This window comes from Streptomyces sp. NPDC033180 (assembly GCF_055577645.1).
Genome location: NZ_JBVIPU010000018.1, coordinates 108,090 through 163,733 on the forward strand (window position 1 = coordinate 108,090; position 55,644 = coordinate 163,733).

At 70.1% G+C, this 55,644-nt stretch carries 53 protein-coding genes (2 of these 53 running past the window's edge); 32 read left to right on the forward strand and 21 right to left on the reverse strand.

Going from position 1 to position 55,644, the window contains the following annotated elements; genetic code table 11:
* Nucleotides 1-805: the 5' portion of an ABC transporter ATP-binding protein gene (locus ACZ5WE_RS33970; protein WP_467689342.1), read on the reverse strand. The gene continues 356 nt to the left of window position 1, outside the view; 805 of the gene's 1,161 nt are visible here — the first part of the coding sequence; its start codon is at nt 803-805; its stop codon lies off the left edge, out of view.
* A gap of 151 nt (nt 806-956) precedes the next feature.
* On the opposite strand from ACZ5WE_RS33970, the gene ACZ5WE_RS33975 reads away from it, so the two are divergent.
* The 5 genes from ACZ5WE_RS33975 (at nt 957) to ACZ5WE_RS33995 (ending at nt 4,071) form a co-directional block, all read left to right on the forward strand.
* Nucleotides 957-2,507, forward strand: a complete 1,551-nt coding sequence (locus ACZ5WE_RS33975; RefSeq protein ID WP_467689340.1) for an aromatic amino acid ammonia-lyase — start codon at nt 957-959, stop codon at nt 2,505-2,507.
* Nucleotides 2,504-3,337 (forward strand): MurR/RpiR family transcriptional regulator, encoded by an 834-nt coding sequence (locus ACZ5WE_RS33980; RefSeq protein ID WP_467689338.1) that lies wholly within the window; start codon nt 2,504-2,506, stop codon nt 3,335-3,337. The genes ACZ5WE_RS33975 and ACZ5WE_RS33980 overlap by 4 nt, the downstream gene beginning before the upstream one ends.
* Before the next feature lie 67 nt (nt 3,338-3,404).
* A complete protein-coding gene (locus tag ACZ5WE_RS33985; RefSeq protein ID WP_467689337.1) occupies nt 3,405-3,659 on the forward strand; it encodes a hypothetical protein in 255 nt (84 codons plus the stop codon).
* On the forward strand, nt 3,656-3,859 hold the full coding sequence (locus tag ACZ5WE_RS33990; RefSeq protein ID WP_467689335.1) for a hypothetical protein: 204 nt from the start codon (nt 3,656-3,658) through the stop codon (nt 3,857-3,859). The genes ACZ5WE_RS33985 and ACZ5WE_RS33990 overlap by 4 nt, the downstream gene beginning before the upstream one ends.
* A 14-nt stretch (nt 3,860-3,873) precedes the next feature.
* Entirely contained in the window at nt 3,874-4,071 is a 198-nt protein-coding gene (locus ACZ5WE_RS33995; RefSeq protein WP_467689334.1) for a PIN domain-containing protein, read from the forward strand.
* A gap of 34 nt (nt 4,072-4,105) precedes the next feature.
* Here ACZ5WE_RS33995 and ACZ5WE_RS34000 read toward each other — a convergent pair whose 3' ends face one another.
* Together ACZ5WE_RS34000 and ACZ5WE_RS34005 are read right to left on the reverse strand one after the other, a co-directional pair.
* Nucleotides 4,106-5,476, reverse strand: a complete 1,371-nt coding sequence (locus ACZ5WE_RS34000; RefSeq protein WP_467689332.1) for an APC family permease — start codon at nt 5,474-5,476, stop codon at nt 4,106-4,108.
* Nucleotides 5,477-5,635: 159 nt separating this feature from the next.
* Nucleotides 5,636-7,087 (reverse strand): type III PLP-dependent enzyme domain-containing protein, encoded by a 1,452-nt coding sequence (locus ACZ5WE_RS34005; protein WP_467689331.1) that lies wholly within the window; start codon nt 7,085-7,087, stop codon nt 5,636-5,638.
* A 150-nt stretch (nt 7,088-7,237) separates the two neighbouring features.
* Here ACZ5WE_RS34005 and hutU point away from each other — a divergent pair, with 150 nt between their 5' ends.
* The 5 genes from hutU (at nt 7,238) to ACZ5WE_RS34030 (ending at nt 13,845) form a co-directional block, all read left to right on the forward strand.
* Nucleotides 7,238-8,902, forward strand: a complete 1,665-nt coding sequence (gene hutU, locus ACZ5WE_RS34010; protein ID WP_467689330.1) for a urocanate hydratase — start codon at nt 7,238-7,240, stop codon at nt 8,900-8,902.
* 17 nt (nt 8,903-8,919) lie between these two features.
* On the forward strand, nt 8,920-10,122 hold the full coding sequence (locus tag ACZ5WE_RS34015) for an allantoate amidohydrolase (protein ID WP_467689802.1): 1,203 nt from the start codon (nt 8,920-8,922) through the stop codon (nt 10,120-10,122).
* Nucleotides 10,119-11,471 (forward strand): formimidoylglutamate deiminase, encoded by a 1,353-nt coding sequence (locus ACZ5WE_RS34020; RefSeq protein WP_467689328.1) that lies wholly within the window; start codon nt 10,119-10,121, stop codon nt 11,469-11,471. The genes ACZ5WE_RS34015 and ACZ5WE_RS34020 overlap by 4 nt, the downstream gene beginning before the upstream one ends.
* A 254-nt stretch (nt 11,472-11,725) precedes the next feature.
* On the forward strand, nt 11,726-12,898 hold the full coding sequence (gene hutI, locus ACZ5WE_RS34025; protein WP_467689327.1) for an imidazolonepropionase: 1,173 nt from the start codon (nt 11,726-11,728) through the stop codon (nt 12,896-12,898).
* A 236-nt stretch (nt 12,899-13,134) separates the two neighbouring features.
* Nucleotides 13,135-13,845 (forward strand): aspartate/glutamate racemase family protein, encoded by a 711-nt coding sequence (locus ACZ5WE_RS34030; protein WP_467689800.1) that lies wholly within the window; start codon nt 13,135-13,137, stop codon nt 13,843-13,845.
* Nucleotides 13,846-14,034: 189 nt separating this feature from the next.
* Here the strand turns inward: ACZ5WE_RS34030 and ACZ5WE_RS34035 are convergent, their stop codons facing one another.
* Entirely contained in the window at nt 14,035-15,018 is a 984-nt protein-coding gene (locus ACZ5WE_RS34035) for an RNA polymerase sigma factor SigF (RefSeq protein ID WP_467689326.1), read from the reverse strand.
* Nucleotides 15,019-15,256: 238 nt separating this feature from the next.
* Here ACZ5WE_RS34035 and ACZ5WE_RS34040 point away from each other — a divergent pair, with 238 nt between their 5' ends.
* From ACZ5WE_RS34040 to ACZ5WE_RS34065, 6 genes are all read left to right on the forward strand, one after another.
* Nucleotides 15,257-15,625: an STAS domain-containing protein gene (locus tag ACZ5WE_RS34040; protein WP_367042622.1), complete on the forward strand. Its 369-nt coding sequence runs from the start codon at nt 15,257-15,259 to the stop codon at nt 15,623-15,625.
* Between the two features lie 278 nt (nt 15,626-15,903).
* Entirely contained in the window at nt 15,904-16,422 is a 519-nt protein-coding gene (locus ACZ5WE_RS34045; protein ID WP_467689325.1) for an ATP-binding protein, read from the forward strand.
* Nucleotides 16,423-16,602: 180 nt separating this feature from the next.
* Nucleotides 16,603-17,340, forward strand: coding sequence for an LPXTG cell wall anchor domain-containing protein (locus ACZ5WE_RS34050; protein ID WP_467689323.1), 738 nt, complete (start codon nt 16,603-16,605; stop codon nt 17,338-17,340).
* 106 nt (nt 17,341-17,446) lie between these two features.
* On the forward strand, nt 17,447-18,427 hold the full coding sequence (locus ACZ5WE_RS34055) for a hypothetical protein (RefSeq protein ID WP_467689321.1): 981 nt from the start codon (nt 17,447-17,449) through the stop codon (nt 18,425-18,427).
* Entirely contained in the window at nt 18,424-19,647 is a 1,224-nt protein-coding gene (locus tag ACZ5WE_RS34060; RefSeq protein ID WP_467689319.1) for a hypothetical protein, read from the forward strand. Before ACZ5WE_RS34055 ends, ACZ5WE_RS34060 begins: the two co-directional genes overlap by 4 nt.
* A complete protein-coding gene (locus ACZ5WE_RS34065; protein ID WP_467689798.1) occupies nt 19,647-21,014 on the forward strand; it encodes a hypothetical protein in 1,368 nt (455 codons plus the stop codon). Before ACZ5WE_RS34060 ends, ACZ5WE_RS34065 begins: the two co-directional genes overlap by 1 nt.
* A gap of 147 nt (nt 21,015-21,161) precedes the next feature.
* Here ACZ5WE_RS34065 and ACZ5WE_RS34070 read toward each other — a convergent pair whose 3' ends face one another.
* Together ACZ5WE_RS34070 and ACZ5WE_RS34075 are read right to left on the reverse strand one after the other, a co-directional pair.
* Complete coding sequence (locus ACZ5WE_RS34070) at nt 21,162-21,992, reverse strand: alpha/beta hydrolase (RefSeq protein ID WP_467689317.1); 831 nt, start codon at nt 21,990-21,992, stop codon at nt 21,162-21,164.
* Nucleotides 21,993-22,166: 174 nt separating this feature from the next.
* The gene (locus ACZ5WE_RS34075; RefSeq protein WP_467689315.1) at nt 22,167-23,663 is read right to left on the reverse strand and encodes a peptide MFS transporter; all 1,497 of its coding nucleotides are present in this window, start codon (nt 23,661-23,663) and stop codon (nt 22,167-22,169) included.
* A gap of 477 nt (nt 23,664-24,140) precedes the next feature.
* Between ACZ5WE_RS34075 and ACZ5WE_RS34080 the strand changes: the two genes are divergently transcribed.
* Entirely contained in the window at nt 24,141-24,818 is a 678-nt protein-coding gene (locus ACZ5WE_RS34080; RefSeq protein ID WP_190083462.1) for a response regulator transcription factor, read from the forward strand.
* Nucleotides 24,819-24,925: 107 nt separating this feature from the next.
* The gene (locus ACZ5WE_RS34085) at nt 24,926-26,203 is read left to right on the forward strand and encodes an ATP-binding protein (RefSeq protein WP_467689313.1); all 1,278 of its coding nucleotides are present in this window, start codon (nt 24,926-24,928) and stop codon (nt 26,201-26,203) included.
* Nucleotides 26,204-26,248: 45 nt separating this feature from the next.
* Here the strand turns inward: ACZ5WE_RS34085 and ACZ5WE_RS34090 are convergent, their stop codons facing one another.
* The gene (locus ACZ5WE_RS34090; RefSeq protein WP_467689311.1) at nt 26,249-26,788 is read right to left on the reverse strand and encodes a GtrA family protein; all 540 of its coding nucleotides are present in this window, start codon (nt 26,786-26,788) and stop codon (nt 26,249-26,251) included.
* Nucleotides 26,789-26,945: 157 nt separating this feature from the next.
* Between ACZ5WE_RS34090 and ACZ5WE_RS34095 the strand changes: the two genes are divergently transcribed.
* From ACZ5WE_RS34095 to ACZ5WE_RS34105, 3 genes are read left to right on the forward strand one after another with little or no spacing between them, the layout of a single operon-like run.
* Entirely contained in the window at nt 26,946-28,145 is a 1,200-nt protein-coding gene (locus tag ACZ5WE_RS34095) for a 5-(carboxyamino)imidazole ribonucleotide synthase (RefSeq protein ID WP_467689309.1), read from the forward strand.
* The gene (gene purE / locus ACZ5WE_RS34100) at nt 28,142-28,693 is read left to right on the forward strand and encodes a 5-(carboxyamino)imidazole ribonucleotide mutase (RefSeq protein WP_467689308.1); all 552 of its coding nucleotides are present in this window, start codon (nt 28,142-28,144) and stop codon (nt 28,691-28,693) included. Before ACZ5WE_RS34095 ends, purE begins: the two co-directional genes overlap by 4 nt.
* Before the next feature lie 5 nt (nt 28,694-28,698).
* Complete coding sequence (locus ACZ5WE_RS34105) at nt 28,699-29,898, forward strand: dipeptidase (protein WP_467689306.1); 1,200 nt, start codon at nt 28,699-28,701, stop codon at nt 29,896-29,898.
* 61 nt (nt 29,899-29,959) lie between these two features.
* Here ACZ5WE_RS34105 and ACZ5WE_RS34110 read toward each other — a convergent pair whose 3' ends face one another.
* Both ACZ5WE_RS34110 and ACZ5WE_RS34115 read right to left on the reverse strand, forming a co-directional pair.
* Nucleotides 29,960-30,826, reverse strand: coding sequence for an alpha/beta hydrolase fold domain-containing protein (locus ACZ5WE_RS34110; RefSeq protein WP_467689304.1), 867 nt, complete (start codon nt 30,824-30,826; stop codon nt 29,960-29,962).
* On the reverse strand, nt 30,823-31,380 hold the full coding sequence (locus tag ACZ5WE_RS34115; protein WP_451221311.1) for a quercetin 2,3-dioxygenase: 558 nt from the start codon (nt 31,378-31,380) through the stop codon (nt 30,823-30,825). Before ACZ5WE_RS34115 ends, ACZ5WE_RS34110 begins: the two co-directional genes overlap by 4 nt.
* A 101-nt stretch (nt 31,381-31,481) precedes the next feature.
* On the opposite strand from ACZ5WE_RS34115, the gene ACZ5WE_RS34120 reads away from it, so the two are divergent.
* Nucleotides 31,482-31,931: a MarR family winged helix-turn-helix transcriptional regulator gene (locus ACZ5WE_RS34120; protein ID WP_467689302.1), complete on the forward strand. Its 450-nt coding sequence runs from the start codon at nt 31,482-31,484 to the stop codon at nt 31,929-31,931.
* Between the two features lie 230 nt (nt 31,932-32,161).
* Here ACZ5WE_RS34120 and ACZ5WE_RS34125 read toward each other — a convergent pair whose 3' ends face one another.
* The 3 genes from ACZ5WE_RS34125 to ACZ5WE_RS34135 are packed head-to-tail and all read right to left on the reverse strand — an operon-like array spanning nt 32,162 to nt 33,766.
* Nucleotides 32,162-33,010 carry a helix-turn-helix domain-containing protein gene (locus ACZ5WE_RS34125; protein ID WP_467689301.1) on the reverse strand — a complete coding sequence of 283 codons (849 nt, stop codon included), beginning with the start codon at nt 33,008-33,010 and terminating at the stop codon, nt 32,162-32,164.
* Between the two features lie 14 nt (nt 33,011-33,024).
* Entirely contained in the window at nt 33,025-33,540 is a 516-nt protein-coding gene (locus tag ACZ5WE_RS34130) for a DUF6879 family protein (RefSeq protein WP_467689299.1), read from the reverse strand.
* On the reverse strand, nt 33,512-33,766 hold the full coding sequence (locus ACZ5WE_RS34135; RefSeq protein WP_467689297.1) for a hypothetical protein: 255 nt from the start codon (nt 33,764-33,766) through the stop codon (nt 33,512-33,514). The genes ACZ5WE_RS34130 and ACZ5WE_RS34135 overlap by 29 nt, the downstream gene beginning before the upstream one ends.
* A gap of 503 nt (nt 33,767-34,269) precedes the next feature.
* Here ACZ5WE_RS34135 and ACZ5WE_RS34140 point away from each other — a divergent pair.
* Together ACZ5WE_RS34140 and ACZ5WE_RS34145 are read left to right on the forward strand one after the other, a co-directional pair.
* Nucleotides 34,270-34,476, forward strand: a complete 207-nt coding sequence (locus ACZ5WE_RS34140) for a DUF7848 domain-containing protein (protein ID WP_469157317.1) — start codon at nt 34,270-34,272, stop codon at nt 34,474-34,476.
* 799 nt (nt 34,477-35,275) lie between these two features.
* Nucleotides 35,276-35,530, forward strand: coding sequence for a tyrosine-type recombinase/integrase (locus ACZ5WE_RS34145; RefSeq protein WP_467689295.1), 255 nt, complete (start codon nt 35,276-35,278; stop codon nt 35,528-35,530).
* A 199-nt stretch (nt 35,531-35,729) separates the two neighbouring features.
* On the opposite strand, the gene ACZ5WE_RS34150 is transcribed toward ACZ5WE_RS34145, so the two are convergent.
* Nucleotides 35,730-36,887, reverse strand: coding sequence for an acyl-CoA dehydrogenase (locus ACZ5WE_RS34150; RefSeq protein WP_467689293.1), 1,158 nt, complete (start codon nt 36,885-36,887; stop codon nt 35,730-35,732).
* A 189-nt stretch (nt 36,888-37,076) separates the two neighbouring features.
* On the opposite strand from ACZ5WE_RS34150, the gene ACZ5WE_RS34155 reads away from it, so the two are divergent.
* Entirely contained in the window at nt 37,077-38,420 is a 1,344-nt protein-coding gene (locus ACZ5WE_RS34155; RefSeq protein WP_467689291.1) for a UDP-glucose dehydrogenase family protein, read from the forward strand.
* 205 nt (nt 38,421-38,625) lie between these two features.
* Here ACZ5WE_RS34155 and ACZ5WE_RS34160 read toward each other — a convergent pair whose 3' ends face one another.
* Nucleotides 38,626-39,153 (reverse strand): CGNR zinc finger domain-containing protein, encoded by a 528-nt coding sequence (locus tag ACZ5WE_RS34160; protein ID WP_467689289.1) that lies wholly within the window; start codon nt 39,151-39,153, stop codon nt 38,626-38,628.
* A gap of 95 nt (nt 39,154-39,248) precedes the next feature.
* Here ACZ5WE_RS34160 and ACZ5WE_RS34165 point away from each other — a divergent pair, with 95 nt between their 5' ends.
* Both ACZ5WE_RS34165 and ACZ5WE_RS34170 read left to right on the forward strand, forming a co-directional pair.
* A complete protein-coding gene (locus tag ACZ5WE_RS34165) occupies nt 39,249-39,614 on the forward strand; it encodes a VOC family protein (RefSeq protein ID WP_467689287.1) in 366 nt (121 codons plus the stop codon).
* 24 nt (nt 39,615-39,638) lie between these two features.
* On the forward strand, nt 39,639-40,043 hold the full coding sequence (locus tag ACZ5WE_RS34170) for a VOC family protein (RefSeq protein WP_467689285.1): 405 nt from the start codon (nt 39,639-39,641) through the stop codon (nt 40,041-40,043).
* A 23-nt stretch (nt 40,044-40,066) separates the two neighbouring features.
* Here the strand turns inward: ACZ5WE_RS34170 and ACZ5WE_RS34175 are convergent, their stop codons facing one another.
* Both ACZ5WE_RS34175 and ACZ5WE_RS34180 read right to left on the reverse strand, forming a co-directional pair.
* Nucleotides 40,067-41,218 (reverse strand): dipeptidase, encoded by a 1,152-nt coding sequence (locus tag ACZ5WE_RS34175; protein ID WP_467689283.1) that lies wholly within the window; start codon nt 41,216-41,218, stop codon nt 40,067-40,069.
* A gap of 205 nt (nt 41,219-41,423) precedes the next feature.
* A complete protein-coding gene (locus ACZ5WE_RS34180) occupies nt 41,424-42,746 on the reverse strand; it encodes an LCP family protein (RefSeq protein WP_467689281.1) in 1,323 nt (440 codons plus the stop codon).
* A 129-nt stretch (nt 42,747-42,875) separates the two neighbouring features.
* Here ACZ5WE_RS34180 and ACZ5WE_RS34185 point away from each other — a divergent pair, with 129 nt between their 5' ends.
* Complete coding sequence (locus tag ACZ5WE_RS34185) at nt 42,876-43,424, forward strand: acyl-CoA thioesterase (protein ID WP_467689280.1); 549 nt, start codon at nt 42,876-42,878, stop codon at nt 43,422-43,424.
* A 150-nt stretch (nt 43,425-43,574) separates the two neighbouring features.
* Here the strand turns inward: ACZ5WE_RS34185 and ACZ5WE_RS34190 are convergent, their stop codons facing one another.
* Nucleotides 43,575-45,059 (reverse strand): LCP family protein, encoded by a 1,485-nt coding sequence (locus ACZ5WE_RS34190; RefSeq protein WP_467689278.1) that lies wholly within the window; start codon nt 45,057-45,059, stop codon nt 43,575-43,577.
* A 166-nt stretch (nt 45,060-45,225) separates the two neighbouring features.
* Between ACZ5WE_RS34190 and ACZ5WE_RS34195 the strand changes: the two genes are divergently transcribed.
* Complete coding sequence (locus tag ACZ5WE_RS34195) at nt 45,226-46,266, forward strand: glycosyltransferase family 2 protein (RefSeq protein ID WP_467689276.1); 1,041 nt, start codon at nt 45,226-45,228, stop codon at nt 46,264-46,266.
* Nucleotides 46,267-46,306: 40 nt separating this feature from the next.
* Here the strand turns inward: ACZ5WE_RS34195 and ACZ5WE_RS34200 are convergent, their stop codons facing one another.
* The 4 genes from ACZ5WE_RS34200 to ACZ5WE_RS34215 form a co-directional block, all read right to left on the reverse strand.
* Nucleotides 46,307-47,962 carry an LCP family protein gene (locus ACZ5WE_RS34200; RefSeq protein ID WP_467689274.1) on the reverse strand — a complete coding sequence of 552 codons (1,656 nt, stop codon included), beginning with the start codon at nt 47,960-47,962 and terminating at the stop codon, nt 46,307-46,309.
* 74 nt (nt 47,963-48,036) lie between these two features.
* Nucleotides 48,037-49,767, reverse strand: coding sequence for an LCP family protein (locus tag ACZ5WE_RS34205; protein ID WP_467689272.1), 1,731 nt, complete (start codon nt 49,765-49,767; stop codon nt 48,037-48,039).
* A gap of 227 nt (nt 49,768-49,994) precedes the next feature.
* Nucleotides 49,995-51,284, reverse strand: coding sequence for an LCP family protein (locus ACZ5WE_RS34210; RefSeq protein ID WP_467689270.1), 1,290 nt, complete (start codon nt 51,282-51,284; stop codon nt 49,995-49,997).
* 155 nt (nt 51,285-51,439) lie between these two features.
* Nucleotides 51,440-52,195: a TIGR03089 family protein gene (locus ACZ5WE_RS34215; RefSeq protein ID WP_467689269.1), complete on the reverse strand. Its 756-nt coding sequence runs from the start codon at nt 52,193-52,195 to the stop codon at nt 51,440-51,442.
* Between the two features lie 138 nt (nt 52,196-52,333).
* Between ACZ5WE_RS34215 and ACZ5WE_RS34220 the strand changes: the two genes are divergently transcribed.
* The 3 genes from ACZ5WE_RS34220 to ACZ5WE_RS34230 form a co-directional block, all read left to right on the forward strand.
* Nucleotides 52,334-53,716 carry a peptidoglycan recognition protein family protein gene (locus ACZ5WE_RS34220; protein ID WP_467689267.1) on the forward strand — a complete coding sequence of 461 codons (1,383 nt, stop codon included), beginning with the start codon at nt 52,334-52,336 and terminating at the stop codon, nt 53,714-53,716.
* A gap of 131 nt (nt 53,717-53,847) precedes the next feature.
* Entirely contained in the window at nt 53,848-54,930 is a 1,083-nt protein-coding gene (gene manB / locus ACZ5WE_RS34225; protein ID WP_467689265.1) for a mannose-1-phosphate guanylyltransferase, read from the forward strand.
* A gap of 152 nt (nt 54,931-55,082) precedes the next feature.
* A protein-coding gene (locus ACZ5WE_RS34230; RefSeq protein ID WP_467689263.1) for a DNA-3-methyladenine glycosylase family protein crosses the window boundary here: on the forward strand, nt 55,083-55,644 show its 5' portion. Its footprint extends 455 nt past the window's final position; only the first 562 of its 1,017 coding nucleotides appear in the window; the start codon lies at nt 55,083-55,085; its stop codon lies beyond the right edge, outside the window.

The following is a 55,644-nucleotide window of genomic DNA, read 5'->3' on the forward strand; positions in this document are numbered from 1 at the left end:
GCCGCAGCGTCCACGCGCCGCCCTCCGGGGCCGGGGCCTGCGGGACGTCCGCCAGCGTCGTCAAGGAGAGCAGCTTCAGGCCGCGCTCGGCGCCCAGGAAGTCCGCGACGAAGTCGTCAGCCGGGCGGGCCAGGAGCTCGGCGGGGCTCGCGCACTGCACGAGGTGGCCGCCGGTGCGGAAGACGGCTATGCGGTCGCCGAGCCGGACCGCCTCGTCGATGTCGTGCGTGACGAAGACGATGGTCTTGTTCAACTCCCGCTGCAGGCGCAGGAGTTCGTCCTGGAGCTGAGTGCGGACCACGGGGTCGACCGCGCCGAACGGCTCGTCCATCAGGAGTACCGGCGGGTCCGCGGCGAGCGCACGCGCCACGCCGACGCGCTGCTGCTGGCCGCCGGAGAGCTGATGCGGGTAGCGCTTCCCGGCGTCGGCGTTGAGGCCGACCGTCTCCAGGAGCTCCGCCGCCCGCGCCCGCGCCTTCCCGCGGCCCCAGCCGAGCAGCAGCGGCACGGTGGCGATGTTGTCCAGGACCGTGCGGTGCGGGAAGAGCCCGGACTGCTGGATCACGTAACCGATGGAGCGGCGCAGCTCGGCGGCGTCCTGCTCCAGGACGTCCTTGCCGCCCACCCTGATCGTCCCTGAGGTCGGATCGACCATCCGGTTGATCATGCGGAGCGTCGTCGTCTTGCCGCAACCGGAAGATCCGACGAGGACGGTCACGCCCCCTTCCGGCATCTCAAGGGTCAGGTCATGGACCGCGGTTGTGCCGTTCGGGAAGCGCTTGTGGACCGTATCGAATTGGATCATGAGGAGTCCCTTGCCCGGCTGTATATCGTCATGCAGAGTTCTCGTTGACTGAATAGATTGTCAATAGCTTGTCCACGCCCCGGCGTAAATCACTGGTAACGAGTGGTCGCAGGGCAAGACGGAGCGTCCGGTTGAGGAGGATTTACGAGTGATGTCGTCTCGTATCGCGGACAGGGCACCTGCCAGGGCGACCGACGACAGCGGCTCGGTCGTCGTCCTGGACGGCCGCGGACTGATGGTCGCAGATGTCGTACGCATGGCCGAATCCACCGCAAAGCCCGTTCCTGGCACGGACGGGATGAAGCGTGTGGAGAGCTCGTGGAACGCCGCGCGGGAGATCGCGTCCTGGGGTCGCGTCTACGGCCGCTCCACCGGTGTGGGCGCCAACCGGAATGAGTCCGTGCCCACCGAGGCGGCCTCCGACCACGGTCTGCGCCTGCTGCGCAGCCATGCCGGAGCGATCGGCGATGAGCTGCCCGCGCGGCAGGTGCGCGCGATGCTCGCGGTCCGCGCCAACCAGCTGCTCGCGGGTGGCGCGGGGCTGCGCCCGACCGTCGTCACGGCGCTCTGCGAGGCGCTGGAGACGGGCGCCTACCCCAAGGTCAACGAATTCGGCTCGGTCGGCACGGGCGACATCGCCGCGCTCGCGCAGATGGGCCTCGCGCTCGCGGGCGAGCACCCCTGGCAGGGGGCGGGCGCCGCCCCCGCGCCGCAGCCCCTCGACAACAACGACGCCCTCGCCCTGATCAGCAGCAACGCCCTCACTCTCGGCCAGTCCGCGCTCGCCCTGCACGAACTGCGCGGCCTGATCGCGGCCACGCAGGTGGTGGCGGCGCTGACCCTGATGGCGGTCGACGGCTCGTACGAGGCGTACGCGCTGCCCGTGCACGAGGCGCGGCGCCACGCGGGTTCGTACATGGTCGCCGAACGCATGCGGCTCATCCTCGGCGCCCCCGACCGCCCCACGCCGCCGCTCGGCCGGATCCAGGACCCGTACGGCCTGCGCTGCGTGCCGCAGATCCACGGGCCCGCGCACGACGCGGCGGACGCGCTGGAGGACGTCCTGACGGTCGAGATCAACGCGGCGGCGGAGAACCCGCTGATCTCGGCGGACGACATGGCGGCGTACCACCACGGCGGCTTCTACCTGGCCCAACTCGCCCTGTCCCTGGACCACTTCAGGCTTGCTGTGAGTCAGGCGGCACGCCTGTCGACCTCCCGCCTCTCCACGCTGAACGAACCGGGCTTCACCCGCCTGCGCCCCTTCCTCGCGGACGGCGAACCGGCGTCATCGGGCGTGATGATCCTGGAGTACGCGGCCGGGGCGGCCCTCGGTGACCTGCGGGCCTTCTCGGCGCCCGCCTCCCTCGGCCACGCGGTGCTCTCCCGCGGCGTGGAGGAGCAGGCCAGCTTCGCCTCGCTCGCGGCGCGGCAGACGCTGCGGGCGTGCGAGGCGTACCGACTGGTGGTCGGGTGCGAACTGGTCGCTGCGGTAAGGGCGTTGAGGCAGCGGGACATGCGGCTCGACCCCGACCTGCCGGTGGGCCGGGCCTTCGAGCTCGCGGACTCCGTCCTCGACGCGGAGCTGGCCGACCGGCCGCTGACGGATGATGTGACGGCGGCGGCCGGGCTGCTCGACCGGTTCACGGAGCTGTGGTCAAACCTGGGTGAGAGTCAGGGTGTTGTGAGGGGAACGGTATGAGTGACAGTCCTGCGGCGCGGCTGCAAGTGCTCTTCGAGGGCCACCGATTGACGCCCACGCAGCGGCGCATCGCGCACTGCATGGTGCGGCGGGCGGGGGACGTCCCCTTCCTCTCCAGCGTCGAACTTGCGGAGCTCGCCGGGGTGAGCCAGCCATCGGTGACCCGTTTCGCGGTGGCGCTCGGCTTCGACGGATATCCGGCGCTGCGCAGGCACCTGCGGGAGCTGGCGCCCGCGGAGGCGGCGGGCGAGGCCTCCCTCAACGAGTACCAGCAGGCGGTCGAGGCGGAGATCGAGAACCTCCGGCACCTGGCGGAGGTGCTCGCCGATCCGGCGCCGGTGGAGCGCGCCGGGCGGCTGTTGGCCTCCTCGCGCCCGCTCCCCGTCCTCGGCCTGCGGGCCGCCGCGTCGCAGGCGTACGGCTTCTCGTACTTCGCGGCGAAGGTCCACCCCGACGTACGCCTCCTCGACGAGGGCGGCACGATGCTGGCCGACCGGATCGACGCGGCGGTACGGGCGGGAGCCTCGGCCCTCCTGTGCTTCGCGCTGCCCCGCCACCCTCGCGAGGTGGTCGACGCGCTCGCCTACGCGCAAGGGGCGGGCCTCTCGGTGGTGACGGTCGCGGACTCGGCGTTCGCCCCCGTGGCAGCACATTCGGATCTGCTGCTCCCGGCGGCGGTCGGCACGGGCCTGGCCTTCGACACGGCCTGCGCCCCGATGCTGCTCGGCCGCGTCCTCCTGGAGGCCATGTGCGACGGCCTTCCGGACGCGCAGGCCAGGCTTGAGGAGTTCGACGCGGGGGCGGCGGCGCGGGGGTTGTTCGTGGAGTGAGTAGCTCCAAGGGGTGAACGCCCCGTGGCCGCAGCGCAGGGGTGACCCCTCGGCGTACGCTCGGAGAATGACCGCAGCGGAGGACTACGAGCACATCAAGCAGCTGATCGACCGGCTGCCACCGGAGAAGTTGCGGCACCTCCGGGCCGTCGTGGACACCGACCCGGAGATCGCACCGTTCGCGGAGGCCGCGGACGCTCTGCCTCCGGCGATGGAGCGACCGGGCTTCGCGGCGTTCGCGGGGATGGGGCGGTCGGGGCACACGGACACGGCGCGCAGGCATCGTGAGCTGACCGCGGAGTGGAGCGACGAGACCCGGTGAAGTGCCATCTCCTGGACACGGGTGTCCTCTACGCGATCGCCGACGAGGACGACGATGATCACGCGCAGTGCGTGGCGCACGTCAGTTCCCTGCGCGGACGTCTGCTGGCGCCGGCGCCAGTGGTCGTCGAGACCGCCCAGCTCATCGAGCGCAGGCTCGGCCCCGACACGAGGGCGTGTTCCTCGACCTGTTCGCGGTAGGAACCCTGGAGGCAGTGGAACTTGCCGCCGAGGACTATGTGCGCATCGCCGAACTGGTCCGCAAATACGCCGACTTCCCTCTCGGCGCCGTAGACGCCTCCGTCGTCGCCGTGGCCGAGCGCCTGCGCATCGCCGAAGTGGCGACGCTCGACCGCCGCCACTTCTCCGCCGTCCGACCGCAGCACGTGCAGGGCTTCACGGTCCTGCCCTGAGCGGCGTGAGCTCGCCTATCGCGTCAGCGTCTGATCAGTCCTCGCCCCGCGTCTTCATGACCACCCTGTTGACCGCCCAGAGGCCGATCCCGATGGCGACCAGCACCCCGGCCCGGATGTAGACCTCCGCCGGACGGTCCGCCAGTGGGCTCGCCAGGATCACGGCGGTGATCGCGCCGAGCACGGGCAGCACCGTCGGCGCACGGAAGTGGTTGTGGTCCACGGGGTCGCGGCGCAGGACGAGCACCGCGACGTTGACCACCGCGAACACGCAGAGCAGCAGGAACGCCGTCGTGTCGCCGAGCCCCTCGATCTCGCCCGTCGACACCAGGCCGATGGCCAGGAGCGAGACGAAGACGATGCCCACCCACGGCGTCTTGCGGCGGGACAGGACCCGGCCCATCGCACGCGGCAGGATGCGTTCGTTGGCCATGCCGTAACAGAGCCGCGAGGCCATCATGATGTTGATCAGCGCCGAGTTGGTGACCGCGAACAGGGCGATCAGGGCGAAGAGTTTGTGCGGGAAGTCGATGCCGCCCGCCTTCACGACTTCGAGCAGCGGGCCGCTGGAGCCCTCGAGCACCTTGTAGTCGACGAGCAGCGACGACACCAGCGCCACCAGGACGTAGATCGTGCCCGTCACCGCGACCCCGATGAAGATCGCCCGCGGGAACGTGCGCGTCGGATCCTTCGTCTCCTCGGCCATGTTCACCGAGTCCTCGAAGCCGACGAACGCGAAGAAGCCGAGCGCGGTCGCGCCGAGGATGCCCGTCATCAGGGCGTAGCCCGTGCCTCCGCCGCCCGCCTCGAAGTCCGTCAGGCGGGACGGCTCACCGTCCCCGCTCAGGACCGCGTACGCGCCGATCGCGAGGATGATGACCAGGCCCGTCAGCTCGACGAGTGTGAGGACCACGTTCGTCTTCACCGACTCGGCGACGCCCCGCAGGTTCAGCGCCGCGAGCGCGAGGATGAAGAGGATCGCGATCAGCGTCGGCGGGAGCGCGTCGCTCGTCAGCTCGCTCAGGTAGTCGCCGCTGAAGGCGCGCGCCGCCGCGCTCGCCGACGAGAGCCCCGATGCCATCACCATGAACGCGACGATGAAGGTGAGGAAGGGGACCTTGAAGGCCTTTTGCGTGTAGAGGGCGGCGCCCGCCGCCTTCGGATACTTGCCGACCAGCTCGACGTACGACGCCGCCGTCAGGATCGCCACGACGAAGCCGATCGCGAACGGCAGCCACAGCGCGCCGCCGACCTTCCCCGCGACCTTGCCGGTGGTGGCGTAGATGCCGGTGCCGAGGATGTCGCCGATCACGAAGAGGATCAGGAGCTTGGGGCCGATGGCGCGGTGCAGCGCAGGTTCTTCGGCGGGTGGTGGCGTGCTGTTGGCGGTGTCGGATGTCGTCACAGGATCTTCTCCCCCGAGAGAGCTTGCCCGGAGGGAGGGTCTGCCCCGGCAGGGGCGTTGCATGCGGGAGTTGAGCAACCTCAGAGGAACGTCAGCGGTACGCCAGCGGTACGTCAGTGGTACGTCACAGGTGCCTCAGAGGTTGCCTCAGAAGTTGCTTCAGAGGTCCCGCAGCGCGTCCCGCCGCCCGCCCCCCGACTCGGCGACGATCTCCTCCAGCGTCTGCGGCTCGCGCACGGTGGCGAAGGCGACGGGCTCGCCCGCCACATCCTCCGTGCCCGCCGCGAAGCCGTAGATCCCCGGCCTGGCAAGGCTGTTGTACGAGTAGTGGTGCGCGAAGTAGTACGCGCCCGTGTCGAGCACCGCCGCGTAGTCGCCCTGTTCGAGGAGCGGCAGCGGGCGGTTCTCGGCGAGCAGGTCGCCCGCGAAGCAGGCCGGGCCCGCGATGTCCTGGCCGACGGGCGCACCGCTCTTGGGGCGCCCCTTCGCGTCGTACGCGGCGATCCGCAGCGGCCAGGACGCGGGCGCGTACACCGTGCGCGCCGCCACCTGGACGCCCGCGTGCGTCACCGCGACGCGCCGGGTGCCCGCCGACTTGGCGTACTCGACGCGGGCCAGGATCGTGCCGTGCTTGGCGAGCAGCGAGCGGCCGAACTCGGTGACCAGGCCGTAGCGCCCGTCGAGCAGTCCCGGCACGCGGGACTTCAGGCGGCGCGCGTACTGCGCGTGGGTCGGACTCTCCTCGTCCGAACCGAAGTTGACGGGCAGGCCGCCGCCGATGTCGATGGTGTCGATCTGCTGCCTGCCGGCCCGTTCGTTGATCTCCTCGGCCAGTTCGTACGTCGCCGCGACGCCCCGCACCATCATTTCGAGCGGCATGCCCTGCGACCCGGAGTGGGCGTGCAGGCGGGTCAGCCACGGGCGGTCGAGGTAGGCCTGGACGACCCACTCGCGGGCGCCCTCGTCGAGCAGCGCGACGCCGAACTTGGAGGTCGCCGTCGCGGTGGACAGGGCGCCGATGGAGCCGCCGCCGATCTGCGGGTTCACGCGCAGACCGATGGGGGAGCGGGTGGGCGCCGATCGCGTCATCGCGTCGATGCGGGAGAGTTCCTGCGGGTTGTCGGCGTTCACTGCGATGCCGAGGGCGAGGGCCTCGCGCAGCTCGGCGAGGGTCTTCGCGGGCGAGTCCAGGACGGTGTGCGTGGGCGCCACGCCGGCGGCCCGCGCGAGGGCCAGCTCGCCGGGGCTCGCCACCTCGGCGCCGATGCCCGCGTCGCGCAGCAGCCGCAGGACCGGGACCAGGGGCGATGCCTTCACCGCGAAGGCGTGCAGGACGGGTGTGCCGGGCGGTGTCACCGCTTCGAAGGCGGCGCGCAGGGTGGCGGCGGCGTTGCGGATGCCGGTGACGTCCAGGAGACCGACGATGGGGGCCGCGGGGTCGACGAGCCCCTGCTCGACGGCGGCACGGACGGCGTGGTCGCGCCGCGCGGCCCGGACCGCGGGTGCCTCCGCGGATGCCTCCTGGCCCGCCTCGGACAGCTCTACGGTCCCTTCGGGCAGCTCTACGGTCTCCGCGGACGGCTCCACGGTCTCCGCGTCCTGATCACTCATGCGTTCAAGCCAATCATCCGCGACGCGGCACCGCTGCCCCGTCCACGTATTGACTAGCTCTATTCAACATCGCAGGATGTGAATAACAAGGTCACAGCAGCGCACCACGAGCAGACCGCAAGCAGAGCTTTTCGCGAGGAGGCAATCGCCATGTCAGGACCCCGCCCCGTACGGGCACCGCGCGGCAGTGAACTGAGCGCCCTGGGATGGCAGCAGGAAGCCGCCCTCCGCATGCTGCAGAACAACCTCGACCCCGAGGTCGCCGAGCACCCCGACAAGCTCGTCGTCTACGGCGGCACCGGCAAGGCCGCCCGCGACTGGCGCTCCTTCGACGCCATGGTGCGCACGCTGAAGACCCTCAAGCAGGACGAGACGATGCTCGTCCAGTCCGGCCGCCCGGTCGGCGTCATGCAGACCCACGAGTGGGCCCCGCGCGTCCTGATCGCCAACTCGAACCTCGTGGGCGACTGGGCGAACTGGGAGGAGTTCCGGCGCCTGGAGCAGCTCGGCCTCACCATGTACGGCCAGATGACCGCGGGCTCCTGGATCTACATCGGCACCCAGGGCATCCTCCAGGGCACGTACGAGACGTTCGCGGCGGTGGCGGCCAAGAAGTTCAACGGCACCCTCGCCGGGACCATCACCCTCACCGCCGGGCTCGGCGGCATGGGCGGCGCCCAGCCGCTCGCCGTCACGATGAACGACGGCGTCGCGATCTGTATCGACGTAGACCCGCGCGCCATCGAGCGCCGCATCGAGCACCGCTACCTGGACGTGAAGGCGGACAGCCTGGAGCACGCCCTCCAGCTGGCGACGGAGGCCCGCGACCAGCGAAAGCCCCTCTCCATCGGCCTGCTCGGCAACGCGGCGGAGCTGCTCCCGCGGATGCTGGCCGAGGGTGCCCCGATCGACATCGTCACGGACCAGACCTCGGCCCACGACCCGCTCGCGTACCTCCCGACCGGCGTCGACTTCGACGACATGGCGTCGTACGCGGCGAAGGACCCGGCGGGCTTCACCACCCGCGCCCGTGAGTCGATGGCCAAGCACGTCGAGGCGATGGTCGGCTTCATGGACGCGGGCGCCGAGGTCTTCGACTACGGAAACTCCATCCGAGGCGAAGCCCAACTCGCCGGTTACGACCGTGCGTTCGCGTTCCCCGGTTTCGTCCCCGCCTACATCCGCCCGCTCTTCTGCGAGGGCAAGGGCCCGTTCCGCTGGGCCGCGCTCTCCGGCGAGGCCTCGGACATCCACAAGACCGACAAGGCGCTCCTCGACCTCTTCCCCGAGAACGAGTCCCTGCACCGGTGGATCAAGATGGCCGGGGAGCGCGTCCACTTCCAGGGCCTTCCGGCGCGCATCTGCTGGCTCGGCCAGGGCGAGCGGGACAAGGCGGGCGACATGTTCAACGACATGGTCGGCAACGGCACCCTCGCCGCCCCGCTGGCGATCGGCCGCGACCACCTCGACTGCGGCTCGGTGGCCTCCCCGTACCGCGAGACGGAAGCCATGCTGGACGGCTCGGACGCGATCGCCGACTGGCCGCTCCTCAACGCCATGGTGAACGTCGCGTCCGGCGCCTCCTGGGTCTCCATCCACCACGGCGGCGGCGTCGGCATGGGCCGCTCCATCCACGCGGGCCAGGTGTCGGTGGCCGACGGCACGAAGCTGGCCGGCGAGAAGATCCGCCGTGTCCTGACCAACGACCCCGGGATGGGCGTCATCCGGCACGTCGACGCGGGCTACGACATCGCGGAGTCCGTGGCGGACGAGAAGGGCGTACGGATCCCGATGCGCGAGGGTGACACGGCGTGAGCGACACGTTCCACGCCATGTGGCGTTCGCTGCGGCCCATCGGCCGCAGCGGCGCCTCCGGCGGCTACCGCCGCTTCGCCTGGACCGGCGTCGACGCGGAGTGCCGCCTCTGGTTCCAGGCGCAGGCGGAGGCGCGCGGCCTCGACCACGAGGTCGACCGAAACGGCAACCAATGGGCCTGGCTCGGCGACCCCGCCCGGGGCGACGCGATCGTCACCGGCTCCCATCTGGACTCCGTCCCGGACGGCGGCGCGTTCGACGGCCCGCTCGGGGTCGTCTCCGCCTTCGCGGCGCTGGACGAACTCCGCGCCAGGGGTGCGCGGTTCACCAAGCCCCTCGCCATCACCAACTTCGGCGACGAAGAAGGCGCCCGCTTCGGCCTGGCCTGTGTGGGCTCACGCCTGACGGCGGGCAAGCTCACCGTCGAGGCGGCCCGGCGGCTGACGGACGCCGACGGAGTCACTCTGCCGCAGGCGATGGAGCGGGCCGGCTACGACCCGGAGGCGATCGGCCACGACCCCGAACGTCTCGCTCGCATCGGCGCGTTCGTCGAACTCCACGTGGAGCAGGGCCGCGCCCTCGACCTCTCCGGCGACGCCGTGGGCATCGCGTCGGCGATCTGGCCGCACGGCCGCTGGCGCTTCGACTTCAGGGGCGAGGCCAACCACGCGGGCACCACACGCCTGGTGGACCGGCGCGACCCGATGCTCACGTACGCGGAGACGGTGCTCGCGGCCTGCAGGGAAGCCGAACTCGCGGGCGCGGTCGCCACGTTCGGCAAGATCTCGGTAGAGCCGAACGGCGTCAACGCGATCCCGTCCCTGGTCCGCGGCTGGCTGGACTCCCGCGCGGCCGACCAGTCCACCCTCGACACGGTCGTGACGGGAATCGAGAAGGCGGCCCGTGAGTACGCGGACCGGCACGGCATCGACCTCGATGTCGTACGCGAGTCCTTCACGCCGGTGGTCGAGTTCGAGCACGCCCTGCGGGACGAACTGGGCACGATCCTCGGCGGTGCCATGGGCAGGAGCATTCCCGTCCTGGGCACGGGCGCGGGACACGACGCGGGTATTTTGTCCGAGTCGATCCCCACCGCCATGCTGTTCGTACGGAATCCCACAGGCGTCTCGCACTCCCCGGCCGAGTTCGCCGCCGAGGACGACTGCGTGGCCGGGGTGACCGCACTGGCCGACGTACTGGAAGGGCTGGCGTGCCGATGACGACTCGGACGTACTGGCTGGAGCATGCCTGGCTCGACCCCACGGTGGAGCCCGGCGTGGCGGTGGAGGTGACGGGCGAGCGCATCACGGCCGTCCGCAGGGGCGTCGAGACGCCCCCGCCCGGCGCGACGGTCCTGCGCGGCCTGACCCTCCCGGGCCTGGCGAACGCCCACAGCCACGCCTTCCACCGGGCCCTGCGCGGCACGGTCCAGGTCGGCTCCGGCACGTTCTGGACGTGGCGGGAGGTCATGTACTCGGTGGCGGACCGCCTGACGCCCGAGACGTACCACGCGCTGGCCCGCGCGGTGTACGCGGAGATGGCGCTCGCGGGCATCACCGCGGTGGGCGAGTTCCACTACCTGCACCACGCGCCGGGGGGTGTCGCTTACACCGACCCCAACGCGATGGGCGAGGCGCTGATCGAGGCTGCGTCGGACGCGGGCATCCGCATCACACTCCTCGACACGGCGTACGTGGCCTCCGGCCTCCTGACGGAGACGAGTGGCAAGCCCCCCAACCGCCACCAGCTGCGCTTCTCCGACGGAACGACGGAGGCGTGGGCGGAACGCGCCTCGGCCCTCAAGGACCGCGAGCACGCGCGCATCGGCGCGGCGATCCACTCCGTACGGGCGGTACCGGCACGGCAGTTGGGCGTGGTGGCGCAGTGGGCTTCGTCCCGCAACTCGCCCCTCCACGTGCACCTCTCCGAGCAGAAGGCGGAGAACGAGGCGTGCCAGGCGGTGCACGGCCGCACTCCGACCCGGCTCCTGTCGGACCACGGAGTCCTGGGCCCCCGCACGACGGGCGTGCACAACACCCACCTCACGGACGCCGACATCGCGCTCCTGGGCCGGTCCTCCTCCGGCACGTGTATGTGCCCCACGACGGAGCGCGACCTCGCGGACGGCATCGGCCCGGCGGTCCGCCTCCAGCAGGCGGGCAGCCCGCTCTCCCTGGGCAGCGACAGCCACGCGGTCATCGACATCCTCGAAGAGGCGCGGGCCATGGAGCTCAACGAACGCCTGCGCTCGCACACGCGGGGCCACTGGACGGCGGCGGCGCTGCTGCGGGCGGCTTCGGTGGACGGACACGCGGCGCTGGGGTGGGGCGATGCGGGAGTGATCGAGCCCGGGGCCTTCGCCGACTTCGCGACGATCGCCCTGGACTCGGTCCGCACGGCGGGCCCACTGCCACGCCTGGCGGCGGAGACGGCGGTCTTCGCAGCCACGTCTGCGGACGTGCGGCACACGGTGGTGGGGGGCCGGCATGTCGTAAGGGACGGGGCCCATGCCTTGGTGCCCGACGTGCCGGGGGCGCTGGCTGAGGCGGTGGCGGCGCTGCGAGATTGATCCGGCGGCCCTGCACCGCCGCCGGCGGAACCTCCCCCGCTTGCCCGCCCGGCAGCTTCGCCCCGAACGAGCCTTTCCCGCCCACCCGCCCGATTGCCCCGCGGCTGGATTTTCAGCCCGTCCGGCGTTTGAGGACGAACTCGGCGGAGCCGGTGATGACGGCCACCAAGGCTCTCGCGCCAGAGCGAGTTTTCGGGAAGGGGCGGGATCGGGGAAAGAGAAGTTGCCCGAACCCCAGCCACAACGGAGCCCCCATGCCCACCACCCTCATCACCAACATCGCCAGCCTCGTCACGAACGACCCCTCCCAAGGGGACGGAAGCCCCCTCGGCCTCCTGACAGACGCAGCCGTCGTCCTGGACGGCGAGGCCATCGCCTGGGTGGGCCCGGCCGCCAAGGCCCCCGCGGCGGACGCGACCCACGACGCGCAGGGCCGCGCGGCCACCCCCGGCTTCGTCGACTCCCACTCCCACCTCGTCTTCGCGGGCGACCGCACCCAGGAGTTCAACGCCCGCATGTCGGGCCGCGCCTACTCCGCCGGCGGCATCCGCACCACGGTCGCGGCGACCCGCGCCGCAACCGACGCCGAGCTGGAGGCGAACCTCACCCATTACCTCCGCGAGGCCCTCCACCAGGGCACCACCACCTTCGAGACGAAGTCGGGCTACGGCCTCAACACGGAGGACGAGGCCCGGGCCCTGAAGATCGCGGCCCGCCACACGGACGAAGTCACGTACATGGGCGCCCACATCGTCTCCCCGGACTACGCGGATGACCCGGCGGCGTACGTAGACCTGGTCACGGGTCCCATGCTGGAGGCCTGCGCCCCGCACGCCCGCTGGATCGACGTCTTCTGCGAGAAGGGCGCCTTCGACGGCGACCAGGCCCGCGCGATCCTCACGGCGGGCAAGGCGAAGGGCCTGCACCCCCGCATCCACGCGAACCAACTCTCGTACGGCCCCGGCGTTCAGCTCGCCGTGGAGCTGGACGCGGCATCGGCGGACCACTGCACGCACCTCACGGACGCGGACGTGGACGCACTGGCTCAGGGCAACACGGTGGCCACGCTCCTGCCCGGCGCCGAGTTCTCCACCCGAGCCGAGTGGCCGAACGCCCGCCGCATCCTGGACGCGGGCGCGACGGTCGCCCTCTCCACGGACTGCAACCCGGGCAGCTCCTTCACGTCCTCCGTGCCTTTCTGCATCGCCCTGGCGGTACGGGACATGGGCATGACCCCGGACGAGGCCATCTGGTCCGCGACGGCGGGCGGCGCGGCGGCCCTGCGCCGCACGGACATCGGCGTCATCCGCGAGGGAGCCCGCGCGGACCTCGCCCTCCTCGACGCCCCGAGCCACGTCCACCTGGCCTACCGTCCGGGAGTTCCGCTGGTGGCGGAGGTGTGGCGCCGGGGCGCGAGGGTGGCGTGACGGCGGGTGCAGGAAGGTCCCGCGGGATGGGCGATATGCCCGTGGTGAAGCGGGACGTTTCTGCGGTGCTGCTGCTAGGCGCCCAGTTCGCCGTGCGCCACCCACTCCCGCCCCCGCAGCCCGTCGGCCTTCGCGCTGGAGGGTGTTGATCACGGGCCCGCGGTCATCCACGGCGTGGCGCTGCCGACCTGAGGAGTGGCGGGGCAGGGTGCGACCCTGGCCCGATGAGTAGACCCATGAAGACCATCGGCCTCATCGGCGGCATGAGTTGGGAGTCGAGTGCCGAGTACTACCGGCTGCTCAACGAACTCGTACGGGAGCGGCTCGGTGGGCTGCACTCCGCGCGGTGCGTGTTGTACTCCGTCGACTTCGCCGAGATCGAGCAGCTGCAGGTCGCGGGGGAGTGGGAGCGGGCGGGGGATGTGCTCGCGCGTGCCGCCGAGGGGGTCGAGGCTGCCGGGGCCGATCTTGTGCTGATCTGTACCAACACCATGCACAAGGTCGCTGAACAGGTTCAGGCGGCCCTCTCCGTGCCTCTCCTGCATCTCGCGGACGCGACCGCCGACGCGGTGCTGCGGGGCGGTCTGCGGCGCGTGGGGCTGCTCGGCACCGCGTTCACCATGGAGCAGGACTTCTACCGGGAGCGCCTCGCCGCGCGGGGGCTCGATGTGCTGGTGCCGGACGTGGCGGGGCGCGCGCTGGTGCATCGGGTGATCTACGAGGAGTTGTGCCTGGGGGTGGTGCGTGAGGCGTCCCGCGCTGGGTACCAGAGGGTCATCGACGATCTCGTACGGGAAGGAGCCGACGGCGTGGTTCTCGGCTGCACCGAGATCGAGCTGCTCATCGGGCAGGAGCACAGCCCGGTGCCGCTCTTCCCGACGACTCGGCTGCACGCGGAGGCTGCGGTGGCGGCGGCGCTCAGGGCTGAGGGACCGCTCCAGAGCTGAGGGACCCTCCAGGGCTGAGGGACCGCTCCAGAGCTGAGGGACCCTCCAGGGCTGAGGGACCGCTCCAGAGCTGAGGGACTCTCCAGGGCTGAGGGACCCAGGGCCGGGAAACAGAACACCGGACGGGCTCTGGAATCGAGCCCGTCCGGTGATCGAGGACGAGAGGACAGCGAGGTCAACCGGCCGGGGTTACTCGTCGACAGTCAGCCCCTTGCGAAGCTTGACGAGCGTGCGCGACAGCAGTCGCGAGACGTGCATCTGCGAGATGCCCAGCTCTTCGCCTATCTCCGACTGCGTCATGTTGGCGACGAAGCGGAGCGAGAGGATCTTCCGGTCGCGCGGCGGCAGTTCGGCGATCAGCGGCTTCAACGACTCGACGTACTCGATGCCTTCGAGCCCGTGGTCCTCGTAGCCGATCCGGTCCGCGAGCGCGCCCTCGGAGTCGTCCTCCTCGGGCTGGGCGTCCAGCGAGCTCGCCGTGTAGGCGTTGGACGCCGCCATGCCTTCGACGACCTCGTCGTTGGAGATGCCCAGGCGCTCGGCGAGCTCGCCCACCGTGGGGGCGCGATCGAATTGCTGGGCGAGTTCGTCGCCCGCCTTGGCGAGGTCCAGTCGGAGTTCCTGCAGGCGGCGCGGGACGCGCACCGACCAACTCGTGTCGCGGAAGAAGCGCTTGATCTCGCCGACGATGGTCGGCATCGCGAAGGTGGGGAACTCGACGCCTCGGCTGAGCTCGAAGCGGTCGATCGCCTTGATCAGGCCGATGGTGCCGACCTGGATGATGTCCTCCATGGGCTCGCTGCGGGAGCGGAACCGGGAGGCGGCGAACTTGACCAGGGCGAGGTTGAGTTCGACGAGGGTGTTGCGGACGTACGCGTACTCGTGCGTGCCTTCCTCGAGAGACTCGAGGCGTTCGAAGAGGGTCTTGGACAGAGCCCTCGCATCCAGCGGGCCCACCTCGTCGAACGGCGGGATCTCGGGCAGGTCGGAAAGCCCTTCGAGGGCTTCCGTCTCCGCCACGGTGTCCGCCACGGCCGTCAGGGCCGGAAGTTCCTCCGGTGCGGCTTCCGTGCGGGGACCCGGGATCTCGGTCTCGATACGGCCAGGTGAGAGTGTCGACGTCGCTCGGTCAGTGCGCGATTCGTCGAGCCGGGGTGACATGGTGTCCTCCATCGTTCTCGGCATATGGCTGCCGATGCCAATACGTGCACTGCGGTGTGCGGCGCCTCCAAAGCCGTCCGTGTTGATTACTGTCTCTTCTACCCCTACCCGGTTCCACAGCCCGGTCGCAAGTGCGTTGTGCTGTGAAATGTCCGTTTCCGGGCGGATGTTCGGGTACCCGAGGGCGTGTGGAAGGCGTAATGTTCAGGGGCGTCATCAACAGCCACGACGGTCGGAAGTGAGTGACGGAATGGACCGCGGGACAGTCGGTAGCGCGCATCGGGGCCGACTTCTGGTCGAAGTCCGGGCCGAGGGCCCGAGCGTCGTCGTGACTCCGGTGGGTGAGTTGGATCACCACACCGCCGATTTGTTGCGTGAGCCACTCGAGGCCTGCCTCGACGACGGCTTCTCGCGACTGGTCGTCGACTGTTCGCGTCTGGAGTTCATGGACTCCACCGGACTCAATGTCCTACTGGGGGCCCGGCTCAAGGCCGAGGCCGCGGGAGGTGGGGTGCATCTGGCAGGGATGCTGCCGGTGGTGGCCCGGGTCTTCGAGATCACCGGAGCCGAGGCCGTCTTCACCGTGCACGAGACGCTCGCGGAGGCGTTGGCCGACTGACCGGAGTCCTCCTGACGGAGCGTACTCAAGAGTTACGCGTCAGTTGCCTCTGTGTGATCATCGCGTTACCAGCGTCACACAGGTCGCGTCGAATAAGTGGGTGTTCTCACGGTTCGGCCGGGCAGGAGACACCCTGGATCCGTAGACAAGCGGTCCGCGAAGCAAACGTTGCCAAATCAACAGCAGGAACGGCCGAGCAGCCGATGATCCCTCTTGGAGTCCCGCTACTTGTCCAGTTCCTTGTCCAGAGTCCTCCTTGTCGGTGAGGTGAAGCGCTGATGAGCACCACCCGGCCTTGCTCGCCGGGCGACCGCGGCCCGGAGTACGAGGCCGTCGTCGCGGCCGCTCCCGCGGACCAGGCCGCCTCAGCGGCCACCGGCCGTCAGGGGCGGCAGGTCCGCAGGCTGAGCCTGAACGGCGCCAGCGGCATCGTGCCCCTCGCCCGGGACTTCGCGCGCCAGGCGCTGCAGGCGTGGGGCTGGCTGCCCGCGGCGGGCGCCGATCAGCGCGCGGCAGCGGAGGACGTCCTCCTCGTCGTGTCCGAGCTGGTGACCAACGCGTGCCTGCACGCCGAGGGCCCCGACGAGCTCTGGATCTCCTCCGACAGCAAGGTGCTGCGGATAGAGGTGTCCGACCGCGGCCCCGGTCAGCCCGCGCCCCGTACCCCGCACCGCGCCGGCCGGCCCGGCGGGCACGGGATGTTCATAGTCCAGCGGCTCTGCCTGGACTGGGGGGTCGTCCGCACCCCGGGGGTGTCGGGCAAGACGGTGTGGGCCGAGCTGAGTGCGCCCGTGTAGGGCTCGCTCAGCTCCCCCTTGGGTTACCCACGGTTCATATACGCGCCGGATCACTGAGGATCCGGCGCGTTCTTTGTCTTCCCTCGGCAAGGCCCCGGGCGTACCTTGAGCGCCCAATCTGATGTGCCGTCAGTAAATCCGCACCGCGGCACGCCACGACCGGCATGAGGGGAACTCGAGGTGTCGTACCAGAAACGAAGGGCCGCGCTCGCGCTTGCCACGGCCTTGGCCGGCGGCTCGGCGGTGCTGATGGCCGCCCCCGCCGCGCAGGCCGAGGTCCAGGACGTCAACTACCAGTGCAAGACGCCCATCGGGAACAAAGGCGCGGTCTCGCCGATCGATATCAAGAGCGTGAAGAGCGGCAGCGGCTACAAACTCACCATGTCCTTCCAGAAGGGCGTCTCCTCCAGCCCGGTGGAGCTGGGCAAGGGCGCCATGAAGCCGAGCGCGCTCATCAAGCTGGGCGGCGCGGAGAGCGGCACGGTGCCGGTGTCCGGGGCGCCCAACGACAAGGCGATCCCCGCCAACACCCCGATCAAGATCAGCGACCTGTCGGGCACGTACACGCCGAAGAAGAGCGGCAAGGTCACCTTCACCGCCGGTGTCCTGACCATCAAGGCGCTCGGTACGACGACGACGTGCACGCCGTCGAACAGCCCCAAGCCCTCGCTCTCGCTGGACGTGAAGGGATCAGGCGGCTCAGGCGCCACGGACGGTGGCTCCGGCGGAGGCGGATCGAGTGACGACGGCGGCTCCGGCGGCTCGGACAGCGCCCCCTCGGGCGGCGAGGAGCTTCCCCAGACAGGCCCCGCGGACTCCGCCATCGCGCTCGGCACCCTCGGCGGCACGGTGCTGCTCGCGGGCGCGGCGGGCGCGCTCTGGCTGACCCGCAGGAACCAGGCGGCCCGGTCGCGCTAGGCGCGGTGCGCGGCGTCGCGGGGACGCGGTGACCGCGCGCGCCCCCGCCCGACCACCGCGTACGCGTACGACGCGTACCGAGCGTACGAAGATCCAGGAGCCGCCGATGCCGTCGCTGCTGTCCGTTGCCCGTGCTCTCACCGTGGCCGTGGCCTTACTGGCGACGGGCGTGGCGCCGGCGACTCCGGTGTTCGCCGACGACTCCGGAGCGTGGTCGCTCGCGCCCTCCGCGGGAGGAGGGACGCGGCCGGCGAAGGACGGGCGGCCCTATTTCTACGTGGAGGGCACGCCCGGCTCCGTCCTCGAGGACACGGTGACGGTCACCAATCCGGGGTCGAAGCCGCGCACGGTGGAGCTGAGCGGCGCGGACGCGGACAACACCAAGGGCGGCGCGTTCTCGCTCGATCGGGGCAGGCCGAAGGACACCGGTTCCTGGATCACGTTCGCCCGCAGCAAGGTGAAGGTGCCGCCGCGCACCCGCGCCGAGGTGCCGTTCAGCGTGAGCGTCCCCGAGAGCGCGGTGCCCGGCGACCACCCTGGGGCGATCGTCGCGCGGGAGGGTGGCCGTGACGCCGGGGTCCGCGTACATCTGCGGGTGAGCGGTCCGACGCTGTCCGCGCTCACGGTCGAACGCGTGAAGGCCGAGGGCGAGCGCATCTCGTACGACGTCGTCAACCGCGGCAACACGATCCTGACCCCCAAGCTCAAGGTGCGCGCGGAGGGCCTCTTCGGTCCGCTGCTCGACCGGGAACCCCGCACGCTGGGCGTGGAACTCCTGCCAGGCCGCAGCATCACCCTGACGGAACCGTGGACGGACGCCCCCGCGCTCGACTCCGTCGACGTCACGCTCACGGTGACGGCCGCGGGCGGAGCCCACGACAAGGCGACGGCTTCGGCCCGCTTCGTGCCGTGGGGAGCGGTGGCGGGGGTGGGGGCCGGGGTGCTCGCTCTGGCAGCGGCGGGCGTCTGGTTCGTACGCGGACGCAGGGGCGCGGGCGGGAGCGCGCCACCGGATGAGGAACCCGAACAGGGCAGTACAGCGCCGGAGTTGGCGGGAGTGGGGACGGCAAAGGGAGAGCAGCTGTGAACGGCAACCCGTTGTGGGCACATCTGCGGTACACCGCCGCAACCGCCGTCCTGGCGGCACTGGCCTTCCTGCTGCTCCCGGCGGCCGCAGGACAGGCCACAGCCGCCGAGAAACCGACGGTCACCCTCTCCAAGGCCCAGGCGGGCAAGGGCGGCGACATCACCGTCAAGGGCGAGGGGTGGCGGAAGAACGCCCTTGTGATGATGCTGGTCTGCGGCCAGTCCACCCCGGCCGACGGCGTGCCCGGCGGCACGAACTCCTGCGCCAACGACACCGGCCGCGCCGTGACCACCGACGGCAAGGGAGCCTTCAGCAAGAAGCTCCCGGTGGCCGAACCCCCCAAGCCCTGCCCCTGCGTGGTCCACGTGGCCACGGTCACGGGGGACAAGGCGCAGGCGGACGCCGCCTTCAAGGTCGCGGGCCACCCCGTGAAGCCCCTGCCCGAGCAGCAGGGCGGCGGGAAGCTCTCCGTCCTCACCGACACCCGGCTCGAAGGCTCCAGCGGCGTACTGACCTGGTTCGGCGCCCCGCCCTCCCGCAAGTTCGTCTTCACCGTGGGCAACGTCGGCTCGGCCCCGGTCAAGGACCCGGTCTTCCAAGTGGGTACCTCCCACGGCGTGTTCGCCCCGCAGTGGGAGGAACAGCAGTGGCGCGGCACCATCGCGCCGGGCAAGAAGGCCCAGATCAAGCTGCCGGTCGAGCTCTCCGCCGGCGCGCACGGCGACTACCTCGTCTCCCTGAAGTTCGGCGGCAAGGTCCTCGCCGAGCAGCCCTGGGGCGTCGGCCGCCCGTGGGGCGTCACCGTCTTCTGGATCCTGCTCTGCGTCGTCGTACCGGCCGCTGTCTTCCGCATCGGCATGGCGGTGGTGGACAGGCTCCGCCCGAACCGCCGCCGAGGGGGCCGCGGCTCGCGCCCCGCGGGGCGCCACCGCACCGGCAGGATCGCCGAACTGGCCGACCGGCTACCGAAGTTGCGGCTGCCCCAGGGGGCGGTCGCGGCGGACGAGGCGGCCCGTACGCCACGTACGAAGCCGTCCCGGGACTCCGGCAGGTCCGGCACATCCGGCTCATCCGGTACGTCCGGCAAGGGCGCTGCCGCGAACACGGGCACGCTCCCGTGGTTCACCCCTGACACAGACCCCGGCGCCGGGACCGCACCCGCCGCCGGACAGCTCTCCGCACCGTCAGAGAACAGCCCGACGACGAAGGGAAACACGTGATCAGCACACGACGGAGAGCGGGCGCGGCCTCGGTCTCGCTGCTGCTCGGCGGAGCGGGCGTCCTGCTGGGCGCGGGCCCCGCGCAGGCGGCCGAGGTGGCGTACAAGACGGAGTGCATACCGCCGCCGATCTCGGGTCTTCCACCGGTGCAGGGCACCACGAAGGTGGAGATCACCGCGCCGGCCACCGCGAAGGTGGGCGACGAGGTCGAGGTCGTATGGAAGACCACGGAGGCCGCGTCCAAGAACCCGGACATCCTCGACCTGGACAAGGACACGGTGAAGCCGACCGGCACCATCAAGCTGGGCGGCGCTCAGAGCGGTGACCTGGCGGTGGCGGGCGAGCGCGTGAACCCGCCGATCAAGAAGAACAGCCCGATGATCCTGTCCGACATGAAGGCCAAGCTGAAGCTGACCAAGGCGGGCGACGTCACGCTCACGCCGGGCGCGTACGACATCAACGTCAGCAAGCCGATGTCGACCGACACCAAGTGCACGCCGAAGGAAGAGGTCAAGGCGGGCGCGACCATCAAGGTGACGGATGGCGGCGGCAGTTCGGGCGGCACGGCCTCGGGCGGCAGCACTTCCGGTGGCAGTACGTCGGGCGGTTCCACGTCGGGCGGGTCCACGTCCGGTGGGTCCACGACCGGAGGTTCCGCGTCCGGCGGCGACACGGCCGGTGACACCGGCGGCTCCACCGGTGGCGGTGGCGACGACGGGGGCAAGACCGACTTCCCCGGCAAGGAAGTCCAGACCCCCTACAAGTGCAAGACGCCCATCGGCGACAAGGACGCCACGTCCCCCGTGCAGATCAACGCCAAGAAGGACGGCGGGAACTACGGCCTCACCGTCGAGTTCAAGAAGTCCGTCATGGACAGCCCCGCCGACATCCCCGCCGACTCGGTGAAGCCGTCGATGGAGGTCAAGCTGGGCGGCGCGGACAAGGGCACGGTGCATGTCGAGGGCCCCACCAACAAGGAGCCCATCAAGTCCGGCGACCCGATGACCATCCCTGACCTGACGGGCACGTACAAGCCGGGCGCCGACGGCAAGTCGACGCTCTCGCCCGGCGTTCTCACGGTCAAGGCGCTCGGTACGACGACGACTTGCACGCCGTCCAAGGCGGAGGTCTCCCTGGAGATCGACACGGCTGCGCAGCCGGGCGGCGCGGCCGGCGGTTCGGGTTCTGCCGGGGGCTCCGGCTCCGCCGGGGGTTCGTCCTCGACCGGCGGCGGCGGTGACCTCGCCGAGACCGGCGCGGACGACAACGGGGCGTTGCGGGCGCTTGGGCTGGTCGCGGGCACGGTGATCCTGCTGGGCGGCGCGGTGTTCACGTTCCTCCCCGGGCGGAGGCGCGGCCTGCGCTGACACGCCCGAAGGGGCGCGGGGAACTGCGCGAGCAACCAGAGACGACCCGCACCGGCCGATGGTGCGCGCCTCGCAGACGCGTCTGCCTGCGGCGCCCGTCCGGCGGGTGCGGTCCGTCTTGGGTCGCTCGCGCAGTTCCCCGCGCCCCTACAGGGCGCCCCGCAGCCACCGCAGCACGGTCTGGGCGAAACCCGGATCCCTCAGGAGCTCGCCCCCGTGGGCCGTACCCGGCTCGATGTGTACGGTCACGTCCCGCGAACCCGCCACCGTCTGCGCGCGGGCGAGTTCCGTGGAGTGGGCGACCGGGACGAAGTCGCCCGCCGAGTGCGTGAGGTACATGGGCGGGTCGTCCGTGCCCGACGCGTGCGACTTGGCGGCGAGATCCTTCCACCGCTTCCAGCACTTCTGGTCGGCAGGGTTCGGGGAACACCCCGCGAGCAGCTCCGCCGTACCCCGCAGCTTGCGCTGCGCGGGCGACGCGGCACGCAGCCCGCCGTCCTGCCAGGCGCGGAAGGGCGAGGCCACGGGGGAGAGCGCCACCACGCCGCGCATCCGCTTGCGTCCCGCGCCGTACGCCCCGGCGCTGACGGCGAGGTGCCCGCCGGCGGAGGATCCGAGCACCACGGGTGTACCGCCGCCGCGCCGCTTGATCCACCGCAGGGCCGCCAGGACGTCGTCGCGCTGCGCGGGCCAGGCGGCATCCGAGGCGAGCCGGTAGTCGGTGTCGTACACGGTGAACCCGCGGTCCGCGAACCACCGGGCCCGCCCGCTCCAGTCGGTGTCCCGCACCCAGGAGCCGCCGTGCAGGATCATCAGGGCGGGGTGCCCGGACCGGTCGCCGTACACGGTGATGTTCTGCCGCGGGTGCTCCCCGTACGAGAAGGTCTGGCCCGGCAGTGGTCTGGGTGCGGCCTCGACGGCGGCACTGGACGACAGCAACGCCACACACAGGGCGAGGGTCGGCAACGTACGTCGCATGGCCAGATGCTGCACCGCGCGGCCCCGCCACCGGCACAGAAACGTTCCGCGTCACCGCCACGGGTTAGTGAACGATCCTTTGTTCGCGCGAGTGGACGAACGAGAGGGCCGCCGCACCCTCAGGTGCGGCGGCCCTCTCGTTCGTCCTTCAGCCCGCTGGGGGCGTGACGGACGTCAGTTCACGGAACCCATCAGTTCCTTGACCTTCTTGCGGTTCATCCAGATGCCGAAGCCCGCGATGACCGCGATGATCGCCTCGACGGCGACCGCACCCGAGTTGTTCAGATCGATCCCGAGCTGCGGGGAGGTCAGCAGACCGGTGACGGAGTCGCCCGCGGTGACCGCGAGGAACCACACACCCATCATCTGGGCGGTGTACTTCGCCGGGGCCATCTTCGTGGTGACCGAGAGGCCGACCGGGGAGAGGCAGAGCTCACCGACGGTCTGGATGAAGTAGATCGACACCAGCCACATCGGGCTGACCTTGCCGCCGTTGCTCGCGGTGTCGATCAGCGGGATGAGGAAGACGAGGAAGGAGATGCCGATCAGCGTGAGGCTGGAGGCGAACTTGACCGCCGTGCTCGGCTCCTTGCCCCGCTTGTTCAGCCACAGCCACGCGGAGGCGACCACGGGGGCGAGCGCCATGATGAAGATCGGGTTCAGCGACTGGTACCAGGAGGTCGGGAAGTCGAACCCGAGCAGGTTGTTCGTCGTCGAGTGCTCGCCGAAGATCGACAGGGTCGAGCCGTTCTGGTCGTAGATCATCCAGAAGACGGCGGCGACGATGAAGAACCAGACGTAGCCCGACAGCTTGGACTGCTCCAGGTCCGTCAGCTCCTTGTCGCGCTTCATGCGGACCAGGACGGTGACCGGGATGACCAGACCGGCGATGGTGAGGGGCATCAGGGCCCAGTCGGCGAAGTTGCCGGTCACACCGAGGAACGAGTAGAGCGCGACCGCGACGATCAGCCAGATCAGGCCGTTGCGCAGGGCGGAAGCGCGCTGCTGCGGCGTCGCCGGCTGCGAGACGACGCTGCTCTCCGCGCTGAGGTGGCGCGAGCCGAGCATGAACTGGCCGAGGCCGAGGGCCATGCCGATCGCGGCGAGCGCGAAGCCGAAGTGCCAGTTGACGTTCTCGCCCACGGTGCCGATGGTCAGCGGGGCGAGGAAGGCGCCCACGTTGATGCCGATGTAGAACAGCGTGAAGCCACCGTCGCGGCGCGGGTCCTCCGGGCCGTCGTAGAGGTGGCCGACCATCGCGGAGATGTTCGCCTTCAGCAGGCCGGAACCGAGCGCGACGAGGCCGAGGCCCGCGAAGAACGTCGCGGAGCTCGGCAGGGCGAGCGTGATGTGGCCGAGGATGACGACGATGGCGCCGATGGCAACCGTCTTCCGCGGTCCCCAGAAGCGGTCCGCCATCCAGCCGCCGGGCATGGCGAGCAGGTAGACCATCGACATGTAGACGGAGTAGATCGCCGTCGCCGTCGTGGCACTCATGTTCATGCCGCCGGGGGCGATCAAGTACAGCGGGAGCAGTGCTTTCATGCCGTAGAAGCTGTAGCGCTCCCACATCTCGGTCATGAAGAGTGTGGCCAGTCCGCGGGGGTGGCCGAAGAAGGTCTTCTCAGAGCCGGGGGTACCGGCGGAGTCCTTCGTCAGGCTGGACGCCATGGGTCGATCCTCGTGGGTTCGGGACGCGCGGCAGGAGCGTGTGCGCGCCCGGTGGGGGGCGGTCGGCACCGGGGTCGTACCGTCCACACCCCCACGCCCGGGGGGAGTTTCGCGCTCCGTGTCGAGGAAGGCGCTGGTACGGCGACTCCGGGATCCACGCCCTGGCGCATCATCACGCTCAGGGCCCGACCACAGGTCATTCCTTTCAAGGCTGGCAGAAGCCGGCCCGCACATAAAAGAGACCTAAGGGCCGCACAGCGGGCCAAAGGTCCTTGCATAGTGCATCAGGCGTTGGGTCACCATACGCCACGACAGTGCGGCATATGGAAGGACTTGAGAGATGGATCACAGGTTACTACGGAACCACCGGCCCACATTTAAAGGTGATCCTCAGGATCGCACCCCATAGCCGCAGGGGTCGACCATCAGCGGGTGATCACCCCACGACGCTCTTCCGGCGCGGACTACCATCACCCCATGACCCGTGTACTGCTCGCCGAGGACGACGCGTCCATCTCGGAGCCACTGGCCCGTGCCCTGCGCAGGGAGGGGTACGAGGTCGAAGTGCGTGAGGACGGCCCGACCGCCCTCGACGCCGGGCTGCAGGGCAGCGTCGACCTCGTCGTACTTGACCTGGGGCTGCCCGGCATGGACGGCCTGGAGGTGGCCCGCCGCCTCCGTGCCGAGGGGCACACGGCGCCGATCCTCATCCTGACCGCACGCGCCGACGAGGTGGACACCGTCGTCGGCCTGGACGCGGGCGCCGACGACTACGTCACCAAGCCCTTCCGCCTCGCCGAACTGCTCGCCCGCGTCCGGGCCCTGCTCCGGCGCGGCGCGGCCGAGCCGCAGCAGGCTCCGGCCACGCACGGCGTGCGGATCGACGTCGAGTCGCACCGCGCCTGGATGGGCGAGGAGGAGCTCCAGCTCACGGCCAAGGAGTTCGACCTGCTGCGGGTCCTGGTCCGGGACGCGGGCCGCGTGGTCACCCGCGACCAGCTGATGCGCGAGGTCTGGGACACGACGTGGTGGTCGTCCACCAAGACCCTGGACATGCACATCTCCTGGCTGCGCAAGAAACTGGGCGACGACGCGGCGAACCCGCGGTACATCGCCACGGTGCGGGGCGTCGGCTTCCGCTTCGAGAAGAGTTAGGGGCGCCCCGTCAGGGGCGCGGGGAACTGCGCGACCAGCCACAGCGGCGCCGCACACGCCAGTTCCCCGCGCCCCTGAGGCCCGCTTCGATCGGCCACACTGAGTAAATGCGCCGCAGATTGATCAGCTCCACCCTCGCCGTGGTCCTCGTAGTCATCGCCGTCTTCGGCGTGAGCCTCGTCATCGTCGAGACGAGGACCATCAGCAGCAGCGCCCAGGAGCGCGTCACATCCGAGGCGCTCCGCCTGGCCAGCATCGTCGACAGCAGGCTCATCAGCGACGAGCGGATCAGCGCCGAGATCCTGCGGGACGTGGCCGCGGTCGACACCGACCGCTACGCCCTCATCGAGATCCCCGGCCGCGCCCCCATCGAGATCGGCAGCCGCCCCACCGGCGACGTCATCCACGACACGGCCAAGGGCGAGGAGGGCGAGAAGGTCACCGTCGAGGAGCCGCGCACCGCGGTCACCCAGGAGGTCGGCCGCACCCTGTTGATCATCAGCGCGGTGGCCCTCCTCGCGATCATCGCCGCCGTACTCCTCGCCGTACGCCAGGCGAACCGCCTGGCCTCGCCGCTGACCGACCTCGCGGAGACCGCGGAGCGCCTCGGCTCCGGCGACCCGAGGCCCCGCCACCGGCGCTACGGGGTGCCGGAGCTGGACCGTGTCGCGGATGTCCTGGACGGCAGCGCCGAGCGGATCGCCCGGATGCTGACCGCCGAGCGCAGGCTCGCCGCGGATGCCTCGCACCAGCTGCGTACGCCTCTGACAGCCCTGTCCATGCGCCTGGAGGAGATCACCGTCACCGACGAGCTGGACACGGTGAAGGAGGAGGCCACGATCGCGCTCGCACAGGTCGAGCGCCTCACCGACGTCGTGCAGCGGCTGCTCACGAACTCACGTGACCCGCGTACCGGCTCCGCCGTCTCCTTCGACCTGGACGAGGTCATCAAGCAGCAGCTGGAGGAGTGGCGCCCGGCCTACCGCAGCGCGGGCCGCGCCATCGTCAGCTCGGGCAAGCGGCATCTGCGGGCCGTGGGCACGCCGGGGGCGGTCGCGCAGGTCCTCGCCGCGCTCATCGAGAACTCGCTCATGCACGGCGGCGGCACCGTCGCCCTGCGGACCCGCGTCACGGGCAACCAGACGGTCATCGAGATCACCGACGAAGGGCCCGGCGTCCCGGCGGATCTCGGCGCGCGGATCTTCGAGCGCACCATCAGCGGCCGCAACTCCACGGGCATCGGCCTCGCGGTCGCCCGGGATCTGGCCGAGGCGGACGGCGGCCGCCTGGAGATGCTGCAGACCAAGCCGCCGGTCTTCGGGCTGTTCCTCTCGCGTACGCCGCCGCAGAAGCGCGACCGGGAGCACGAGGAGACGGTGCGCTAGACGGGGCCCAGCGCGTGCGACGGGGCCTGGGGCGTGCGACGGGGCCTAGCGCGTGCCTCGCCCGGCAGGACGCTTCGTGTCGGCCGCTTTGGGCGCCGCGGCCGTGGCGCCGCCCTCCAGGAACGATTCCGCACGGGCGACGGTCTCCCGCGCGGGCAGTGCCTTGAACACCCAGGAGCGATAGGACCAGAAGCGGAAGCAGGTGGCGATGCCGATGCCCACGAACTTGAAGATGTTGCGCTGCAGCGGGCTGTCCCAGTCGAAGCCGTAGATCGCCGCGTACAGGACGCCGTTCTCGATCACCAGGCCGACCGCGCTGAAGACCAGGAACAGCGTGAGCTCCTTGGTGCGGGAGCTCTTGTCACGGTCCTTGTACGTGAAGTAACGGAAACCCACGTAGTTGAAGGCGATGGCGACGACGGTGGCGATCACGTTCGCGCGCACCGCCTGCAGGTCGGTGGTGTGCCACAGCAGGTTGGAGACGCTGAAGTTCACCAGCGTGCCGAGCGCCCCCACCGCACCGAACTTGGCCACTTCGCGCGCGAGCTGCTCCAGTCGCACCCGTAGTGCGCCACGTTCCGTCATGGTGGTCGCCCCAACCCCCGTCGTCGATTCGTTCGGTCTCGTCCTCGTCGACGTATCTGGTGATTCGGTCGCGTCAACCCAGCCATGCTAACCAGCGACCCCCGTCCGTCGCGCGGGGACGCCTCCACACTGTGTCGGCTCTGTGACGGGAGGGCCCGTGCGGTGCACGGAAACCGGCCGTTCCGATGTGGCCGATACAGGCCGATACCCTGGGGGTGTGACGTTCCCGGTAGTCGGCATGGTCGGCGGCGGTCAGCTCGCCCGCATGACCCACGAGGCGGGTATCCCCCTCGGCCTGAAATTCAAGCTCCTCAGTGACACCCCTCAGGACTCCGCGGCGCAGGTCGTCAGCGATGTCGTCATCGGCGACTATCGCGATCTCGACACGCTGCGCGAGTTCGCGAGGGGCTGCGACGTGATCACTTTTGATCACGAACACGTACCCACCGAGCATCTACGGGCCCTGGAGGCGGACGGTATCCCCGTGCGCCCGGGGCCCGACGCGCTGGTGCACGCCCAGGACAAGGGCGTGATGCGCGAGAAGCTCATGGAGATCGGCGTGCCGTGTCCACGCCACCGGATCGTGAAGGACCCGGCCGACGTGGCCGCCTTCGCGGCCGAGGGCGACGGCTTCCCCGTGATCCTCAAGACGGTGCGTGGCGGCTATGACGGAAAGGGGGTGTGGTTCGTCCGGTCCGTCGAGGACGCCGAAGATCCCTTCCGGGCCGGTGTCCCGGTCCTGGCCGAGGAGAAGGTCGACTTCGCGCGGGAACTCGCGGCGAACGTCGTCCGCTCGCCGCACGGCCAGGCCGTGGCCTACCCCGTCGTCGAGTCGCAGCAGGTCGACGGCGTCTGCGACACGGTCATCGCGCCGGCCCCCGGCCTCTCGGAGGACCTCGCGGGCCAGGCGCAGGAGCTGGCCCTTCGCGTCGCCAAGGAACTCGACGTGGTCGGCCACCTGGCGGTCGAGCTCTTCGAGACGCGCGACGGCCGCATCCTGGTGAACGAGCTCGCGATGCGCCCGCACAACTCCGGCCACTGGACGCAGGACGGGGCGATCACGTCCCAGTTCGCGAACCACGTGCGCGCGGTGCTCGACCTGCCCCTCGGCGACCCGCGCCCGCGGGCGAAGTGGACGGTCATGGCCAATGTCCTGGGCGGCGACTACCCGGACATGTACCAGGCGTACCTGCACTGCATGGCACGCGACCCGCAGTTGAAGATCCACATGTACGGCAAGGACGTGAAGCCCGGACGCAAGGTCGGCCACGTCAACACCTACGGCGACGACCTGGACGACGTGCTGGAGCGCGCGCGTCACGCGGCCGGCTATCTCAGAGGGACGATCACGGAATGACCGCACCTGTAGGACCCGCAGGACCTGTAGTCGGCATCGTCATGGGCTCGGACTCCGACTGGCCCGTCATGGAGGCCGCGGCCAAGGCGCTCGACGAGTTCGAGATCCCTTACGAGGTCGACGTCGTCTCGGCGCACCGCATGCCGCGCGAGATGGTCGCGTACGGCGAGGAGGCGGCGGACCGCGGCCTCAAGGCGATCATCGCGGGGGCCGGCGGCGCCGCGCACCTGCCCGGGATGCTGGCGTCGGTGACGCCGCTGCCGGTCATCGGAGTGCCCGTGCCGCTCAAGTACCTCGACGGCATGGACTCCCTCCTGTCCATCGTGCAGATGCCCGCGGGCGTGCCGGTGGCGACCGTCTCGGTGGGCGGCGCGCGCAACGCGGGCCTCCTCGCGGCGCGCATCCTCGCCGCGCACGACGCCGAACTCCTCGGCCGTATGCGGGAGTTCCAGCAGGAGCTGAACGAGCAGGCCACAGAGAAGGGCAAGCGGCTCCGTACCAAGGTCGAAAGCATGGGCTCCGGTTTCGGCTTCGGCTCGGGGAAGTGAGCGGCATGACTGCACCGGACCGTTCCTCTCTGGCCGACGCCCGCGCCCTTCTCGCCGACTTCCCGGTGGTCGACGGCCACAACGACCTGCCCTGGGCCCTGCGCGAGAAGGCCGGTTACGACATCGACCGCCTCGACATCGCGGCCGACCAGACGGGCAACCTCCACACCGACATCGCGCGCCTGCGGGCGGGCGGGGTCGGCGCGCAGTTCTGGTCGGTGTACGTCCGCACGGACCTTACGGGCGACGCGGCGGTGAGCGCGACGCTCGAACAGATCGACTGCGTCGACCAGTTGCTCACGCGCTACCCGAAGGACCTGCGGCGCGCGCTGACGGCCGCGGACATGGAGGAAGCGCGGGCTCAGGGTCGCATCGCGTCCCTGATGGGCGCCGAGGGCGGCCACTCCATCAACAACTCCCTCGCCACGCTGCGGGCGTTGCACGCGCTCGGTGTCCGCTACATGACGCTGACGCACAACGACAACATCGCGTGGGCGGACTCGGCGACGGACGAGCCGGGGGTCGGGGGCCTGTCGGCCTTCGGCCACGAGGTGGTCCGCGAGATGAACCGCAGCGGCATGCTCGTGGACCTCTCCCACGTGGCGGCGACGACGATGCGGGCGGCCCTGGACACCTCCGTGGCACCGGTGATCTTCTCGCACTCCTCGGCGCGCGCGGTGTGCGACCACCCGCGCAACATCCCGGACGACGTCCTGGAACGCCTGCCCGCGAACGGCGGCGTCGCGATGGCCACCTTCGTGCCCAAGTTCGTGCTGCAGGCGGCGGTTGACTGGACGGCGGCGGCCGACGAGAACATGCGGGCGCACGGCTTCCACCACCTGGACACGACGCCGGACGCCATGAAGGTCCACGCCGCCTTCGAGGAGTCCGTCCCGCGCCCCGTCGCCACGGCGGCGACGGTCGCCGACCACCTCGACCACATGCGCGAGGTCGCCGGCATCGACCACATCGGTATCGGTGGCGACTACGACGGCACGGCGTTCACGCCGGACGGTCTCGACGACGTCGCGGGCTACCCGAACCTGATCGCGGAGCTCCTGACCCGCGGCTGGTCGAAGCCCGACCTGGCCAAACTGACGTGGCAGAACGCGGTCCGCGTACTGGGCGCCGCGCAGGACGTGGCACACGACGAGCAGTCGCGGCGCGGTCCGTCGAACGCGACGCTCCAGCAACTGGACGGCTGAGGGCGGCACGTGAGGCGAAGGGCGGGGGCAGCCGGTCGGCGGCCCCCGCCCTTCGCGTGCCTCAGCTGACGAGTCCCCGTGCGAACCGCAGCGAGCGGGCGAAGACGTCCTCCACCGCGTCGTCGGACGCGCCGTACCAGCCGTGGTCGGCGCCCGGCACCATGCGCAGCTCGACGCGGGCGCCCGCGTCCCGCAGCCGACCGGCGAGCGCCTCGCTGTGCGCGGCCGGGACCATCGTGTCGTCCTCGCCGTGGATCAGGAGGAAGGGCGGGGCGTCGCGGTGGACCCGAGCGACGGGGCTCGCCGCTCGGGCCCGTTCGGGCACGGCCGAGGGGGCCGCGCCGAGCAGCAGGGCCTCCGGGGTCGTGGCGCTGTGCGGGTCGAACGGGCCGCGAGGGACAGTGAGATCGCTCGGGGCGTACCAGATCACCGCGCCGGCGGCCGAGATCTCGGGGTCGAGTGCCAGGAGCGAGGCCAGGTGCCCGCCCGCGGACTCGCCCCACACCACCGTCCGCGCGGTGTCGACGCCGAGCTCCGGCCCGCGCAGCACCAGCCAGCGCAGGGCGGTGCGCAGGTCCTCCAGCGGGGCGGGGAAGCGGGCCTCGCCGCTGAGCCGGTAGTCGGCGCAGGCCACCGCGAAGCCCGCCGCCGCGATGCGCGCGAGCGGACCCGGGTTCCAGTGCCGGGTGCGCAGCCCCATGTCGGCACGGCGCCCGCGCCGCCAGGCGCCGCCGTGCACGAACAGGACGAGCGGGGCGGGCCCTTGTGCGGGCTCCGGCAGCCAGAGGTCGAGCTCCAGCGGACGGCCGCCCTCCACCTCGCCGTACGGGACGCCGCGAAGGACCCGCGGATCCGGTGCCGGGAGCGGCGCGACGTCCGGGTGGGGCGCGGCGATCAGCGCCCGCAGCGCCGGGTCGGTCGGGCTCACCGGGTGCGCCACTGGTGCTCGGGCAGGAAGCGCACGTCGTACCGCTCGGGGACGGTGGCGAACTTGTCGGGCGTGGGTACGACGGGCTCGCGCGGCAGACCGAGCCCTTCGGCGGGCGCCCCGAGGGTCTCGAAGAACCGCTCGAAGGTGCCGCCGGGCCCCGCCGCGACACCGACGACCTGGCTGTGGTGGCGCTCCATGCGATAGGCGTGCGGACAGTTCTTGGGCACGAAGCCGAAGTCGCCGGGGGTGAGGAGCTTCTCCAGCTGCTCGCCCTCCAGGTCCTCGACGAACAGGCGGACGGCGCCCTGGGTGACGTAGAAGACCTCGTAGGTGTCGGGGTGCAGGTGGGCCGGGATGACGTTGCCCCTGGGGCCCTCGACGGTGAAGAAGTTGAAGCCGTTCTCGGTCTGCTCGCCGCCCGCGTAGATGGTGATCAGGTCGCCGAAGAGATGGGCGCGGTCGCCCTCGCCCTTCTCGATGACGTAGGGCTTGCCCGGTTCGGCGGGGATGCGTGAGGAGCGCCGGTGGCGGGTGGCGTACTCGATGGTCATGGCTCTCCCGGGGGATGGCTGAGCGAGGAAGAATGTCAGGCAGCCTGACATAATGAGTCCACGACGGGCAAGCGCCGGCCCCGAACCCATAGGCTCACGGCATGCACGCCACCGGCCGCAACCTCCCTCAACTGCTCGGCGACGCCAGGCGCTGGTTCGAGGACGCGCTCCTCGCGACCCTGGAGGAGGCGGGGGAGATCCATGTCTCGCCCACTCAGGCGGGTCTCTTCGCCGTACTCGACGAGGAGGGCACGACGGTGTCCGAGCTGGCCCGCCGTATGGGAGTCACCCGGCAGACCGCCCACCAGGCGGTGCACGGTCTGGTCGCCGCGGGTCTCCTGGAGCAGGCCCCCGACCCCTCGTCGGGACGGCAGCGGCTCATCCGGCGCACGGCGGAGGGGAAGCGCACGCACCGCGAGGCCGAGCTGGTCCTGCGCCGCCTGGAGGAGGCGCTCGCCGACCGGATCGGCCCCCAGGCGACGCAGGCGCTGCGGGCGGCCCTTGAGGCCCCCTGGGGAAGCCCGCCGGTACTCGGCCGGCCCCGGGGGTGAAACGCCGATCGCCCTCCCCTCGGAGCGAGGGAAGGGCGATCGAGGCGTCAACGCACCGCGGGTTACGGCAGGTTGCGGGCCATCACGATCCGCTGGACCTGGTTCGTGCCCTCGTAGATCTGCGTGCTGTACGGCATGTACCGCTCTGAGCTGCACGAACACACCCTTCGCAGGTTGCGCGCCCAGCATTCCCCCAGGATCACCCGTAAGCGAGGCGCTGCCATTGCTGGTCAGGTCAGGGATGCCACCGCATCCGCGATGAGGGACCGTGCTGCCGCTCCCCTCGCGGCGTGCTGCGAGAGACGTTCAAAGGCACGGGCGTACAGCTCGACCTGGCTGGGCTGCGTGAGCGTGGAAGCAGCATCGAGCGTGTCCGCATGAATCCTGCCCTCATCGAAGATCGTGAAGGTGGGCATGGGCCACACGGTCCGTTGCATCGAGAACGGGACGATGCCCACGGCGACGTTCTGAAGATCCATGACCCCGAGCAAGTGGCCAAGCTGCGCAGCCATGGTGTCGGCGGTGCACAACTGGTAGCGCAACACCGATTCTTCCAACACGAAGGAGAACCGGCGTCCGCCCTGGCTCAACACGTTGTTCCGCCGCATGCGGGCTGCCACGGCATCGCTCACGTCATCTGGGGTTCCTCGGAAGTCCGCGATGGACGACAGCAGTGCAGTGGCGTAACCAGGGGTCTGGAGGAATCCGGGAATCACGTCGGAAACGTAGATACGGAAGGTCTTAGTTTGTTGGTACAGGTCGCCGGTGGCCTCTTGCAGGCGCCGAAGGCCGGTTCTCTGTAGGCGCTTCCACTCCACATGCGCTTCGGCGGACTGTCTGTTGGCCGCGACCAGATCAGGGGCCTGGTCTTCAGCGGCGCAAGCCCTGCACCACGCTCGGATATCCGCATCGGAGGGAGGCGTCTTGGCGTTCTCGATCCGGGACGACTTCGACTCTGACCAACCGCACCTGACGGCCAGCTCCCGCCCGCTGATACCCGCGTCTTTCCGGACCTCGCGCAGACGCCTCGCAAGATGCTCGCGGGCCCTCTGAACGCGTGAGGAGGGGTGCGGGGGCATGGAGCCGGCTTTCGTCAGACCTTGTACCGGTGGTGCGGGATGGCTCGCTCCCACACTGCTTCGAAGGCTGTGGAGCACAGCTTCACGGCTTCCGCGTCCGCCGTGACCTCGTCCTCCATCACCGCGCCGTCACCCGAGAAGTGGTGCACCCGGAGCAGCGCATCATCGAACAGCCAGAAGTCATTCCCCGGCAGGGCGATGGCCGTGCTCTGTCGCCGGGGCAGCCACCGGACTTCCTCACCAGCCGTGACGTTGGCGTGAGTGACGTAGTGCTCCCAGCGGATGTACTCCGACACCGGTTCGGAGATCACCCGAGCCCTGCGGATCACCACACCCCTGGCCACCGTGTCTGCGATCAACTGGTCATAGGGATGCCACCAGGACTCGCGATCCTCCCAATTGATTCGCTCGCCACGCTTCCATGCTTCGAACCGGTCCGTGGCGGCGTATGAGTCGCGCAGCTCCAGGTGGACGGCGGATCGCTCGCACTGGCCAAGCAGCTCAGCGAAGCTGGGCACGCTCGACGGCATCACATGCCTCCCTGATCATCGGAATCATCCGGGCCGGAACCCTGACGATGGCCTCGCTGTCGGGCACCGGACCGTTCGCGGGACTGGTTCCCTCGCACTCCGTCTGGGTCTCAAGGCTGGGCTTCCAACCCTGCAACAAGACCTCCTGAGCTTCCGCGTCTGCCCACACGGTGGGGCAGTGGTCCCGGTCCGTGTCGGGGTCGATCCCTACGAACTCTACGGCCATGGCAGGCTCCCCGGTCTAGGTACTTGCTCGGGCTTGCATCAGCTTCGTTGAGCTGGAGATATGGCGTCAATGCCCCTACGAGTAAAGGCAATTGGTGTGCAAGCTCATGCAAGTTTGTAGAGCGTCGCAGCCCTCGATTCCTACGGTCGTCACATCGAGGCGGCATCGATCGGGAGGGCGGGCTCAGTGGGTGACAGTGAGGCGCACGACAACGGTTCGGCTGACCACATGGGCAGCGGGGAAGCCAGACGCTTCCTGTCGCAACTCTCTGGTGCCTTCGGTGTCGGTGGGGTGCTGCTGGTGGGCAAGGCAGACGCGGGTGGTCCAGAAGGCGCCGCCCTCGCCCCTGGTGATGGTCTGAAGTGGCCCAGATGCGAATGCGGCAGTCCGAGGTGCCCGGACTACGAAGCCCCAGCGGTGCGGCCGACCGAGGAACTGGGCGCCAGGGTTGCTGAGGCCAACGAGCGGAGTCGTAGGGGCGGGCTGTGAGTATGGGAACGATCATGCGGTACGTGATGCACAGGATTACCGAGCACCCCGACACAGACGTGACGTTCGAGGCTGAGTGCCTGCATTGCGGCTGGAAGGCCACTCCGACCGATGACTCCGCGCCCGTCGATGTGGAGTGCATGAGTCACACGAGCCGGTCCGGCCACGCGGGTTTTCGGCGCATGCGTACGTCCTTCGCCATGGTGGTCCGTGCTGAGTAGAAGCCCCGCCCCGGCGGTGGAAGCCCTGGACAGGTCGAGCGGTCGGGGCGGGTTGCACAAGGGTGCGGAGACCGATTCCCCGCACGCACAGCGAAGGGAAGGGATAGTCGCATGGCCGCAGTCGCCGCGTTCGAGTTCCGCACGTCTAGTGCGTGCCAGTACAACAACAACGACCCCCGGTGCGTGGAAGTCGCGACCAACGTTCCCGGCACGGTGGCGGTGCGTAGCCCGTGACGGGCCGGGTGGTCGAGTTCACGGCCCAGGAGTGGACCGACTTCCTGAGCGGTGCCAAGCTCGGGGAGTTCGACGTAGCCGCCTAGGGAGTCGTCATGGAGCAGTGCCCCCAGTGTGGTGGCAGCGTGGAGAGCGACCCGGAACGCTCCGGGGTGATGCGCTGCATGGCGTGCTGGGACGTAGTGGCACTGCCTGCTGAGCAGTCCTGTCCTGGGTACCGACCGATGCTCAACTCAGCGCTTCGGGCGCTGGAACAGTCCCGCAGCCTGCGACGGTGACCAACAAACGAACGCCCCTGCCGAGAATGGCAGGGGCGTTCTTTGGTTTGTTCAGGCGGTTCAGAGCAACGCTCGGAAGGGGTTGGAGTCAGCGAGTGAGGCCGGACGTTTCGGTTCAGGCGTGGGCTCCGGGGCCTGCGTGGGCGCTGGGCGATAGGCGTCCATTTGCACGACCGTGACGCGGTTCTGCTCACACTCTGGAGTGGCCGGCATCGGATGCGGAGTCGGATCCGACTGCTCTGCGTGAACGGGAGTGTCACCGCGGAGGGTGAAAACGGTGGCCGGGGATGGAGGCTCTGAGCAAGGGTCAGGTGAAGTACTGCAAGGCTCACTCACTCCGGCACTACTACGGGTCACGGCTGCTGTACGCCGGAGTCCCCGAGAACGACGTGGCCGACTGGATGGGTCACAGCAGCACGGACGTACTGAGGGAGTACTACCACTACATCTTCGAAGGGGCCGAGCAGCGCGGCCGGGCCGCCATCGCAACGATGTTGACGCCCGGCGCCGACGACCCCACGGAAGCGTCAGAGGTCGCCTGATCCGTGTACGACAACAGCCCCCGGCGTGATGCCGGGGGCTGCATTGTTTGTGCAGGTCAGTGGCCGTTTTCAACCCGGCATCCACCCAGGATTCCCCCAGGATGACGCCCAGGAACGGCCCTGATCGGGCCGCAACGGCCAGAAGGTCAACGATGCCCCGTCAAGCCCTCGAAACAGCCTCTGACCTGCAAAATCCCTGCTACGGCAGGTTCCTCGCCATGACGATCCGCTGAACCTGATTCGTGCCTTCATAAATCTGCGTGATCTTCGCGTCGCGCATCATGCGCTCGACGGGGTAGTCACGCGTGTAGCCGTAGCCGCCGAGCAGCTGGACGGCGTCCGTGGTGACCTCCATCGCGACGTCCGACGCGAAGCACTTGGCGGCGGCGCCCTGGAAGGTGAGATCCGCGTCGCCGCGCTCCGACTTGGCCGCGGCGGCGTACGTCAGCTGACGCGCGGCCTCGATCTTCATCGCCATGTCCGCGAGCATGAACTGCACGCCCTGGAAGTCGCCGATCGGCTTCCCGAACTGCTTGCGCTCCTGGACATACCCCTTGGCGTAGTCGAGGGCGCCCTGCGCGATGCCGAGCGCCTGGGCCGCGATGGTGATGCGGGTGTGGTCCAGCGTCTTCATCGCCGTGGCGAAGCCCGTGCCCTCCTCGCCGATCATGCGGTCGGCGGGGATGCGGACGTTGTCGAAGTAGACCTCGCGGGTCGGCGAACCCTTGATGCCGAGCTTCTTCTCCGGGGCGCCGAAGGAGACGCCCTCGTCCGACTTCTCGACGACGAAGGCGGAGATGCCCTTCGAGCGCTTGGTCGGGTCGGTCACGGCCATCACCGTGTAGTACTCGGAGACGCCCGCGTTCGTGATCCAGCGCTTCACGCCGTTGAGGACCCAGGAGTCCCCGTCACGGACGGCCTTCGTCTTCATGCCGGCGGCGTCCGAACCGGCGTCCGGCTCGGAGAGGCAGTACGAGAACATGCCCTCGCCCTTGGCGAGCGGCGTCATGTACTTCTTCTTCAGCTCCTCGGACCCGGAGAGGATCACGGGGAGCGAGCCCAGCTTGTTCACGGCCGGGATCAGGGACGACGAGGCGCAGACGCGCGCCACCTCCTCGATCACGATGACCGTGGCGAGGGCGTCGGCGCCGGCGCCGCCGAAGCTCTCCGGTACGTGCACGGCGTGCAGGTCGGAGGCGACGAGGGCGTCCAGCGCCTCCTGCGGGAAGCGGGCCTCCTCGTCCACCGCCGCGGCGAACGGCGCGATCTTCGCCTCGGAGAGCGAACGGATCGCGTCACGGAGCATGTCGTGCTCCTCGGACGGGCGGTACAGGTCGAAATCAGCCGATCCGGCCAAGGTTTCTCACGCTCCAAGGACGCTAATTACCGTTAAGTAACCCAAATTTTAGAGGGCTGCTCACGTGAGGGATACGTGAGCTTGCCGACAGCGGGCGGTCGACGGGTGGCGATGGCGGAAACGTGCCCTGTGAGAGGCCCGACTATGCTCGGGCACCGCACTGACGGCCGTAGACCCCTGGAGCACCGCATGGCCCTCAAGATCACCGTGATCGGCACCGGCTACCTCGGTGCGACGCACGCCGCGGCCATGGCCGAGCTCGGTTTCGAGGTGCTCGGCCTCGACGTCGTGCCCGAGAAGATCGAGATGCTGCAGCGGGGCGAGGTCCCGATGTACGAGCCCGGCCTGGAGGACCTGCTGCGCAAGCACGTCGCCGGCATCGAGGGTTCGAGCGGTCGGCTGCGCTTCACCATGGACTTCGCGGAGGTCGCGGCCTTCGGTGACGTCCACTTCGTCTGCGTGAACACCCCGCAGAAGCACGGCGAGTACGCCTGTGACATGAGCTACGTCGACAGCGCCTTCGCGCAGCTCGCCCCGCACCTGACGCGTCCCGCGCTGGTGGTGGGCAAGTCCACCGTGCCGGTCGGCTCGGCGGACCGCCTGGCGCGCGAGCTGGCCGCGAACGCTCCGGCGGGCGCGGAGGCCGAGCTGGCCTGGAACCCGGAGTTCCTCCGGGAGGGCTTCGCGGTGAAGGACACGCTGCACCCGGACCGCATCGTCGTCGGCGTACGCAGCGCGCACGCCGAGAAGCTCCTGCGCGAGGTGTACGAGGGACCGGTCGGCGAGGGCTCGCCCTTCGTCGTGACGGACTTCCCGACCGCCGAGCTCGTGAAGACCTCCGCCAACTCCTTCCTCGCCACGAAGATCTCCTTCATCAACGCGATGGCCGAGGTGTGCGAGGCCGCGGGCGGGGACGTCGTGAAGCTGGCGGAGGCGCTGGGCTACGACGACCGGATCGGAAAGAAGTTCCTGCGGGCCGGGATCGGGTTCGGCGGCGGATGCCTGCCCAAGGACATCCGGGCGTTCATGGCGCGGGCGGGCGAACTGGGCGCGGACCAGGCACTGACCTTCCTCCGTGAGATCGACTCCATCAACATGCGCCGGCGTGGGCAGATGGTGGAGATGGCGCGCGAGGCGCTGGGCGGCGGCTCCTTCCTCGGCAAGCGGGTCGCGGTCCTCGGCGCCACGTTCAAGCCGGACTCGGACGACGTGCGTGACTCGCCCGCGCTGAACGTGGCCGGGCAGATCCACCTCCAGGGCGGCCAGGTCACCGTGTACGACCCCAAGGGTATGGCGAACGCGGGTCGTCTCTTCCCGACGCTCGCGTACGCGGAGTCCGCTGTGGAGGCGGCGCGGGGCGCGGACGTCGTACTGCACCTGACCGAGTGGCGCGAGTTCCGCGAGCTTGACCCGGAGGCGCTGGGCGAGGTGGTTTCGCAGCGACTCATCCTGGACGGCCGCAACGCGCTGGACCCCGCGGTGTGGCGGGGGGCCGGATGGACTTACCGGGCGATGGGCCGGCCTTCGGCCTGAGGTCTCGACGGCGCTACGGGTTTTTCCGTCTGGCGAGCACTGCCGACTGCGGCCGATCGGTGGCGCTGCGGGGTAATCGGGTGGGCGGTGGGAAAGGCCTGTTCGGCCAGGGGAGACTGCGGGGTCAGGGGAGACTGCGGGGTAATCGGGTGGGTGGGCGGGAAAGGCTTGTTCGTCGCGAGGCGGATGCGGCGCGGCGCGCGCCCTACCGCCCGCGGCCCCGCGGCGACTTCCGCGCCCGGTACGCCCGCATCTTGGCGCGGGCCCCGCACACCCCCATGTCGCACCACCGGCTCCGCCCGGCAGGGCTCCGGTCGTAGTACGCCCAGTGGCAGTCCGGGGCCTCGCATGCCTTGAGGCGGGACCAGGTGCCCGCGGCCACCGCCTCCGCGATGGCCGCCGCCACCTGTGAGGCGAGCGTGGACGGCTCCGCGGGGACCAGTCCCGCCGAGCCGTCCTCCTCCGAGATCGACACCAACAGTGGTGCCGCAGCGAGGAGTTGACCCAAAGGGGTCGACGGTGCATGCGGCCCGTGCCCCGCATGGGCGAGACACGCCACCCGCAGCGCCTCCCGCAGCTCCCGCGCCGCCGCCACCTCCGCACCGGGGGCGAGCCCGAAGGGCGCGCGCCCTTCCGGCGTCTCCAGCGCGTCCGCGCCCGACTCCAGGTCCAAGGTGTTCACCAGCGCCTGGATCAGCGCGAGACCCCCGGGAGCGGGTGCTCTGTCATTCATGCTTGCGACGTTACCTCTTGTGCGGGAGTATGCAGTAACCGTTACTGGTAGCAGACCGCTTCCAGTAACTCGCCCGCGAACGAGGAGAAGTAGTCATGCCCCTCGCCAAACTCGGTGTCGTCGTACTCGACTGTCCCGACCCCCTCGCACTCGCCACGTTCTACGCGGCCGTCCTCGGCGGCACTCCCAAGGGGGACGGCGACTGGTTCACCCTCGAAGTCCACGGCGGCGTGCCGCTCGCCTTCCAGGAGGTCCCCGGCCACGTACCCCCGCAGTGGCCCGAGGCCGCCCGCTCGCAGCAGTTCCATCTGGACCTCGACGTGGAGCGGGCGCAGCTGGACGCCGTCGAGGCGGAGGTTCTCGCGCTCGGCGCCACCGCGCTCGACGCGGACGACCGCGAGCGGAGCTTTCGCGTGTACGCCGACCCGGCCGGGCACCCGTTCTGCCTCTGCGCCTGCTGAGTCCCGCTGGAGAAAGGAGCGCCCATGGCACCCGTCGGACGCCTGCGCAACGTCGTGCTCGACTGCCAGGACCCCTATCAACTCGCCGAGTTCTACAGACACTTGCTCGGCGGCGAGATCGAGATCGATGCCGAGGAGGAGGACGACTGGGTCACCCTCAACACCCCCGACGGCCTGCGTCTCTGCTTCCAGGAAGCCCCCGGCCACCGCCCGCCCGACTGGCCGCACGCGGACGCCGGATCCCAGCAGATCCATCTCGACCTCGACGTGGGTCCGCGCGTCGAGGACGTCGAGCGTGCCCAGGAACGCGTACTCGCCCTGGGCGCCAAGCCGCTCGACGTGGACGACGACAACGGCGAGCGCGACTTCCGCGTATACGCCGATCCGGCAGGGCATCCCTTCTGCCTCTGCCGGATCGCCGCGGACTGAGGGGGCCGCGGAGGACCAAGTCCTCAGCCGGCCGCCTGCTGCCGCTGTCTCTCCCGCGCCGCCCGTGCCGCGAAGTCCACGCCGCGCAGCACTCGTTGGACATTGCCCCACGTCAGGCGCGCGAGGTCGTCGTCGGACCAGTCGCGTTCGACGAGCTCGGCGAGGAGGTGCGGATAGCGCGAGGTGTCGGCAAGATCTTCCGGGTGCTCGGCCGAGGTGTCGTACATCCCCGAGAGGCCCACGCACTCCGGGCCCGCGAGGCGGCGTACGTGATCGACGTGATCCGCCACCTCGCTGATCGAGGTGCCCGTCTGCTCGGCCGCCAGGGGCACCAGGCACAGGCCCTTGGCGGCGCCGAGCGCGGTGAGCAGGTCGTCCGGCAGGTTCTCCGGGGCGTCCCGCAGCGCGCGGGCTCCCGAGCGGGTGAACAGGACGGGCGCCCTGGAGACGGTGAGCACCCGGTGCGCCGTGGCCTCGGTGGCCCCGGACAGCTCGGCGAGCACCCCGAGCCGGTTCAGCTCGCGCACCACCTCCTCGCCGAACGGGGTGAGACCCTCGGGGCCCGCCCATGACGTACCGGAGAGCGTGAGCGAGCACAGGCCGAGGGCGTGCAGGGCGCGCAGCGTGGCGAGCGATTCGCCGAGCGCCTCGGCGCGCGCCGGGCCGATCAGGGTGGCGATGCGGCCGCAGTGGCGGGCATCGGCCACCTCGGACGCCGTACGGGCCAGACGCAGCCCCTCGGAGTGGCCACCGACGACGTGCTTGACGAGGTCGATCTGCTCAAGGGTCGCGCCGAGGACACGGTCACCGGTGATGGCGGCCGGTACGTGTACGGACCAGAACTGCGCGCCCACGCCGCCCGCCCGCAGCCGGGGCACGTCGGCGTCCACGGCGCTGTCGCCGAGCTCCAGGTCGTACCAGGGCAGTCCGCGCAGCGCCCAGGGCAGTCCGCTGTAGCCGTCGGCGACGGGATGCGCGGCGAGCAGGGAACGGGCGTGCCGCAGTGGGTCCGGCGCGGGCGGTTCCAGCGCCGACGGTTCCGGTGCGGTGGGCTCCGGCGCGGACGGCTCCGGTCCGGGCTCGGATATGGGTGGGGGCTCGGGGGGTCGCTCGGCGGACCGGTCAAGGTCTCCGGCTTCGGCGGTGGTGTCGAATTCGACCTGCAAATCTGCCATGGCGGGGCTCCGGCTTCAGGGAGGGTCCGGTCCACCGTGACACGCCGGAGCCGCGGCTTCTCGGCGGGCGAAGCGTTCGGGGTACGAGGCCGTGACCACGGCACGCGAAGGAGCCCCGCCGATCGACCGGCGGGGCCCCCTCGATGTGCTTTCGACGTGCTTTCGACGTCCTCAGGAGACTGCTTCGTCGTGCTCGCGAAACTGCTCAGCCGCCCGAGACGGTGACCTTCTCGTCGTTGTTCAGCTGCTCCACCATCTGCTTGACCTTGGCCTTGTCCCACAGGAGGTTGCCGCCGGTCGAGCCCGCGAGCGGCATGTTCATGGACTTGCCGTCGCCGCCGGTGACGCCCTTCATCGCCCAGAACATGGACGCCACGTCGAACAGGCCCATGTCCTTGTCGACGACCAGCGTGTCCAGGCCCGCGCCCATCGTGGGGTAGAGCTTGAAGGGGTTCATGACCGTGCCCGGCGTCGCCGCCTGGTTGGCCAGGGCCGCGAGGAACTTCTGCTGGTTCTTCGTACGGTCCAGGTCGCTGCCGGGCAGGGCATAGCGCGTACGGACGAAGGCCAGGGCCTGCTTGCCGTCGAGGGTCTGCTTGCCCGCCTCGAAGTCGGCGCCGGACTTCTCGTCCTTGAAGCCCTTGGGGATGTCCATCTCGACGCCGCCGACCGCGTCCACGATCTTGGCGAAGCCGCCGAAACCGATCTCGGCGTAGTGGTCGATCTTCAGGCCGGTGTTGTACTCGACGGTGCGCACGAGCAGCTCGGGGCCGTCCTCCGCGTACGCCGCGTTCAGCTTCGTCTGGCGGCCCTGGTTCGGGTAGAGCTTGCCGGACTCCGCGCCCTTGAAGGAGGGGATCGTCACGTTCGAGTCGCGGGGCAGGGAGATCATCGTGTTCCCGCCGTCGTCCGCGACGTGCAGGATCATCATCGAGTCCGTGCGCTTGCCGTCGGCGGAGCCCGTGTGGAGGTCCTTCTTGTCCTGGTCGGACATGCCCTCGCGGCTGTCGGAGCCGACGATCAGGTAGTTCGTGCCCGCGCCGCCCTCGGGGCGCTCGATGACCTTGGAGAGGTCGACCTCGCGCTTGAGCTTGGAGTCGGCCCAGAAGTACGTGCCGATCGAGACGGCGAGCAGCACCACGACGAGGGAGATCGAGCCGATCTTGATGCGGCGCCGCCAGTTCGGTGCGGGTCGGGGCGCGCGGGTGCCGTACCCGTCGCCGCCGCCCTGGCCGCCCTGGCCCTGGCCGTTCGGCGAGCCGTAGACCTGTCCGGTGTTGTAGCCGCTGTCGTAGCCGTCCTGGCGGGGGCTGCGGGGCTCGAACATGTCGTCGCGCGCGTCGCCGTACGGCTGGCCGTACCCGTCGTCGTACGACGGCTGCTGCGGGACGCCTCCCTGCTGGCCCGGTCGGGCGGACGGGCCGCCGCGCTGGACATGCCGCATCCTGCGGGCGCCCTCAGGCTGCGCGCTCCCGCTGCCACGGCCGTATCCTCGGCCGTTGCCCTGGTCGTCAGGCCAATCGCTCATGTGGCCCAGTGTGCCGTCTGAGCCCATGCGCCTTACAGGGCAGGCGTGATTTCGGTTCAGGGCTGTTGCAGAGCTGATGCAAAGCGGTCGGGCGCGGCCGGGACATTCGTCAGACTTAAGGTAGAGCCCATGACAGACCTGGCCCCTGGCACGGAATCGGAGATTCCGGGCAAGCCCACCTCGGCGTCCCGCACGACTCTCAGCCACATCATGACCCACAACGACACCAACCTCCTCGGCACGGTGCACGGCGGCGTGATCATGAAACTGGTGGACGACGCCGCGGGGGCGGTCGCGGGACGGCACTCGGGCGGGCCCGCGGTCACCGCGTCCATGGACGAGATGGCCTTCCTCGAGCCGGTACGGGTCGGCGACCTCGTCCATGTGAAGGCGCAGGTGAACTGGACGGGACGCAGCTCCATCGAGGTCGGCGTGCGGGTCCTCGCCGAGCGGTGGAACGAGTCGACGCCCGCGCAGCAGGTCGGGTCGGCCTACCTCGTCTTCGCCGCCGTCGACGCCGACGGCAAGCCGCGGGGCGTGCCGCCGGTGCTTCCGGAGACCGAGCGGGACCGCCGCCGGTATCAGGAGGCGCAGATCCGGCGTACGCACCGTCTCGCGCGGCGCCGGGCCATCAAGGAGCTGCGGCAGGCGCGCGCCGCGGAGGGCCTCGACGACTGAGCGCCGGCGCTGGCGGCCTGCCGATTCCCGGGCGCGGGCGCCCTACGGGCACACGACAGGCTCACGACCGGCGGCTGCCTACGGGCCCACGACGGGTTCATGACCGGCGGCTGCCTACGGGCCCACGACGGGTTCACGACCGGCGGTTGCCTACCGGCACATCACCTGGTCACCGGTCACCGCCCCGAACTCGCCCTGGTAGGCGTCCTCCGCCCGAACCGGCCTGACCTGCCTGAAGTCCTGGCCGGCCAGCACCTTCAGGACCGCGCCCTGCCCCCTCACCGCCCGCATCTGGCAGCCGGGCAGCGCCGTCGCCAGGGACTTCGCCGAGCGGTCCCAGCGCGGGTCGTACGCGACGATCGTGCGCTTCAGCGGCACGCCCGGCACATTGCCCGGAACCCGCGACGTCCTGAACCCGGTGGCCCGCAGTCCGGTGTCGACCCGCTTGCCCAGGCCCGGAACGCCCGTGGCGTTGTCGACCTGCACCCGGATCTGCTGCGGTGACACGTCGACGATGGCCTTGCGCCCCAGGTTGTGCGCGGCGAGAGGGCGGTCGTCGCGCAGCGCCTGGAAGAGCTTCGTGGACCTCACCGGGTCCCACTTCAGCGTCGACCCGATCCCCGGCACCATCACGCCCTTGCTGCGCAGCGGCACGGTGGTGAACTCCGACGACCTCGGCGAGAAGCCGCGCATCGCCCGCCCCAGGGCGAGCATCTCGTTCGTGCCGAATCCCCGGTCGGCCCGGACCGAGCCGAGCAGTGTCCTTGACACGTCGCGGAACTTGAGCGGGTTGAGCAGCACCCCGCTGCTGGTCGCCTTGGAGATCAGCGCCGCGAGGAACCGCTGCTGGCGCTGCATCCGCCCCAGGTCCGACGAGCCGTCGACGTGCCGTGTGCGGACGTACTGCAGTGCCGCGCCGCCGTTCAGCCTGTGCGTGCCGACGGGCAGGTTGAGCCCGGTGTAGGAATCCCTCAGCGGGCGGGTGGTGCAGATCTCGACACCGCCGACCACGTCCACGGTCTTCATGAAGCTGGTGAAGTCGACCTCGAGATAGTGGTCGATCTTGACCTTCGTCATGTTCTCGACGGTCCGTACGGTGAGGTTGGGGCCGCCCTCCGCGTACGCCGCGTTCAGCTTGACCGGGTGCGCCTTGTGCCGGTCGCCGGAGTTCCGGTCGATGTGCTCGGGCATCTCGGCGTAGCTGTCCCGGGGCAGGCTCACGACGCTGGCACGGTTCCGGTCCTCCGAGATGTGCACGATCATGATCGTGTCCGTGCAGTGACACGGCGCCCCGCCGAGTCGGTACTTGTGCTTCTGCTCCTTGGTGATCTTGTCCCGGCCGTCGGTGCCGACGAGCAGGACGTTCATGCCGTTGCCCCCCTTGGGCCGGTTCTTCATGTCCTTGAAGGCGTCGACCCGTGCGATCTCGGTGTCGAGACTGGTGACGACGCCGTGCCCGATCCCGGCCGCCACGAGAACCGTCAAGGAGAACCCCGTCGCCACCCGCATGACCCACCGTGGCCGCCTGCGCTGCTTGACCTGCCGCCCCGCTGGCTGCTGCGCCGGTTGCCTCGCACGAGGCGGACGCATGCCACGCGGGGGCGGGGTGGGGGAGCGGCGGGGCGGTGTGGGCACGTGGGGGGACACCTCCGCGGTGACGGGCGGGCCTGGCCGGACGGGTAGGGGGGGACTCGTGGTGGGCCGGGGAATGCGAGAACCGTAGGCCCATACGATCTGCGACCCGGGGCAGCAGGCCGGGCGGCGCGCGCCCGTGTCCCCCATTCGCGGTAACGTGGCGCCGATGAACGCGACGCCCGACGAGCAGCTTCCTGCCGTATCCGTGATCATGCCGGTGCTCAACGAGGAACGGCATCTGCGTGCTGCCGTCTCCGCGATCCTCGAGCAGGAGTACGACGGTGAGATGGAGGTCGTCGTCGCGCTGGGTCCCTCCACGGACCGCACGAACGAGATCGCCGCCGAGCTGGTCGCCGAGACCGCGGGCAACCGCGCGAAGGTGCAGACCGTCCCGAACCCCACCGGGCGCACGCCCGCGGCCCTGAACGCGGCGATCAAGGCCTCCGGCCACCCGATCGTGGTCCGCGTGGACGGCCACGGCATCCTGTCGCCCGGCTACATCGCGACCGCCGTACGCCTCCTTCAGGAGACCGGCGCGCAGAACGTCGGCGGCATCATGCACGCCGAGGGCGAGAACGACTGGGAGCACGCCGTCGCCGCCGCCATGACGTCGAAGATCGGCGTGGGCAACGCGGCCTTCCACACCGGTGGCGCCGCCCAGCAGGCGGAGACCGTCTACCTCGGCGTCTTCCGCCGCGCGGCCCTCGAACAACAGGGCGGCTACAACGAGGAGTTCATCCGCGCCCAGGACTGGGAGCTGAACTTCCGCATCCGTGAGGCCGGCGGCCTCATCTGGTTCTCGCCCGAGCTGAAGGTGCAGTACCGCCCGCGGCCGAGCGTGAAGGCGCTCGCCAAGCAGTACAAGGACTACGGCCGTTGGCGGCACGTCGTCGCCCGCTACCACGAGGGCTCCATCAACCTGCGTTACCTCGCGCCGCCGACCGCGGTCTGCGCGATGGCGGCAGGCGTCGTCGTGGGCGCCCTGGTCACGCCCTGGGGCTTCGTCGTCCCCGCCGGCTACCTCGCGGCGATCGCGGCGGGCTCACTGCCCGCGGGCAAGGGCCTCCCGCTGAAGGCACGCATCCAGATCCCGGTGGCCCTCGCGACCATGCACATGTCGTGGGGCTGGGGCTTTCTGACCAGCCCGCGCTCCCTCGCCAAGAAGGTCATCGCGTCGCGGCGTCCGGCCGTGCTCAGCGAGGCCTGAGCGCGGCCGACGGGCCCGCGGTGTGCCGCGGGCCCGGGACTCACTGCCAGGTGAACTTCGGGTCCACGTGCATGCACGCCTTCTTGTCCGAGCCGTTGAGCGCCTCGGCCGAGTCCGGTGTCTTGTCGTCCTGCTTCGACTTGGGGGGAGTGTTCCCCTGCCGCCAGTCGGCGCCGACGACCAGGGTGACCCCGGAGACGTCCGTCGACTTCTTCACCGAACTCAGCTTCATGCCGAGGGACTTGGCGACCCGCTGGGCGTCGCCCTCCAGGTCGGCGCTCGGGAACCTGATGACGGTCTTCTCCTGAGCAAGAGCTGTCGCCGTGTCGGCCGCCGCCTTGGTGAAGCCCTTCCCCGCGAGGATCTGCGTCACCGCGCTCGCGCGCCCGCTGACCGGCGGTTCGACATCCGTGCGGGTGCCGTTCTGCACCTGCACGGCGATCTCGCCGTCCGCGGCCGCCGGGTCGTCCGAGACCTTCTCCTTGGCGGGCTTCTTCCTGCCCTTGCCGTCCAGGGGGATGTCGTCGCGTACGAGGCGGAAGAGCTGCTCGGCGTCGCCCGGCTTGGGGATGACGCGTGCGCCCACGTACTCGTAGGGCATGGTCGTCATCGTGGTCCGCTCCGGCGAGACCTTCTTGAGCTCGTTGCTGAGGTCGTAGAGCTTCTTCACGGTGCCGAGGCCGTCGTCGACCTTGAGCGCGCTGGTGGCCGTCTCGGCGAGCCTGCGCAGCTTGTTGGGGCTGCTCAGGTTGGCGTTGGTCCGCAGCTCGCGCACCAGCGAATTCATGTACATGTGCTGGGCCTTGGCGCGGCTGATGTCGGTGCCGCCGTCGAAGCCGTAGCGGGTGCGCAGCCACTGCAGGGCCTGCTCGCCCTTGACGGCGGTGGTGCCCTTCTTCAGTTTCAGGCCGGAGCCGTGGCCCTGGTTGTCGCGCGAGTGGATGTTGGCGTCCACGCAGACCGGCACGCCGCCGATCGCGTCGGCCATGGAGACCACACCCGCGAAGTCCACCTCCATGAAGTGGTTGATGTGGATGTTGGTGAGCTTCTCCCAGGTGGCGACCGTGCAGCCGGGGCCGCCCCGGCCGAGCGTCTGGTTCGTCATCGTCCGCTGCGTCGACGCCTCGTAGACCTTGCCGTCGTCCGGGTCGGTGCACTTGGGGATGGAGAGGAGCGTGTCGCGCGGCATGCTGATGACCGACATGTTCGTGCGGTCGGCCGACAGGTGCAGCAGCATCTGGACGTCGGCGAGCGGTGTGCCGCCGAAGGTCTCCTTGGCGCCGCCGAGCTTCTGGTTCTCCTTGGAGTCCCGCGCGTCCGAACCGATCAGCAGGATGTTCAGCGGGGTCTGGCCGGCCGCGTTCGGCGTGGGCTCCGGGGCCCGGTGCTCGCCGAGGTTCAGGTCGTCCGTCTCCAGGTTGTTGTTCAGGTGCCGGTACCAGAGGTATCCGGCGCCGGCCGTGCCAAGTATCAGTACCGACAGGATCGTTGCCGACCAGCGGAGTATCCGCCGTCTCGGACGCGGCGCCCGGCCGCTACCACCGCCACCCCCACCGCCCTCGCGACCACGCCTGCGGCGCCCGCCGCTCGCCGAGGGCTCCCCTCCCTCGTGCGGCGGGCCTCCTTCCAGGCCATGACCACTGGCGTGCGGGGCGCGTTCTCGCGCCCCCTCCCCACGCACGCTGCTTCTCCCCATCCCCTGCCCCTCCCCGCGCTACCCCGAATTACGGCCATCCTGCGCCTGGTGAGACGCAGAATGGCCGCTTCAGGTCACTTGGCGCACACAGTCTTGTCCGCTTCGACCTTCTGAATGCCCTCAGGGGCCTTCGACGGGGTACTGATCGGCACCCCGGCCCCCTTGAAGTCACTGCCGAGTGTCAGCTTGATGGCGGGAAGGCCCTGCGAGTTCTTCTCGCTCTTGCCGGGCTTCATCGCGGAGCCGGAGAGCCCCATGACATCGGCGAGCCGCCGGGCCTGGTCGGCCTGGTCGGGGGCGTACTCCAGCGTCGTCTTCTTGAGGTCGGACGGCGCGTTGCCGAGCTGACTGGCTTTGGACATGCCCTCAGTGTTCTGCAAGTACGTGAGAGTTGCCTGAGCGGCGCCGGTCTTCCCGCTGCCGTTGTAGATGTTGACCCGTACCTCGGAGGCGTCGGACTTGCTGCCCTTGAGGCGGGCGGCGACCGCCGCCTTCTCCTTCTTCTCCTTCTTCTTCACCGCGGTCAGCGACTCGTCGGCGCGCATCATGGAGAAGAGCTGGTCGGCCTTGGTCCTGTCCGGGACAACCGTCGTGTGGACCTTCTCCGCCGGGTTGTCGATCACGGGCACGGTCGCGAAGCTGAGGTTCTTCATGTCGAGCTTGCCGAGCTCCATGCCCAGGTCACGGAGTTTCATTATGTCCGCGATCGTGGAGTCGACGGTGAGCGCCTCGGTGCCCGCCTCGGCGAGATCTATCATCTTCTTCGGGTTCGTCAGCGTGTCGTTCGACTTGAGCTTGCGCATCAGCGAGCTGAGGAACTGCTGCTGAAGCTCGATCCGGCTCAAGTCGCCGCCGGTGCCCACGGAGTGCCGCGTCCGGACGAACGCCAGCGCCTCCTCGCCCTCGATCGTGTGCTTGCCCTTGGGCAGCTTCAGGTGCGAGTCCGGGTCGTCGATGTCCTTGGCGAGACAGACGTCCACGCCGCCGACCGCGCTGGAGAGCGTCTTCACGGCGTTGAAGTCGGCCACCATGAAGTGGTCCATCTTTATGCCGGTGATCTCGGTGACCGTACGCATGGTGCAGCTGGGCGTGCGGTCGCTCTGCCCGAGGCTCTCGTTGAACCGGGCGTCCTGCGTGCCGGGGATGACCTTCTCGCTGCCGTCCTCCTGCTTCGTCGGGCAGTCCGGAATGTCCGTGATCATGTCGCGCGGGATGCTCAACGCGGTGGCGTTCGTGCGGTCCTTGGAGACGTGCAGCAGGATCGTCGTGTCGGCGTGACCGACGCTTCCCTTGTCGCCGTACTTCTCGTTGCCCTCGCCGCTGCGCTTGTCCGTGCCCATCACCAGGATGTTGATGGCGCGGTCCTTGCTGAAGCCGCCGGTACCGGCGCCGTCGGCGTCGACCGAGGTGATGTTGTCGTTGAGGTGCTGGTAGTAGAGATACGCACCCGCGGAGGCCGCGACGACGACGAAGGCGAGCGTGCCGCCCGCCCACGTCAGGATCTTTTTGCTCCGGGACTTCCTCGGCTTCTGCTTGCGCCGCCCGCCCGCCGCCTCCGGCTGGGGATTGCGGCGTCTGCGCTGAGGCGGGACCTCGCGCTGTTCATCACGGGGCTCGTCGCGTCGACCATCGCGGCCGCGCGTTCCCTGGCGTGGCGTGGACCTCGGCGATCTGCGAGGTCCGGGCACTGCCGACTGCCCTGCGGAAGGGCTCAGTCGCAGTTCGTAATCGCCGGTGTTCGGGTTGAGCACCCACTGGTCTGCGGGATCGATGTTCTCCGCCCGCCCACGGCCTTGCGCGTCCACGGTTAGCTGCGTCCTCCGTCGGGGCCACGCGGCGCCTTTCCCCCCTCAAGACAAGGCGCTCGGTCAGTCGTCCAGCGGTGCGCGGCCACGAAGGGGCGGCGCACCGGATCGCTCACACTATCCGCCCAGTTCAGCGTCGAACGACGCCGGTGACAAATTCCACTCCCCTACAACTGGGCAATCCGCCCTATTTCTTTGTGCAGGCGGTCTTGCGCTTGAGGATGGCTTTACTCGCAGGCCGTTCCGGCGGCCGTGTTGCCGCGGAAAGTGGGAGCCGGGCTCGGCGTGTGAGAAGGGTCGTCCGGCTTCTCGTCGCTTCCGTAGTCCTCTTCGTAGTCCTCGGAGTCCTCGTAGCCTTCCGCCTGCTCGTTGCGGTGGGCGGTTTCGGGCTCCTTGCGCGTCACTTGAAGGGGTGCGTCCGTTCGGAGTCGGGTGAAGAGTTCGTCCGCCGCGGGCTCGACGAGTTCATCGCGATTGGCGTCGTAGACATACGACCGCCGGGGCACCGTGAGGAACTGCACCTGTTCTGTGGGGATGTTGCGCATGCCGCGCACCAGTTCGTACAAACCACGCAAATTCGCAAGTGCCGGGTCCGTGGTCAGCGAAGAAGTGGCCGCGTCGAGAACCGGATAGAGCTTCGCCGGATTGAGCAGGACGTCATTGCTCTGCACCTTGTTGACGAGCGCGGCGAGGAACTGCTGCTGGCGGTCCATCCGCTCGGTGTCGCTGCCGTTGCCGATGCTCTTGCGGGCCCGCACATAGCCGAGCGCCTGCTCGCCGTTGAGGGTGTGCCGGCCCGCGGGAAGCCGTAGACGCGCGTCCTTGTCGTTGATCGGCTTCTTCAGGCAGACCTCTACGCCGTCGACCGCCTCGACCATGTCCTTGAACCCGGCGAAGTCCACGACCATGTGGTGGTCGACGCGGATCTTCGTCATCTTCTCGACCGTACGGATGGTGCAGGCCGTCCCGCCGAACTGGAACGCCCAGTTGAACTGGGCGAACTGGGCCCGCGTCCGCGAACCGTCGCTCCTGCGGCAGCTGGGGATGTCCACCATCACGTCCCGCGGGATCGACACCGCGGTCGCGCTGTGCCGGTCAGCCGCGAGGTGCAGCAGGATCGTGGTGTCCGAGCGCTGGGTGCCGGGGTCGCGGCCGTACTTCTTGTTGCCCCGGCCCGCCCGGGTGTCGGAGCCGACGAGCAGGATGTTCTGCGCGCCGTTCACCAGCGCCGTCGGCCGCTCCTTCTCGTAGCGCGCCAGCTCCGCCGCGGCGTCGGTGTCCTTGGTGATGTTGCCGTCGAGCTTGTTGTAGACCGCCCATCCGGCGCCCCCCGCCACCAGGACGAGCCCGGCGGCGCCCATGGCCGTCCAGCGCAGCCAGCGCCGCCTGCGCCGCGCAACGCCGACGCCCGTGGGGCTGGAGCCCGCGCCGGGTGCGTACGTGGCCGGCGGCTCAGGCTGGGCGTCGTCCGGACCTGAGTGCTCCGGTCCGGCGGGCGTGCCTGCGGTGTCGGACACGTGTACGGCCACCCCTCATAGCGACGTCGGTGCATGGTGCGCTCTTACGACCATGGACCGGCGTGACGCCGGGGGCCTGCGGGCCAGGGGCTCGTGTGGGCCGTACGGGGGACTGTCGGGGGCTGCCGGGGCTGCCGGGGCTGCCGGGGGAGACGCTACTTGGCGGTGGTGGTGACGCGTTCGTCCTCGACGCGCTTGTCGAGCCCACCGTCGGCGAGCTGGTCGAGGTGGCGACAGAGCACCACGGAGCCGCCGGCCGCCAGCGGGGCGTACAGACCGGAGCTCAGACCCTCCCACGTCTCGTACGGCAGCCCTGAAAGGAGCCGGGAGCCGGGCGTGAGCCCCAGCCCGGAGGCGTCGTCGCGGGCCCGCTCCACCAGCTCCGCACCCGTCAGCTCACCGGCCCCGGCGACCGCGAGGGCGGGCTCCTCCGGATCCACGGGAGCGTACGGAGCGAAGCGGTCGCCCTGGCTCGGCACCTCGACCGCGTAGTCCATGAAGCCCTCGGGGGTCTGCGGGAAGCGCCCTCCGAGGGGCCGCAGCGCGAGCGCGACCCGCTCCCCGGAGCAGGCACGCGCCGCGTCCAGCGCATCGGGCCCGCTGACGACGAGGTCGGCGCCGGCCGGGTCGCCGCCCACGTCCGCGACGACGCCGACGGACGAACAGGCGAGCAGCCAGACCGCCGTCTGCCAGTGCGCGGGCAGCAGCAGGGCGAGCCGGTCACCGGGCTCGGCGGCGAGATCGCCCTGGAGCAGATTGGCGGTCTTGGCCACCCAATTGGCGAAGGTGGCCACGGACAATTCGACGCGCTCGCCGGTGGCGTCGTCGTAGAAGGTGATGAGCGGGCGGCCCGGGTCCGCGGCGAGCGCGGATCGCAGCAGGTCGGCAGGGGTGCGGTCGGTGGCGTTCACGGGCGCAAGGGTACGCGCGTGCCGCGTTGCCCCGGGGCGTGACGGGGGAGCGCGGGCCACCGGTTCGGCGGACACGAACCGACGGTCCGTCAATTCCCCAATGGACAGAATTGTCCCGCTATGCCAACTATCAGTCGTATGCGTGGATTTCTAGCTTCCTCGATCGGCGTCACGTGCGCGGCCGCCCTGGCCCTTCCCCTCACCCTGCCGTCGTCCGGTGCCCGCGCCGCGACTCCGGCCCCTCAGTCGCCTGCCGGGCCTTTGGTGGAATCGGTGCCCGGCAGCACGCAGTCACTCCCGCTCTCTCCACTCGGCTCCGACCGTTCGCCCGGCGGCGTGGCCGGTGAACAGGGCCTGCTCCAGCGAGAGGTCCGCCCCTTCTCCCTCGTAGGCGTCATCTGGGACGACCCGGACGACGAACTGAACGGCAGCGTCCAGGTCCGCACGCGAGCGAGCGGCACCAGCACCTGGTCCGGCTGGCAGCCCGTGGAGACCCACAACCACGAGCACGCCGCCGACCCGGACGACCCGGAGCGGGCCTCGGGCAGGGTCCGCGGCTCCACGGCACCCCTGTGGGTCGGTAACTCGGACGGCGTCGAGATCCGCGTACGGGGCGAGGTGGCGCAGCACCGCAAGGAGCACCGCGGCTCCGCGGAGTCCCCCACGGAGCAGGCCCTTCCGGAGGGCCTGCGGCTCGAACTCGTCGACCCCGGAGCCGAGCCCCCGCCGCAGGGTTCCGCGCCCGAAGGTCCCAGGTCCCCGGCCCTGACCGCCGAGGCCGCCGCGTCCTCCGCGGTCAACGCCGACCTCGCCCCGATGGGTGCCGACGCCATCCCGGAGCTCAGCAAGGAGGAGACGGAGTCCGACCTCGTCGAGGCCCGCGGCGGTCCGGAGGACGCCGGGAAGGTCAAGCCCTACATCGGCCCCCGGCCGCGCATCATCACGCGCAAGGGCTGGGGCGCGGACGAGAAGATCCGCGAGAAGAACTTCGGCTACACGAAGACCGTGAAGGCCGCCTTCGTGCACCACAGCGCGTCCGGCAACAACTACCGCTGCTCACAGGCGCCCTCCCTGCTGCGCAGCATCTACCGCTTCCACGTCAAGAGCAGCGGCTGGCGTGACATCGGCTACAACTTCGCGGTCGACAAGTGCGGAAACATCTACGAAGGACGTGCCGGAGGTGTGGCCAAGCCCGTCCTCGGGGCCCACACTCTCGGTTTCAACAGCAACACCACGGGGGTCGCCGTCCTCGGCAGCTTCGGCTCCACCAACCCGCCCTCCGCCGCCGTGAGCGCCATCGCCCGGCTGACGGCATGGAAGCTCGGCCTGCACGGCGCGAACCCGAGCGGAAAGACATATCTGAGGTCCGGTGGAGGAAATCTGTACAAGAAAGGCAGCAACGTCCGGCTCAACGTGATCTCCGGGCACCGTGACGGATTCGCCACGGAGTGCCCCGGTCTTCGCCTGTACAAGAAGCTGGGCAAGGCCCGTTCCGACTCGGCCCGTCACCAGGGCCGCTGAGGCCCGGTCCGGTACCACGAGGCACACCGTACGACCCGCACAGCGCACTGCACGATCTGCAAAGCCATCTGCATACACTGGCCGGCCGCGACTCAAGTTCGGCCGGCCCCAGCAGGAAGCAGAGACGACAGGTGACAGAAGCGATCCTCCTGGTCGGCGGCAAGGGAACACGGCTGCGTCCGCTCACGGTGCACACCCCCAAACCGATGGTTCCGGCGGCGGGCGTCCCGTTCCTCACCCACCAGCTGGCGCGGGCCCGCGCGGCAGGCGTGGAGCACATCGTCCTGGCGACCTCCTACCTCGCCGAGGTCTTCGAGCCGTACTTCGGGGACGGCTCGGCGCTCGGTCTCCACATCGAGTACGTCACGGAGACCGAGCCCCTCGGCACGGGCGGCGCGATCCGCAACGTGGCATCGCGCCTGCGCTCAGGACCCGACGAGCCGGTCCTGATCTTCAACGGCGACATCCTCACCGGCCTGGACATCCGCGCCCTGGTCACGACACACGAGGAGTCGGGAGCGGACGTCTCTTTGCACCTCACGAAGGTCGACGACCCTCGCGCGTACGGCCTCGTGCCGACCGACGGGACGGGGCGGGTGCAGGCCTTCCTGGAGAAGCCGCAGACCCCCGAGGAAATCGTCACCGACCAGATCAACGCGGGCGCGTACGTGTTCCGCCGCTCGGTCATCGACACGATCCCGGCAGGACGCCCGGTCTCCGTCGAACGCGAGACCTTCCCCGACCTGCTCGCCTCCGGAGCCCACCTCCAGGGCATGGTCGACTCGACGTACTGGCTGGACCTGGGCACGCCCCAGGCCTTCGTACGCGGCTCCGCCGACCTGGTCCTCGGCCGCGCCCCGTCCCCCGCGATCCCCGGCCGCTGCGGCGACCGCCTGGTCCTGCCGACCGCCACGGTCGCCCCCGACGCGAAGCTCACCGGCGGCACGGTGGTCGGCGAGCATGCGGTGATCGGCGAGGGCGCGCGGGTGGACGGCAGCACGGTCCTCGCGGGCGCGGTCATCGAACCGAACGCGATCGTCACGGACTCGCTCATCGGCGCCGGCGCGAGGGTGGGCGCACGCACGGTCCTTGCGGGCGCGGTGATCGGCGACGGCGCGGACGTCGGCGCCGACAACGAACTGCGCGAAGGCGTACGGGTGTGGTGCGGGGCGGGGTTGCCGGCGGGGTCGGTCAGGTTCTCGTCGGACCAGTGATCATCAGCCCGTCCGGCGTTTGAGGACGAACGCGGCGGAGCCGGTGATGCGGTAAGCAGGCTCCTGCGCCGGAGCAGCCCGCGGCGGAGCCGCAAATGTCACAGCTGGGAAGGGGCGGGGTAGGGGACAAAAAAGCCCCTACCCTCATACAGATGTCATCCCGCTTCGCCCCCCGCTCCACCCCCGCCCCCACCCGCACCACGGTGCGCGGCGGCGAAACGGTCGTGCCCCAGAGCGTTCCGCGCCGCCCGACGGCAGGGCAGACCCGCACCTGGACCCCGCCCTACCCCTTGAATCTGGGCCTGACGGTGGGCCCCCTGCGAAGGGGCCCCGCGGACCCCACGTTCCGCGTGACCCCCGACGGCTCGGCCTGGCGGGCGAGCCGCACCCCCGAGGGCCCCGGCACGCTCCGGGCAGCCCTGCGCGGCGACACGGTGGAAGCGGAGGCATGGGGTCCAGGAGCCGCCTGGCTCCTGGACCAACTCCCGGACCTCCTCGGCGAGTCGGATACCCCGGAGGACTTCACCCCCCGCCACCGCCTGCTCGCGGCGACAGCGCACCGCAGGCCGGGCCTCCGCCTGATCCGCACGGGCCTGGTCCTGGAGTCCTTGATCCCGTCGATCCTGGAACAGAAGGTCACGACGGACGAGGCGTACCGCGCGTGGCGCCTCCTGGTCCGCAAGTACGGCGAACCGGCTCCCGGCCAGGCCCCCG

Excerpts from the sequence above, each read along its gene's own strand:
- ACZ5WE_RS33975 (WP_467689340.1), top strand. The coding sequence starts at position 957 with ATGTCGTCTCGTATCGCGGACAGGGCACCTGCCAGGGCGACCGACGAC.
- ACZ5WE_RS33980 (WP_467689338.1), top strand. The coding sequence starts at position 2,504 with ATGAGTGACAGTCCTGCGGCGCGGCTGCAAGTGCTCTTCGAGGGCCAC.
- ACZ5WE_RS33985 (WP_467689337.1), top strand. The coding sequence starts at position 3,405 with ATGACCGCAGCGGAGGACTACGAGCACATCAAGCAGCTGATCGACCGG.
- ACZ5WE_RS34005 (WP_467689331.1), bottom strand. The coding sequence starts at position 7,087 with ATGAGTGATCAGGACGCGGAGACCGTGGAGCCGTCCGCGGAGACCGTA.
- hutU (WP_467689330.1), top strand. The coding sequence starts at position 7,238 with ATGTCAGGACCCCGCCCCGTACGGGCACCGCGCGGCAGTGAACTGAGC.
- ACZ5WE_RS34015 (WP_467689802.1), top strand. The coding sequence starts at position 8,920 with ATGTGGCGTTCGCTGCGGCCCATCGGCCGCAGCGGCGCCTCCGGCGGC.
- ACZ5WE_RS34020 (WP_467689328.1), top strand. The coding sequence starts at position 10,119 with ATGACGACTCGGACGTACTGGCTGGAGCATGCCTGGCTCGACCCCACG.
- hutI (WP_467689327.1), top strand. The coding sequence starts at position 11,726 with ATGCCCACCACCCTCATCACCAACATCGCCAGCCTCGTCACGAACGAC.
- ACZ5WE_RS34030 (WP_467689800.1), top strand. The coding sequence starts at position 13,135 with ATGAAGACCATCGGCCTCATCGGCGGCATGAGTTGGGAGTCGAGTGCC.
- ACZ5WE_RS34035 (WP_467689326.1), bottom strand. The coding sequence starts at position 15,018 with ATGGAGGACACCATGTCACCCCGGCTCGACGAATCGCGCACTGACCGA.
- ACZ5WE_RS34040 (WP_367042622.1), top strand. The coding sequence starts at position 15,257 with ATGGACCGCGGGACAGTCGGTAGCGCGCATCGGGGCCGACTTCTGGTC.
- ACZ5WE_RS34045 (WP_467689325.1), top strand. The coding sequence starts at position 15,904 with ATGAGCACCACCCGGCCTTGCTCGCCGGGCGACCGCGGCCCGGAGTAC.
- ACZ5WE_RS34055 (WP_467689321.1), top strand. The coding sequence starts at position 17,447 with ATGCCGTCGCTGCTGTCCGTTGCCCGTGCTCTCACCGTGGCCGTGGCC.
- ACZ5WE_RS34070 (WP_467689317.1), bottom strand. The coding sequence starts at position 21,992 with ATGCGACGTACGTTGCCGACCCTCGCCCTGTGTGTGGCGTTGCTGTCG.
- ACZ5WE_RS34075 (WP_467689315.1), bottom strand. The coding sequence starts at position 23,663 with ATGGCGTCCAGCCTGACGAAGGACTCCGCCGGTACCCCCGGCTCTGAG.
- ACZ5WE_RS34080 (WP_190083462.1), top strand. The coding sequence starts at position 24,141 with ATGACCCGTGTACTGCTCGCCGAGGACGACGCGTCCATCTCGGAGCCA.
- ACZ5WE_RS34085 (WP_467689313.1), top strand. The coding sequence starts at position 24,926 with ATGCGCCGCAGATTGATCAGCTCCACCCTCGCCGTGGTCCTCGTAGTC.
- ACZ5WE_RS34090 (WP_467689311.1), bottom strand. The coding sequence starts at position 26,788 with ATGACGGAACGTGGCGCACTACGGGTGCGACTGGAGCAGCTCGCGCGC.
- purE (WP_467689308.1), top strand. The coding sequence starts at position 28,142 with ATGACCGCACCTGTAGGACCCGCAGGACCTGTAGTCGGCATCGTCATG.
- ACZ5WE_RS34105 (WP_467689306.1), top strand. The coding sequence starts at position 28,699 with ATGACTGCACCGGACCGTTCCTCTCTGGCCGACGCCCGCGCCCTTCTC.
- ACZ5WE_RS34115 (WP_451221311.1), bottom strand. The coding sequence starts at position 31,380 with ATGACCATCGAGTACGCCACCCGCCACCGGCGCTCCTCACGCATCCCC.
- ACZ5WE_RS34120 (WP_467689302.1), top strand. The coding sequence starts at position 31,482 with ATGCACGCCACCGGCCGCAACCTCCCTCAACTGCTCGGCGACGCCAGG.
- ACZ5WE_RS34125 (WP_467689301.1), bottom strand. The coding sequence starts at position 33,010 with ATGCCCCCGCACCCCTCCTCACGCGTTCAGAGGGCCCGCGAGCATCTT.
- ACZ5WE_RS34130 (WP_467689299.1), bottom strand. The coding sequence starts at position 33,540 with ATGCCGTCGAGCGTGCCCAGCTTCGCTGAGCTGCTTGGCCAGTGCGAG.
- ACZ5WE_RS34135 (WP_467689297.1), bottom strand. The coding sequence starts at position 33,766 with ATGGCCGTAGAGTTCGTAGGGATCGACCCCGACACGGACCGGGACCAC.
- ACZ5WE_RS34140 (WP_469157317.1), top strand. The coding sequence starts at position 34,270 with ATGCGGTACGTGATGCACAGGATTACCGAGCACCCCGACACAGACGTG.
- ACZ5WE_RS34145 (WP_467689295.1), top strand. The coding sequence starts at position 35,276 with ATGGAGGCTCTGAGCAAGGGTCAGGTGAAGTACTGCAAGGCTCACTCA.
- ACZ5WE_RS34155 (WP_467689291.1), top strand. The coding sequence starts at position 37,077 with ATGGCCCTCAAGATCACCGTGATCGGCACCGGCTACCTCGGTGCGACG.
- ACZ5WE_RS34160 (WP_467689289.1), bottom strand. The coding sequence starts at position 39,153 with ATGAATGACAGAGCACCCGCTCCCGGGGGTCTCGCGCTGATCCAGGCG.
- ACZ5WE_RS34165 (WP_467689287.1), top strand. The coding sequence starts at position 39,249 with ATGCCCCTCGCCAAACTCGGTGTCGTCGTACTCGACTGTCCCGACCCC.
- ACZ5WE_RS34170 (WP_467689285.1), top strand. The coding sequence starts at position 39,639 with ATGGCACCCGTCGGACGCCTGCGCAACGTCGTGCTCGACTGCCAGGAC.
- ACZ5WE_RS34175 (WP_467689283.1), bottom strand. The coding sequence starts at position 41,218 with ATGGCAGATTTGCAGGTCGAATTCGACACCACCGCCGAAGCCGGAGAC.
- ACZ5WE_RS34180 (WP_467689281.1), bottom strand. The coding sequence starts at position 42,746 with ATGAGCGATTGGCCTGACGACCAGGGCAACGGCCGAGGATACGGCCGT.
- ACZ5WE_RS34185 (WP_467689280.1), top strand. The coding sequence starts at position 42,876 with ATGACAGACCTGGCCCCTGGCACGGAATCGGAGATTCCGGGCAAGCCC.
- ACZ5WE_RS34195 (WP_467689276.1), top strand. The coding sequence starts at position 45,226 with ATGAACGCGACGCCCGACGAGCAGCTTCCTGCCGTATCCGTGATCATG.
- ACZ5WE_RS34200 (WP_467689274.1), bottom strand. The coding sequence starts at position 47,962 with ATGGGGAGAAGCAGCGTGCGTGGGGAGGGGGCGCGAGAACGCGCCCCG.
- ACZ5WE_RS34220 (WP_467689267.1), top strand. The coding sequence starts at position 52,334 with ATGCGTGGATTTCTAGCTTCCTCGATCGGCGTCACGTGCGCGGCCGCC.